General features: G+C 69.9%; 40 protein-coding genes and 3 pseudogenes. 31 read left to right on the top strand and 12 right to left on the bottom strand.

The features are described 5' to 3' along the window. Positions 1-785 (top strand): GntT/GntP/DsdX family permease (locus tag H4N64_RS37210; protein ID WP_260860206.1); only part of this gene is annotated, 785 nt, incomplete at its 5' end. A 293-nt stretch (positions 786-1,078) separates the two neighbouring features. Next, positions 1,079-1,516: a substrate-binding domain-containing protein gene (locus H4N64_RS37205; RefSeq protein WP_336246913.1), complete on the top strand. Its 438-nt coding sequence runs from the start codon at positions 1,079-1,081 to the stop codon at positions 1,514-1,516. A gap of 163 nt (positions 1,517-1,679) precedes the next feature. Here H4N64_RS37205 and H4N64_RS37200 read toward each other — a convergent pair whose 3' ends face one another. Together H4N64_RS37200 and H4N64_RS37195 are read right to left on the bottom strand one after the other, a co-directional pair. Further along, positions 1,680-1,946 (bottom strand): hypothetical protein, encoded by a 267-nt coding sequence (locus tag H4N64_RS37200; RefSeq protein ID WP_186287016.1) that lies wholly within the window; start codon positions 1,944-1,946, stop codon positions 1,680-1,682. A 105-nt stretch (positions 1,947-2,051) separates the two neighbouring features. After that, positions 2,052-2,678, bottom strand: a complete 627-nt coding sequence (locus H4N64_RS37195) for an SDR family oxidoreductase (protein ID WP_186287015.1) — start codon at positions 2,676-2,678, stop codon at positions 2,052-2,054. 245 nt (positions 2,679-2,923) lie between these two features. Here H4N64_RS37195 and H4N64_RS37190 point away from each other — a divergent pair, with 245 nt between their 5' ends. The 6 genes from H4N64_RS37190 (at position 2,924) to H4N64_RS37165 (ending at position 9,076) form a co-directional block, all read left to right on the top strand. After that, on the top strand, positions 2,924-3,898 hold the full coding sequence (locus H4N64_RS37190; RefSeq protein WP_186287014.1) for an ABC transporter substrate-binding protein: 975 nt from the start codon (positions 2,924-2,926) through the stop codon (positions 3,896-3,898). A gap of 98 nt (positions 3,899-3,996) precedes the next feature. After that, positions 3,997-4,767 carry an ABC transporter permease gene (locus H4N64_RS37185; RefSeq protein ID WP_186287021.1) on the top strand — a complete coding sequence of 257 codons (771 nt, stop codon included), beginning with the start codon at positions 3,997-3,999 and terminating at the stop codon, positions 4,765-4,767. A gap of 4 nt (positions 4,768-4,771) precedes the next feature. Continuing rightward, positions 4,772-5,563: an ABC transporter permease gene (locus tag H4N64_RS37180; RefSeq protein ID WP_186287013.1), complete on the top strand. Its 792-nt coding sequence runs from the start codon at positions 4,772-4,774 to the stop codon at positions 5,561-5,563. A gap of 13 nt (positions 5,564-5,576) precedes the next feature. Then, a complete protein-coding gene (locus tag H4N64_RS37175) occupies positions 5,577-6,410 on the top strand; it encodes an ABC transporter ATP-binding protein (RefSeq protein ID WP_186287012.1) in 834 nt (277 codons plus the stop codon). Between the two features lie 29 nt (positions 6,411-6,439). After that, positions 6,440-7,216 (top strand): IclR family transcriptional regulator domain-containing protein, encoded by a 777-nt coding sequence (locus tag H4N64_RS37170; RefSeq protein ID WP_186287011.1) that lies wholly within the window; start codon positions 6,440-6,442, stop codon positions 7,214-7,216. A 171-nt stretch (positions 7,217-7,387) separates the two neighbouring features. Then, positions 7,388-9,076: an IclR family transcriptional regulator domain-containing protein gene (locus H4N64_RS37165; protein ID WP_260860204.1), complete on the top strand. Its 1,689-nt coding sequence runs from the start codon at positions 7,388-7,390 to the stop codon at positions 9,074-9,076. 22 nt (positions 9,077-9,098) lie between these two features. Here H4N64_RS37165 and H4N64_RS37160 read toward each other — a convergent pair. Continuing rightward, positions 9,099-9,392, bottom strand: a pseudogene (locus H4N64_RS37160) (nicotinate phosphoribosyltransferase); the annotation flags it as partial. 149 nt (positions 9,393-9,541) lie between these two features. On the opposite strand from H4N64_RS37160, the gene H4N64_RS37155 reads away from it, so the two are divergent. After that, positions 9,542-10,567, top strand: a complete 1,026-nt coding sequence (locus H4N64_RS37155; RefSeq protein WP_186287010.1) for a 6-phosphofructokinase — start codon at positions 9,542-9,544, stop codon at positions 10,565-10,567. A gap of 103 nt (positions 10,568-10,670) precedes the next feature. Then, the gene (locus H4N64_RS37150) at positions 10,671-10,967 is read left to right on the top strand and encodes a hypothetical protein (protein WP_186287009.1); all 297 of its coding nucleotides are present in this window, start codon (positions 10,671-10,673) and stop codon (positions 10,965-10,967) included. Between the two features lie 40 nt (positions 10,968-11,007). On the opposite strand, the gene H4N64_RS37145 is transcribed toward H4N64_RS37150, so the two are convergent. Beyond that, complete coding sequence (locus H4N64_RS37145; RefSeq protein WP_186287008.1) at positions 11,008-11,715, bottom strand: rhodanese-like domain-containing protein; 708 nt, start codon at positions 11,713-11,715, stop codon at positions 11,008-11,010. Positions 11,716-11,845: 130 nt separating this feature from the next. On the opposite strand from H4N64_RS37145, the gene H4N64_RS37140 reads away from it, so the two are divergent. The 5 genes from H4N64_RS37140 to H4N64_RS37120 all read left to right on the top strand — a co-directional run bounded on the left by H4N64_RS37140 (position 11,846) and on the right by H4N64_RS37120 (position 17,265). Then, positions 11,846-12,424, top strand: coding sequence for a YceI family protein (locus H4N64_RS37140; RefSeq protein ID WP_186287007.1), 579 nt, complete (start codon positions 11,846-11,848; stop codon positions 12,422-12,424). 55 nt (positions 12,425-12,479) lie between these two features. Then, positions 12,480-14,486, top strand: coding sequence for an aconitate hydratase (locus tag H4N64_RS37135; protein ID WP_336246912.1), 2,007 nt, complete (start codon positions 12,480-12,482; stop codon positions 14,484-14,486). A gap of 57 nt (positions 14,487-14,543) precedes the next feature. Beyond that, positions 14,544-14,993: a hypothetical protein gene (locus H4N64_RS37130; protein WP_186287006.1), complete on the top strand. Its 450-nt coding sequence runs from the start codon at positions 14,544-14,546 to the stop codon at positions 14,991-14,993. 144 nt (positions 14,994-15,137) lie between these two features. After that, complete coding sequence (locus H4N64_RS37125; RefSeq protein ID WP_186287005.1) at positions 15,138-16,217, top strand: baeRF2 domain-containing protein; 1,080 nt, start codon at positions 15,138-15,140, stop codon at positions 16,215-16,217. Positions 16,218-16,422: 205 nt separating this feature from the next. Then, complete coding sequence (locus tag H4N64_RS37120) at positions 16,423-17,265, top strand: hypothetical protein (RefSeq protein WP_186287004.1); 843 nt, start codon at positions 16,423-16,425, stop codon at positions 17,263-17,265. A 54-nt stretch (positions 17,266-17,319) separates the two neighbouring features. Here H4N64_RS37120 and H4N64_RS37115 read toward each other — a convergent pair whose 3' ends face one another. Continuing rightward, positions 17,320-18,483: a site-2 protease family protein gene (locus H4N64_RS37115; protein WP_186287003.1), complete on the bottom strand. Its 1,164-nt coding sequence runs from the start codon at positions 18,481-18,483 to the stop codon at positions 17,320-17,322. Between the two features lie 357 nt (positions 18,484-18,840). Continuing rightward, positions 18,841-19,032: pseudogene (locus H4N64_RS47025) on the bottom strand (hypothetical protein); the annotation flags it as partial. Positions 19,033-19,322: 290 nt separating this feature from the next. Between H4N64_RS47025 and H4N64_RS37110 the strand changes: the two are divergent. The 5 genes from H4N64_RS37110 to H4N64_RS37090 all read left to right on the top strand — a co-directional run bounded on the left by H4N64_RS37110 (position 19,323) and on the right by H4N64_RS37090 (position 25,743). Next, positions 19,323-20,768: an alkaline phosphatase PhoX gene (locus H4N64_RS37110; protein WP_186287002.1), complete on the top strand. Its 1,446-nt coding sequence runs from the start codon at positions 19,323-19,325 to the stop codon at positions 20,766-20,768. 125 nt (positions 20,769-20,893) lie between these two features. Then, positions 20,894-21,472 (top strand): carbonic anhydrase, encoded by a 579-nt coding sequence (locus H4N64_RS37105; RefSeq protein ID WP_186287001.1) that lies wholly within the window; start codon positions 20,894-20,896, stop codon positions 21,470-21,472. Positions 21,473-21,480: 8 nt separating this feature from the next. Continuing rightward, on the top strand, positions 21,481-22,935 hold the full coding sequence (locus H4N64_RS37100; RefSeq protein ID WP_186287000.1) for a SulP family inorganic anion transporter: 1,455 nt from the start codon (positions 21,481-21,483) through the stop codon (positions 22,933-22,935). A gap of 649 nt (positions 22,936-23,584) precedes the next feature. Then, entirely contained in the window at positions 23,585-25,057 is a 1,473-nt protein-coding gene (locus H4N64_RS37095) for a sensor histidine kinase (protein ID WP_186286999.1), read from the top strand. Next, entirely contained in the window at positions 25,054-25,743 is a 690-nt protein-coding gene (locus H4N64_RS37090; RefSeq protein ID WP_186286998.1) for a response regulator transcription factor, read from the top strand. Before H4N64_RS37095 ends, H4N64_RS37090 begins: the two co-directional genes overlap by 4 nt. Before the next feature lie 43 nt (positions 25,744-25,786). Here H4N64_RS37090 and H4N64_RS37085 read toward each other — a convergent pair whose 3' ends face one another. Continuing rightward, a complete protein-coding gene (locus tag H4N64_RS37085) occupies positions 25,787-29,929 on the bottom strand; it encodes a phage tail protein (protein WP_186286997.1) in 4,143 nt (1,380 codons plus the stop codon). Positions 29,930-30,190: 261 nt separating this feature from the next. On the opposite strand from H4N64_RS37085, the gene H4N64_RS37080 reads away from it, so the two are divergent. Then, positions 30,191-32,176: a glycoside hydrolase family 127 protein gene (locus H4N64_RS37080; RefSeq protein WP_186286996.1), complete on the top strand. Its 1,986-nt coding sequence runs from the start codon at positions 30,191-30,193 to the stop codon at positions 32,174-32,176. A 50-nt stretch (positions 32,177-32,226) separates the two neighbouring features. Here H4N64_RS37080 and H4N64_RS37075 read toward each other — a convergent pair whose 3' ends face one another. Then, positions 32,227-32,994, bottom strand: a complete 768-nt coding sequence (locus H4N64_RS37075) for a calcium-binding protein (RefSeq protein WP_186286995.1) — start codon at positions 32,992-32,994, stop codon at positions 32,227-32,229. A 161-nt stretch (positions 32,995-33,155) separates the two neighbouring features. Here H4N64_RS37075 and H4N64_RS47020 point away from each other — a divergent pair, with 161 nt between their 5' ends. The 5 genes and pseudogenes from H4N64_RS47020 to H4N64_RS37055 all read left to right on the top strand — a co-directional run bounded on the left by H4N64_RS47020 (position 33,156) and on the right by H4N64_RS37055 (position 37,358). Further along, positions 33,156-33,371, top strand: coding sequence for a hypothetical protein (locus tag H4N64_RS47020; protein ID WP_186286994.1), 216 nt, complete (start codon positions 33,156-33,158; stop codon positions 33,369-33,371). Positions 33,372-33,533: 162 nt separating this feature from the next. Then, a pseudogene (locus H4N64_RS37065) lies at positions 33,534-34,376 on the top strand (hypothetical protein); the annotation flags it as partial. After that, complete coding sequence (locus H4N64_RS44605) at positions 34,356-34,769, top strand: carbohydrate-binding protein (RefSeq protein ID WP_222109844.1); 414 nt, start codon at positions 34,356-34,358, stop codon at positions 34,767-34,769. The pseudogene H4N64_RS37065 and the gene H4N64_RS44605, both read left to right, overlap by 21 nt. Positions 34,770-34,789: 20 nt before the next feature. Further along, the gene (locus tag H4N64_RS37060; protein WP_222109841.1) at positions 34,790-36,316 is read left to right on the top strand and encodes a cellulase family glycosylhydrolase; all 1,527 of its coding nucleotides are present in this window, start codon (positions 34,790-34,792) and stop codon (positions 36,314-36,316) included. Positions 36,317-36,464: 148 nt separating this feature from the next. Continuing rightward, positions 36,465-37,358 (top strand): universal stress protein, encoded by an 894-nt coding sequence (locus tag H4N64_RS37055; protein WP_186286992.1) that lies wholly within the window; start codon positions 36,465-36,467, stop codon positions 37,356-37,358. 56 nt (positions 37,359-37,414) lie between these two features. Here the strand turns inward: H4N64_RS37055 and H4N64_RS37050 are convergent, their stop codons facing one another. The 4 genes from H4N64_RS37050 to H4N64_RS37035 all read right to left on the bottom strand — a co-directional run bounded on the left by H4N64_RS37050 (position 37,415) and on the right by H4N64_RS37035 (position 41,287). Next, a complete protein-coding gene (locus H4N64_RS37050) occupies positions 37,415-37,780 on the bottom strand; it encodes a hypothetical protein (RefSeq protein ID WP_186286991.1) in 366 nt (121 codons plus the stop codon). Positions 37,781-38,006: 226 nt separating this feature from the next. Beyond that, positions 38,007-39,356: a PhoX family protein gene (locus H4N64_RS37045; protein WP_260860203.1), complete on the bottom strand. Its 1,350-nt coding sequence runs from the start codon at positions 39,354-39,356 to the stop codon at positions 38,007-38,009. Between the two features lie 144 nt (positions 39,357-39,500). Beyond that, positions 39,501-40,163 (bottom strand): response regulator, encoded by a 663-nt coding sequence (locus H4N64_RS37040; protein WP_186286989.1) that lies wholly within the window; start codon positions 40,161-40,163, stop codon positions 39,501-39,503. Beyond that, entirely contained in the window at positions 40,160-41,287 is a 1,128-nt protein-coding gene (locus tag H4N64_RS37035; RefSeq protein ID WP_186286988.1) for a sensor histidine kinase, read from the bottom strand. The genes H4N64_RS37040 and H4N64_RS37035 overlap by 4 nt, the downstream gene beginning before the upstream one ends. A gap of 225 nt (positions 41,288-41,512) precedes the next feature. On the opposite strand from H4N64_RS37035, the gene H4N64_RS37030 reads away from it, so the two are divergent. The 5 genes from H4N64_RS37030 to H4N64_RS37010 form a co-directional block, all read left to right on the top strand. After that, positions 41,513-41,896, top strand: a complete 384-nt coding sequence (locus H4N64_RS37030) for a DUF6223 family protein (protein WP_186286987.1) — start codon at positions 41,513-41,515, stop codon at positions 41,894-41,896. Positions 41,897-42,102: 206 nt separating this feature from the next. Further along, the gene (locus H4N64_RS37025; protein ID WP_186286986.1) at positions 42,103-43,173 is read left to right on the top strand and encodes a zinc-dependent alcohol dehydrogenase family protein; all 1,071 of its coding nucleotides are present in this window, start codon (positions 42,103-42,105) and stop codon (positions 43,171-43,173) included. 148 nt (positions 43,174-43,321) lie between these two features. Further along, entirely contained in the window at positions 43,322-43,789 is a 468-nt protein-coding gene (locus tag H4N64_RS37020) for a pyridoxamine 5'-phosphate oxidase family protein (RefSeq protein ID WP_186286985.1), read from the top strand. 136 nt (positions 43,790-43,925) lie between these two features. Further along, on the top strand, positions 43,926-44,723 hold the full coding sequence (locus H4N64_RS37015; protein ID WP_260860202.1) for a glycine radical domain-containing protein: 798 nt from the start codon (positions 43,926-43,928) through the stop codon (positions 44,721-44,723). A gap of 123 nt (positions 44,724-44,846) precedes the next feature. Continuing rightward, on the top strand, positions 44,847-45,275 hold a 429-nt coding region (locus H4N64_RS37010), incomplete at its 3' end, for a GAF domain-containing protein (RefSeq protein WP_336246909.1).

Raw genomic sequence — 45,275 nt, 5'->3', positions numbered from 1 at the left:
CACCCGGCCCGGCGGGGACGTCGGGCGGAACGCCGGCCGGCGGGACGTCGGGCGAGGGCGGGCAAGCCACAGCCGTGCTGACCAAGCCCGCCGACACGGGCACCGACACCCCGCCGCCGTCCTTCGGCATGGTCCTGACGCTGATCGTCACCCCGATCCTGCTGATCCTCCTCGGCACCATCGGCCAGAACACGCTCACCGAGGGCTCCACTCTGCGTGCCGTACTCACCGTCCTGGGCGCCCCGATGGTGGCCCTGCTCATCGACGTCGCCCTGTGCGGTTACTTCCTGGGCGCCCGCCGTGGCTGGAACCGAGCGCGCATTGCCGAGGTCATGGGCTCGGCACTGCCGCCGGTCGCGATGGTGATCCTGGTCGCCGGCGCGGGCGGCGTCTTCGGCAAGGTGCTGGTCGCCAGCGGCATCGGCGACGCCATCGCCGACGTCCTGGAGAGCACCGGCCTGCCCGTGCTGCTGCTGGCCTTCCTGACGTCCCTCGCCCTGCGCGGAGCCCAGGGGTCGGCGACCGTCGCCCTCATCACCACCGCCGGCATCCTCACCCCGCTGCTGGAGCGAGCCGACCTGTCCACCGGTCAGCTGTCGCTGGTGGCGCTGGCGATGGGCGGGGGAGCGCTCGCGCTGTCCCACATCAACGACGCCGGGTACTGGATGTTCACCAAGCTCGTCGGTCTCGACGTCGCGGCGGGACTCCGCACTTGGACGGTCCTGACGACCGTCATGGGGTGCGCGGGCTTCGCCCTCACCGCAGCCCTGTGGCCGCTGGTCTGACCTGGCGCGAGGACGTACGCGGCTGCCCGTCCGCCCCTCACCGGCCTGGACGGGCAGCTCCGTCGTGATGGGCGTACTGCACCGGGTGTCGGCCCAGGCTCGGTGCTCGGGTCGGACCACGGCGCCTGTGCCATCCTGACGATGAACGCACTCCCGTTTCCGGACACCCTCTGCCCGCGGCACCGTTCTGGTCGGCCCTTGTTGCCCGGTAGCCGGTAAGGAGGGAGGGTCCCTCAAGTGCACACCTCTTTGCGTGGCCGCCGCGGTCCTCACGGCGGCCCTGTCCGTGGCCGCTGGTCTGGCCTCTGCGGACAGGACGACGGGACCGAGGGCCCGGACACCCCCGGTCAGGACAGGCCGGCGATCGGCCTTCTGCTCCCGTCCAGCAACAGCAGATGCCCGCCATGATGGCCAGGGGGATCGAGGTCGTGATCCTCGACCCGGTCAACTCCAGGGCGCTCGGCCCCTCGGTGAAGGCCGCGCATGCCGCGGGCGTCCCGGTCGTCGCCTACGACCGTCTCGCCGAGGGACCGATCTCGGGCTACGTCTCCTTCGACAACGAACAGATCGGCCGGATCCAGGGCGAGGCGCTCCTCGAAGCCGTGGGCGACAAGGCGGACGACGGGCAGCTCGTCTGGCTGAGCGGCTTCGCGGACAACCTCAACTGGGCCGCGCGCAGCAAGGCCGCCCGGGCCGTCCTCGACGGCAAGGCGCAGATCGGCAAGGAGTAAGGCATCGACTCGCTGAGCTCTGCGGAGGCGCACGCCAAGATCACCGCGGCCATCGCCGCCCTGGGTCCCGACAACATCGTGGGCGTCCACGCGGCGAACGACAGCATCGCCTCCGGAGCCATCTCCGCCCTGAAGGCCGCCAAAGTCACGCTGTTACCGCCGGTCACGGGCCAGGAGCCCACCTCGCCGCCGTGCCGCGCATCATCGGCGGCGACCAGTACATGAGCGTGTACGGCACCCTCAGCGGGTCGTCACCGTCGAACACGGCCTGCGCCAGCTCGACTCCCGCGAGATCCCCCAGGGCGGGCACGAGCACGTCAGCCAGCTCCTGCGCCGTATCGACGACGTCCAGTGAGTCCCCGAACCGCATGGCGGCCTCGCGGGAGGGCTGAAGATGCCTGCGGGCGCGCAGCTGCTCGGTGGTGTCCATGAACAGCGCGCTCGCGGCGCGGTGAGGGGCCTGGACCGCGGTCGGGTCCAGGAGTCGGGTACCGCTCGGCCGCCACGGCGTCGCCGAGATCGGTGTCGTCTTCGGTCAGGCGGCCCGTGGCGGGCGGACGAGTTCCCCGGTCAGCACCAGTACCGGACCGTGCGCGGGGTCCGCGGGGCGGGACAGAAGAGCGCACAGGGTGTCGGCGATCGCCGTCCGGTACGCGTCCGTGCCGATCGACGGGCTGGGCATGACGGTGTGGACGGCTACTCGGGGTGCCAGTTCGGCCGCCAGCCATTCGGTGAGCTCGGTCAGTCCGGCCAGGGCCGCGTCCTGTGGCCCGCCGCGGACCACGTCCGCGACCACGTTGACGACCGACCCACCGTGCGTGGCCATCCACCGCCGGTAGGCCCGCTGCACACACGCCAACGGCATCACGAGATCCCTGTGCAGGACGGCGCGGAGAGGCAGGGGGTCCAGTTCCATGAGCAGGCCCGGAACGGGGCGGGCGGCGATCAGGTTCACGACATGGTCGAGACGGCCGAAGCGGTCGATGACCGCGTCGACGGCCTGACCGACTTCGGCGGGGTCCTCCGGGCCACACGGCACGGTGAGCACAGCGGGTTCCGCCGTCGCGCGTGGGCCGCTGCTCCCGGCCATGGTGCCGGGTGCGGTGCCGGTCACCGCCACCCGGACGCCCCGGGCCTGCCGGGTGACAAGGTCTGCGTCCATCTTTGCTCCGACGTTTCTCTCCTGCTGAAGGGTCGCCTCCCCTCACGAGACGCCCCGGCGCGTCCAGGCGGTCCGGTCGGAACGCGCACCGGAGGGTGCGGTAGGGCTCCGGAAACAGCTTCTGCGCGGCCTATTGACGCGATTGGGGCAGGGAAATAGCCTCCGCTTGCTTTGTTCGGCACACGGACAGTTGTTCGCATTGCGCACAAGATTTGCGCAGATGATTCCTCTCGTCAGGAGGCCCCATGCAAAGGCGCGTTCTCGGGCTTGCCATAGCGGTGGTGACGGTCGCAGCCGCGGCCGGATGCGGATCTTCTTCCGGGACCGGTGGTTCCTCCTCCTCGGGCGGGGAAGAGGCCACGCAGGTCAAGGTGGGGATCATTCCGATCGTCGACGTGGCGCCGTTGTACCTGGGGCAGAAGAAGGGGTTCTTCAGCAGCCGGGGCATCGACCTGAAGATGGAAGCCGCCCAGGGCGGCGCCGCGATCATCCCTGGTGTGGTGAGCGGTCAGTTCCAGTTCGGTTTCAGCAATGTCACCTCGTTGATGATCGCCCAGACCAAGGGTGTGCCGATCAAGTCCGTGGTCAACGGGACCGCTTCGACCGGTGACACCGGCAAGGACATCAGCGCGGTGGCCGTCAAGAAGGACAGCCCGATCAAGTCGGCCAAGGACCTCGTCGGCAAGACGGTGGCGGTGAACACGCTGCAGAACATCGGGGACACCACGGTCCGCGAGACGGTGCGCAAGGACGGCGGTGACCCCTCGAAGGTCAAGTTCGTCGAGATGCCGTTCGACCAGATGCCGGCCGCGCTGGACGGCGGGCAGGTGGACGCCGCTTGGGTGGGCGAGCCCGCGCTGACCATCGCCAAGGGGCAGGGCGCGCGCGTCGTGGCGTCGCCGTTTGCGGAGACGGACCCCAAGCTCACCATCGCGACGTACTTCGCCTCCAGCGAGCTGACCCAGGAGAACCCCGACCTGGTGAAGAAGTTCACCGAGGCTGTGACCGAGTCGCTCGAGTACGCCGAGGAGCACCCGGAGGAGGCGCGTCAGATACTCACCACCTACACCAAGATCGACGCTGAGGTCCTGAAGAACCTGACCCTGCCCACCTGGTCGGCGCAGTACGACATGGCCTCCCTGGAGAAGTTGGCGTCCCTCGGTGAGGAGGACGGCATCTTCGGCGGCAAGAAGCCCGACCTGGACGCCCTGTTCTCATGACCGGGCCCGGGAGCACTCCTGTGCTGACGAAGACCGTCGGTGCCTCCGGGGCCGACAAGGGCCCCGGCGCGCCGGGCGGTGGCCGCGCCCGGCGCGCTCTGGAGGGAGCGGCCACCCCACTGCGCGGACTGGCGGGCCTGGCCGGGCTGGTGATACTGCTTCAGGTCCTGCCGCACAGCGGGCTGGTCTCCGCCGACTACCTTCCGCCCGCGTCGGAGATGGGCCGGGCTCTGTGGGGCCTGCTGGCCGAGGACGCGTTCTGGACCGCGTTGGGTGACACGCTGACCGGGTGGGGCCTGGGGCTGGCCATCGCTGTCGTGGCGGGCGTGATGGCCGGAATCGTGATCGGCTCCGTGCCCGTGCTGCGGGCCGTGACCGCCTCCACCATCGAATTCCTCAGGCCCATACCGTCCGTGGCGCTGATTCCGGTGGCGGTGCTCCTGTACGGCACCGACTTGAGGTCGAAGCTGCTGCTGGTGGTGTACGCCGCCTTCTGGCAGGTGCTCGTCCAGGTCCTGGCCGGCATGCAGGACGTCGACCCGGTCGCGGATGACACCGCCCGCAGCTATCGGATGGGTAGTTGGGGGCGGGTGCGGTACGTCATGTGGCCCACCGCGCTGCCGTATGTGATGACAGGTGTGCGGCTGGCCGCGACCGTGGCGCTCGTCCTCGCCATCACCGCGGAACTCGTCATCGGTTCACCCGGGCTGGGCAATCAGATCGCCGTGGCGCAGACGTCCGGCGCCGTGCCGCGAGTCTACGCCCTGGTCCTGGTCACCGGGGTGCTGGGAGTCGCGGTCAACCTGGTGGCGCGGGCCGTCGAGCGGCGGGCGCTGCACTGGCATCAATCCATCCGAAGGGAGGGCTAGCCGGATGATCCGGACGACCGTCCTCACCATGGCCCGGCGAGTCTCGTTGGTCCTGGGCCTGCCCGCGGTCCTGTTCGCCGTGTGGTGGTTCGCCACCGCCGGCAGCACGGACTTCTACGTCCCGCCGCTGTCCACCATCCTGCAGAAGTTCGGAGAGGTCTGGACGGGGGAGCGGCTGCTGTCGGACGTCCTGCCCAGCCTGCTCCGCCTGACCGCGGGCTACCTCCTCGCCGTCGTCATCGGAGTCGGACTCGGGCTGGTGGTCGGCATGAGCCGTGTCGCGCGCGACGTCCTGGAGCCGGTCCTGGAACTCTTCCGGGCCATCCCACCCCCGGTACTGGTACCGGTGATCATGCTCTTCGCGGGCATCGGCGACACGATGAAGGTGCTCGTCATCGTCAGCGGCTGCATGTGGCCGGTTCTGCTGAACACCGTTGAGGGAGTTCGCGCGGTGGACGAGGTGCTCAGTGACACCTGCCGTTCGTACGGCATCACCGGCACCTCCCGACTCCGGCACCTGGTGCTGCGCTCGGCGAGCCCGCAGATCGTCACCGGCATGCGCCAGGCCCTGTCGATCGGGATCATCCTCATGGTCATCAGCGAGATGTTCGCCGCCAGCAACGGGCTCGGCTTCACCATCGTGCAGTTCCAGCGCTCCTTCGCCATTCCCGAGATGTGGAGCGGCGTCCTGTTGCTCGGCCTGCTCGGATTCCTCCTGTCGCTGCTCTTCCGATTCGCCGAGAACCGGGTCATGGCTTGGTACCAAGGCCTGCGCCGGGCTCAACGCAACACCTGACAAGGAGACGTCGATGCTCGACGTACGCAATCTGCAGAAGATCTACGCCGGACGAAACCGCAGCGTCGAAGCGCTGCGGAACCTGAGCTTCCATATCGGTGCCGGTGAACTCGTGTGCCTGGTCGGCCCGTCGGGGTGCGGGAAGACCACGCTGCTGAAGTGCATGGCTGGACTGCTGGCACCCACCAGCGGCGAAGTCCGCCTGGACGGCCGCCCGGTGGACGGACCACCGCCCGGCATGGCGGTGGTCTTTCAGGAGTACGGCCGCTCCCTGTTCGCCTGGATGAACGTCCGCGACAACGTCGCCCTGCCCCTGCGCCGCAAGAAGCTCGGCAAGGCCCGCGAGCGGGAACTGGTGGACCACGCCCTGGAGGTCGTCGGCCTCGCCGACGCCCACCAGGCCTACCCCTGGCAGCTCTCCGGAGGAATGCAACAGCGCGTCGCCATCGCCCGGGCCGTCGCCTTCGAGCCGAAGGTGCTGCTCATGGACGAGCCCTTCGCGGCCGTCGACGCCCAGACGCGCGCCGAGTTGGAGGACCTCATCCGGCGTCTGTGGCACGAGCTGGGCGTCACCGTCCTGTTCGTCACCCACGACATCGACGAGGCGGTCTACCTTGGCCAGCGCACCATCATCCTGTCCGCGTCGCCGACCGTGGTGCTGGAGGATCTGACGATCGATCTCCCTGACGAGCGCGACCAGTTGCACACCCGCTCCAGCACCCGCTTCGCCGAACTGCGCGCGCACGTCTACGAGCAGATCCAGCGCGCCAAGCACCACAACGGCGACACGGACCCCCCGATGGCCGACCGCAGTGACGAGCTCGCGCTGCAGAAGTCCGAGTCCTGACCCACCCTTCGACACAGGGACCACAGCGCATGGACGACAACGAATCCGGGCGGTATTTCGTGCAGTCCCTCGAACGAGGGATGGCGGTCATCCGTGCCTTCACCGCCGACACGCCCGCGATGACCCTCTCGGAGGTCGCCAGGAACACCGGCATGAGCCGTGCCACCGCACGGCGCTTCCTGCTGACCTTCACCGACCTGGGGTACATGGCCACCGACGGCCGCCACTTCCGCCTCACACCCCGTGTACTGGAACTGGGCTACGCCTACCTGTCCAGCATGTCCCTGGCAGAGATCGCCCAGCCCCATCTGGAGCAACTGGTCGCCGAGGTGCGCGAGTCCTCGTCAGTGGCGGTGCTTGACGAGGAGGACGTGGTGTACGTCAGCCGGGTACCCACCCGGCGGATCATGACGGTCTCCATCAGCATCGGGACCCGCTTCCCCGCCCATGCCACCTCCCTCGGCCGGGTCCTGCTCGCCCACCTCGACGAGACCCGGCTCCGGCACTACCTGGACACCGCCTCCTTGAAGCCGCTCACCGCCCACACCATTACCTCCACGGAGGCACTCGCCGCCGAACTGGAACAGGTGCGGGCCCAAGGGTGGTCCTTGGTGGACCAGGAACTCGAGCAGGGCCTGATATCGATCGGCGTACCCGTCCGGAACGAGACACGACGGGTGGTGGCAGGCATCAACCTCTCCACCCACGCCAGCCGGCGAACGCCGGACTCGATACGCCACGATCTGCTGCCGCCGCTCCTGGCCACCGCTGCGAACATCGAGGCCGAGCTGAAGGTCCCCGGCTAGCCGGTCCGGAGGCCATGCTCCCAGGAGCGGCCTCGGGTTGTGTGGCCGGAGCACACTGCCCTCCGTGACTAGCGGTCCCGTGAGCTCGTCGTGAACACCCGGACCTGTCGGCTCTCTGCCCTCACCAGGCATCATTCACTGCAGTGACGAGACAGCCGCCGCGGAGAGCCCATGACATCGCCCCACGCCCTGACGCCTGCCGACCTCACGGTGGCCGCCACGCCGCCGGAGGAGGCAGTGGCCCCTCTCATGCGGGGTATCGCCGTGCTGCGTGAGCTCACCGACGTCGGAGGGGCGGCCGGCCTCAGCGACCTGGGACGGGCCACCGGCCTGGCCCGCGCCACCGTCGATCGGGTCACCGGCACACTCGCTCACATGGGGTACGTGCGTATGGACGGCAGCAACGCCGTCCTGGCTCCCCGCCTGATGGAGTTGGGGAACGCGTACCTGGCCGCTCTTCGCCTTCCCGCCCTGTTGAGCGCGCACGCCGATGCCCTTGCCGACGAACTCGACGAGTCGGTGTCCCTCGCGGTGGCGGACGGTGACGGCATCCGGTTCATCCATCAGGCGATCCGCCGCCGCGCCCTGTCATTGAGCTTCCGCATCGGCGATCTGCTGCCTGCCGAACGCACCGCGCCGGGCCCGCTGCTGGCAACCGAGTGGAGTGCGCAGGACTGGGCACGGTGGCACAAGCGGCAGGCCGCCGACCCCGAGGACCTGGGCTTCCCGGCGATCCCCCCTCGATCGCACGGTGTCGCTGCCACGGACTTCGAAGAACGGGTGGAACGGGCGCGCGCCCATGGCTGGGCACTGGACGACCAGCTGATCGAGCCGGGCCTCGTCGCCGCAGCCGTTCCGGTTCGCACCCCGGACAGCCGGATCGCCTGCGTGGCGAGCGTCGTGAGCCATACGAGTCGGCACAGCGAGGACTCGTTGCGCGACTTTCTTCTCCCCAGACTCCGTGCCGCGGTGACCGTCATGGAGCGGGAGTTGGCCGACGCGCCGCCTCCGGCGCCGCCGAGCGAGAGCGCTCCCTCCGGGCTCGCCACCTGGACGAGCGTGTCCAAGCAGGAACTGGGCGGGGAGTTCATCGAATCCCTGGCCCGCGGCCTGACCGTGGTCACCGCGTTCGGCGAGGGCCGTGCGGAGCTGACCCTCTCCGAGGTCGCCGAGGCCACCGGCCTGTCCCGCGCCACGGCGCGCCGTGCCCTGATCACCCTGGAGCACCTCGGTTACATCACGCTGCACGGGCGGATCTTCCGGCTCACTCCAAGGGTCCTCGCCCTCGGTTTCCCACCACTGTCCAAGACGACACTCACCCGGATCGCGCCCCCACACCTCGCCGCTCTCACCCACAGGGTGGAGGACTCGACAACTCTGGCAGTGCTCACCGGTGACGATGTCCAGTGCACGGCCTCCGTCGCCGCGGGGCGCATCATGGACGTCGCCATAGCCGTGGGTGCGCGCGTGCCCGCCTATGTGACCTCCACGGGCCGGGTGCTGTTGGCGGGGCTGCCGGCCGAGGAGCGCTCTGTTCGGCTGGCGCGCGTGCGGATGGGGGCGCTGACCGCTCACACCGTCACCCGGTCCACCGACCTGGAGGCGATCCTGGAGCGAGTGCGCGAGGACGGTTATGCACTGGTCGATGAGGAGCTGGAAGAAGGCCTTCGCTCGATCGCCGTACCGGTGCGTGACCGCGACGGGAGCCCAGTCGCGGCGATCAACGTCACCATGCACAGCGGTCGCCGTTCGGCCGCTGAGTGCGTGACGAACATCTTGCCGGAACTGCGGGCCACGGCTGCTCGCATCGAGGTCGATCTGCACATAACCGGGCGATTCGTGCGAGTTCCGGCTGCCTGAACCACCAGGATGATCCGGCCCTCCGGTCCTCCGGCACCGCCCGCACCCGGCCGGTGAACTCCAGGCCGAGCAGCGGCGCCAGATCACGCTCCGGCCGGTGCAGCGCCGAGGCGAAGGCGGCGACGTCCTCGGGGCCGACCCGGAAGCCGGACAGGAAATCCAGCGTCGACTCCAGGCCCGCGGCGACCAGAAAGCCGCGTTCCGGCGGCAGGGCGCGGACGAAGAGGCTGAACGTGGCAGGCCGGGTCATCTCCTCACGCAGGTACGACATCACCATCGTGACCTCGTACAGATCAGTGGTGGTCACGTCGGACATCAGCGTCACCTCCACCTGACGCGGTTGCCCTCCTCCCCATGATCGAACGATGTCGGCGCCTGGTCACGCGGGAGCGGCCGGGAGTGTGTGGAGTGGCCGCTGTGGATCGAATGGAGGGAGGCTGGAGACAACGCGGAAGGGAGGAAGCCATGAAGGTCGGAGTGCTGACCGGCGGCGGCGACTGCCCCGGCCTCAACGCCGTGATCCGCAGCGTCGTCCGCAAGGGCATCCAGGAGTACGACTTCGACTTCGTCGGAGTGCGGGACGGCTGGCTCGGCGCGCTGGAGGGCAGGATCGTACCGCTGGACATCAGCAGCGTGCGGGGGATCCTTCCCCGCGGCGGAACCATCCTCGGCTCCTCCCGCACCAACCCGCTCAAGCACGACGACGGGGTGCAGCGCATCCAGGACAACCTCGCCGCGCACGGCGTGGACGCGCTCGTGGTCATCGGCGGCGAGGACACGCTCGGCGTGGCCACCGAACTGAGCCGTCAGGGGGTGAATCTGGTCGGCGTGCCGAAGACCATCGACAACGACGTGTCCGCCACGGACTTCACCTTCGGCTTCGACACGGCCGTCGGCATCGCGACCGAGGCCATCGACCGCCTGCACACCACCGCCGAGTCGCACATGCGCACCCTGGTGGTGGAGGTGATGGGGCGGCACTCCGGGTGGATCGCACTGCACGCCGGAGTCGCGGGCGGCGCCAACGTGATCCTCATCCCGGAGCGGCCGTTCGACATCGATCAGGTCTGTGAGCTGGTGAAGAGCCGCTTCCGGATCAACTATGCGCCGATCGTCGTGGCGGCCGAAGGGGCCGTCCCGAAAGAGGGGGAGCTGTTCCTCAGGGACCGGACGCTGGACGAGTACGGCCATGTGCGGCTGTCCGGCATCGGCGAGTGGCTGGCCCAGGAGATCTCGCGGCGCACGGGCAAAGACGCCCGCACCACCGTCCTCGGCCACATCCAGCGCGGTGGCACCCCGAGCGCCCTCGACCGCTGGCTGGCCACGCGCTTCGGGCTGCACGCCATCGACGCGGTCAAGGACGGTGACTACGGCAAGATGGTGGCCCTGCACGCCACCGAGATCGTCCGAGTACCCCTCGCCGATGCCACGGCGCGGACCAAGAAGGTCGATCCGTCCCTGTACGACGAGTTCGAGGTGTTCTTCGGCTGAGCCCGGCGGCATGGCCGCGGCACGCGGGCGCGAGTGGTGATCTGCATCTACGGTGGTCGAAGAGGGGCCGCGCCCCGTCGGGTCGACTGCAAAGGAGGCTGCCATGGAGGAGCAGTTCGTCTGGGTCACGACGCGCCGCCTTCGGCCGGGCACCCTGGAGGACTTCGAGACAGCATGGCGGCCGGACCCGTCCCCACAAGGGCTGCGCCGTGCTTTCGCGTACTGGTCCGAGGACGGACAGGAGATCACCGGGGTGTCGTTCTGGGACTCCAAGGAGACATGCGACTCCTGGCGAACCTCCGAGTCGGAGGCGCAGCGGCGTGCGGCCATGGCCCCGTACGTCGTCGAAGAGCGGGAAGGCTTCTACCGCGGCCGTGAACTCACCCTCCCCCACGGGTAGCCGTGGGCGAACAGGGCCAGTGGCCAGGTTTCCTTGCTGGTCAGGCAGCCATGGCGGGGTGCTTCTGGAGGGCCTGCTCGCCGGAGGTGCGGTTCATCAGTCCCAGCAGTCGTCCTTCCGGTGTGGTGACGACGACGGTCCTCACCCTGGCCTTCGCCATGCGCTCCAGGAGCGGGCCGAGCGGCTCGTTGGCCCGTACGGTCGCCGGGCCCGGGCGCATCACCTGTGCCACGCGGCCGTCTGGGTGAGCCTCGGCCTCGCGGTGCCGCAGCAGGCCGGTGACCACCTGCTCGTCGTCCACGACGACACCGACCTCTTGCCCCGCCTCACGCAACCTGTCCAGCACCAGGCCCACCGGCGCGTCGGCCCGGCAGGTGACCACCTGACGTCGGGCCACGTCCCCCGCCGACAGCATCCGTGCCGCCGGGCCTTCCGCGGGCAGCCCGGCCGCCAGCCAGTCCACCTTGCCCGGCACATAGTCGTACACCTCGCGGAAGCCGAGCTGCTCCAGGCGGGCCGCGGCCCGGGGGCTCATGTCGCACAGCCAGTCCCAGCAGTACACGACCACCGGCCGGTCCGGATCCAGCCGACTGCGCGCCTCGCGATCCAGATCCCGTAGCCACAGGTGTACGGCTCCGGGCAGATGCGCCTGGTCGTACTCCTCGCGCGGCAGCACCTCCACCAGTTGTGCCTGTTCCTCCTCGGCGAGCCGGCGCACCCTTTCTCGGTCCATCAAACGTGTCGGCATCGTTCCCACTTCCGCTCGTCCGAGAGCCCACAAGCCCTGCCTGGCACCTTGTCTCCGAGTTCCACAGAGCGGCTCGCCATACCCGCGCACCTCAGGATGCGCGCCACAGTCATCACCTACAGTCAACTCTGTGACAGTGAGTGATGGAACGTATGAGTTCGGGCCGTCGACCGGTCGTCTTCTGATCAAGACCAGCCGTGCCGGGCTCGGCCGGAAGGTGGGGCACGACCTCACGATCGAGGCGACCCGGTGGGTGGGGAACGCGGTGGTTGTCGCGAGTGACCCGGGGAATTCGTCGGTGACCGTGACGGTCGAGGCGGGGTCACTGAGCGTCCGGGAGGGCAAAGGAGGGCTCAAACCCCTCAGCGACGCCGACAAGGGGGAGATCAAACGGACGTTGGAGAGTGAGGCACTGCTGCACACCGCGGAGTACCCCACCGTCACCTTCCGCTCCACAGGCATCACCGGCACGCCCGAAGACTTCGAGATCACCGGGGACCTCACCATCAGGGGCCGGACCCAATCGGTCACCGTGCACGGCGGCAGCGACGGCGACGGCACGGTGTGCGGCTGGGCCACCGTCACCCAGTCCGCCTTCGGGATCAAGCCGTACACCGCGTTCATGGGCGCGCTGAAACTGGCCGACGACGTCCGGATCGAATACGCAGTGACCAAGCTCGAACCGCTGCCTGGCCCTGCCTCCGAGTAGCTGCGCCGCAGGCGTCGGCTTGCCGCTCCAGCGGGCGGCGCGCAGTCTGGGCCTTGTGACGCTCTCTCACGGCACGCTGGCGCACCGGCTGATCGCCGAGCATCTCGTCGACGGCCGGATGGAGCCGGGCCAGGAGATCGGGCTGCGGATCGACCAGACGCTCACCCAGGACGCCACCGGAACCCTGGTGATGCAGGAGCTGGAGGCGCTCGGCCTGGACCGGGTCCGTACCGAGGCCAGCGTCCAGTACGTCGACCACAATCTGCTCCAGGCGGACGAGCGCAACGCCGAGGACCACGCCTTCCTGCGCTCCGCCTGCCGCCGCTTCGGCATCTGGTACTCCAAGCCCGGCAACGGTGTCTCCCACCCCACGCACATGCAGTACTTCGGCATCCCCGGCAAGGCGCTGGCCGGGTCCGACTCGCACACCTGCGCCGCCGGGTCGCTCGGCATGCTCGCCCTGGGAACCGGGGGCCTGGAGGTGGCGCTCGCGATGGCCGGACGGCCCCTGCACGTGACCATGCCGGAGATCTGGGGAATCCGGCTGACCGGCCGGCTCCCGGAGTGGGTGAGCGCCAAGGACGTGGTGCTGGAGCTGCTGCGGCGGCATGGTGTGAAGGGGGCGGTCAACCGGATCCTGGAGTACCACGGGCCGGGGCTGGAGCAACTGTCCGCCATGGACCGGCACGTCATCGCCAACATGGGCGCCGAGCTGGGCGCGACCACCTCCGTCTTCCCCGCCGACGCCGCCGTACGGGACTTCCTGCGCGCCGAGGAGCGTGAGGCCGACTTCCGTGAGCTGGCCGCCGAGCCGGACGCGGTCTATGACCTGACCGACGAGATCGACCTGTCCGCGCTCGAACCGCTCATCGCCCGCCCCACCTCGCCCGGCAACGTCGTCCCGGTGCGCGAGGTCGCGGGCGAGCCCATCGGGCAGGCGGTCATCGGCTCCTCGGCCAATCCGGGACTGCGCGACTTTGCCATCGCCGCCGCCATCGTCGTCGGTCGCCAGACCCACGCCGCCGTCAGCTTCGACGTCAACCCCACCTCCCGTGAGATCCTCGCGGACCTCACCAGGACGGGCTCCACGTTCGATCTGATCGCCGCCGGGGCCCGGATCCACCAGGCCGGCTGCCTCGGCTGCATCGGCATGGGCCAGGCCCCGGCACCCGGCCGAAACAGCCTGCGCACGTTCCCGCGCAACTTCCCCGGCCGCTCCGGAACCGAGGAGGACGCGGTGTGGCTGTGCTCGCCGGAGACGGCCGCGGTCTCCGCCCTCACCGGTGAGATCACCGACCCCCGCGACTGGGCGGCCAAGGAGAGCGTGCCGTATCCGCGCCTGCGCCTGCCCGAACACGCATCGGTCAACCGCGCCATGTTCGAGCCGCCGCTGCCGCCCGAGCAGGCCGCCCGCATCGAACTGGAACGCGGGCCCAACATCTCCGGCCTGCCCGACTTCGAACCGCTGCCCGACGTACTGGCCGGCCCCGTCCTGCTCAAGTGCGGCGACAACGTCTCCACCGACGAGATCTCACCGGCCGGGGCGAAGGCGCTGCCGTACCGCTCCAACATCCCCAAGCTCGCCGAGTTCACCTTCACCCGCCTCGACCCCGACTACCCCCGGCGCGCCGCCGACCTCGCCACCGACAGCAGGACCGGCCAGCACTTCGTCGTCGGAGGGGAGAACTACGGCCAGGGCTCCTCTCGCGAGCACGCCGCGATCACCCCGCGCCACCTGGGGCTGCGCGCGGTCGTCGCCAAGTCCTACGCCCGCATCCACTGGCAGAACCTGGCCAACTTCGGCGTACTGCCCCTGGAGTTCGACCAACCCGCCGACTACGACCGCATCGACCCCGGCGACCGGCTACGGCTGGAGAACCTGCACGCCGCGCTCGCCCCCCGAGCCGAACCCCGTCTGCGGCTGCACAACACCACCAAGGACGAGACCTACCAGCTCCGCCACCGCCTCTCCGACGACCGCCGTCGCACCGTCGTGGCCGGCGGCATCATCCCGCGCCTCGCCGGTACTGACTCCTCGGGGGCGCCGTCGGCCACCCGATAGGTCTTGTCACCTTCCCCACCGCGTTCCGGGAGCGAGGATGGAAGGGAGGGAGTGAACATGGCACGGATCCTCGTGAAGGACGACGACCTCGTGGTGCGCTTGTCGTGGCGGGAGAAGGCCGCTGTGCACCGCGGAAGCGTGCGCGTGCCGCTGGCGGCTGTACGCCGGGTGACGGTGGAACCCGACTGGTGGCGTGCCCTGCGCGGAGTGGCTCTGCACGGCGTCTGGATTCCCGGCGTGCTGTGCGTCGGCATCCGGGGCAACCCCGGCGGACAGGACTTCGTGGCGGTACGGCCCGGAAGTCCCGTGGTGTGCGTCGAACTGCGGCCCACGGCTCCCTTCAGCTTCCTCGCCGTCTCGGTGCGGGACGATGTGGAGGCCACGGCGCAGCGGCTGCGGCGTCTCGCACCGGACATCGACGCGTCCACCCCCTGGCGGCAGCCCCTTCCCGTCGCCGAGGAGACGGAGACGTCCTGGAAAGAGCTGGCAGTGAAAACACTGAGGTGAGCGACGTTGGGCCAGGGGTGAGAGGGGCCCCGGTGCCGACTGCTCCTGGGATACGCGCCGTAGGACATCACGGGTCCTGCTCGTCGGCGCGGCTTCGATGAGGCAGCCCGGTCGGCGCGTGAACCGGAGCAAGGAGGGATTCTCATGAGGCTGTACTTCCTCGACACCCTGTATGCCCGGCCGGGCCCGTACGCCTCCGTCTACGTGGATACCTCGCGGGATATCGACGACCCGGACAGGGCGATCGAGCTGCACCGGCGCCACGCGCGCTCGGACCTCATCGAGCTCGGCGCCGACCCGGCCACCGCCGACGCCTCCGCCGCTGCCGTAGGGACCGACGCCGACCTGCCCGGCCGCCACGGCCAGGCCCTCTTCGCCACGCATGGCGAACTGGTCCTCAGCGAGGAACTGCCGCAACCTCCACCTCTGGACAGGACCAGTTACGCCTCGCTTCCCGACGCCCTGCCCCTGGCGCTGCAGCATGCCCCCGACATCCCCTATGCCGCCGCCGTCCTGACCCGCCTCGCACCCGAGAACAGCCACACGGCCTCCGAAGACCTCCACGTGAAGCTGCAGACCGGACGCTGGCCCAGCAGCTCCGTCGCCCCCCGGGCTCTCACCCACCTGCACATACCGATCGACCAGTGGCACCGGGAGGCCGGGCGGCTCGTCGACGAGCTGACCCACCTCGTCGACCTCGGCCACGCCGACACTCTCGTGCTCTGCGGGGACACCTGGGCCCGCGGCATCCTGGTCAGCCGCCTACCCGCCCCCGTACGCAATCGCATCGCCACCGTCCCCGGCAACGGACAGGACGTCGAGACCGGCCGGGCCCTGCTGGAGCCCCAGCTCACCACCCTCTTCCGTGGCCGCCTCTCCGCCCACGACCGCGACCGGCTGCAGAGCTTCGCCGCCCAGCGCGCCCGCCATGCCGCCGGCGAGGGCCTGCCCGCCGCCGTCGCCGCCCTGCAACGCGGCCAGGCCGATGCCCTCGTGGTCAACCAACCCGTCGAGGAATGGCCGCCGCTCTGGCTCGGCACCGACCCCGACCAGATCGCACTGTCCGCCGACGACCTGCAAACCTTCGGCGCCACGGGCCACGAGGAGCAGCCCGCCGGCGCCGCCCTGCTGTACGCCACTGTCACCACCGGTGCCGAACTGATCGTCGTCCCCCGAGACGAGACGCCTCTTGAGGACGGCATCGGAGTGCTCCTGCGCTACTGACTGCGGGCTGGTCGTGACGACGTGGCCGCAGCCGTGCGAACGGCACTGACCGGCGGCTTCCGCCCGCCGTGCGACGGCCGATCAGCCCCTTCATCCACTCGGGTCGAATCTTCGAACGGGGATTCGCTCATGGCTGTGGATCTGCCTCATGAGCCGAGGCGGCACATGATGAGGACGTGTCTCCCGTGAGCAGGAGGAACGCGGCATGGCTAAGTCGGACGCGGGTGGTGTCGGCGACATGGCGAGCGGCAAGTCGAGGTTCGAGGACATCTACGACCGGCCAGATCCCCGGGCGTACTTCGCCCGACTGGCCCCGCTGGAGTACGAGATCCCGCACCACGCCCAGCGCGTCTTCAGACAGGTGGCCGCCGAGCGGACCGCACTCGACGACGGCAGGCCCGGCAGGCCGGTGGTGCTGGATGTGTGCTGTTCCTACGGCATCAATGCCGCCCTGCTCAACCACAGAATGACGCTGGCGGAGCTGTACGAGCGGTACACGTCGGACGCGGCGCGGGCCATGTCGACGGCGGAACTGACCGCCTGGGACAAGAGGTTCTACGCCGAGCGGCGCCGACCGGACGCCGTTCCGGTCTACGGCCTGGACGTCGCAGCCCGCGCGGTGCGCTACGCCCAGGAGGTCGGGCTCCTGGACGCAGCCTTCAGTGACGATCTCGAAAAGGAACCGCCTGGCCCTCGGCTGAGACAGGCGCTTGCGGACATCGGATTGATCACTCTGACAGGCGGTGGCAGCTACGTCACGGAGCGGACGTTCGCGGCACTGATGGAGGGTGCGCGGCGCCCGGTATGGGTGAGCGCGTTTGTGCTGCGGACCGTGCCGTACGAGGCGGTCGCGCGCACGCTTGCCGAGCATGGGTTGCACACCGTGGCTGACACGTCCCGCACCTATCCGCAGCGGCTGTTCACGGACGAGCGCGAGCAACGGTTCGCGATCGGTGCGGCGCGGTCCTTGGGCTTGGAGCCCGCCGGGCGAGAGGCGGCCGGGCGCTTCCACTGTGTGCACTACGAGTCCCGACCCAGTGCACCCTGACGACCAGAGTCCTGCCCCGGGTGGAGCCGCACAGTGGGGTGCTCGCACCGGCCGTCAGGTCGGGTGGCCGCGCCTCTGGCCGAGGCCGCTGTTCCAGGGCGTCGAGGTGAGCCAGGCGAGCACCCGGTTGATGTCGGACGAGGACACGATGCCCACAAGTCGGCCTTCCTCGATCACCAGTGCGCGGCGCGCGGGCGAACTCTCCAGCTTGAGCAGCAGACCGCCCAGGGGGTCGTCGGGACCGGTGGTGACGACCTCGTCCAGGGGGAACATGGCGTCCGCGACGGTGGCGTCCGTCCCGTCCCGCTCCGCGATCTCCTGGGCACGATGCACGGTCACCAGTCCCACCGGCGTCGCGTCGTCTTCCGACATCACAGGGAACGCGGAGTGCCGGTAGCGGAACGCGGGGTCCTGCAACAGTTCCGCGAGGGTCAGCCCGGCGCGAGCGGACACCGGATCGGGTGTCATGGCCTGGCGCACGGAGACCCGGTTCAGGGTTTCCTTCGTCTGTGCCTGCCCTCCTTCGACCGTCGCGGCGGCGATGAGGAACCAGCCGATGAGCGCCAGCCAGAGCCCGCCGAGCCCGCCCAGGAGGACCTCGTAGAGGCCCAGCACCACGAGGGCCCAGCCCAGGACACGGCCGGCGGCGGTGGCGACCGACGTGGCCCGCAGCCGGTTTCCGGTACGCCACCACACGAACGCCCGCAGCAGCCGCCCGCCGTCGAGCGGAGCGGCCGGGAGGGCGTTGAACACGGCGAGCAGCACATTGATCCCGGCCAGCCACGCCGCCGCCTCGACGGGGAGGCCGGACAGCCCCAGTGCCGCCAGCACGGCCGCCAGCGCCGCGAACACGATGCCCAGCACCAGGCTGACCAGCGGACCCACCCCCGCGACCCGCAGCTCGGCACCGGGACTGGGCGCCTCGTCCTTGAGCCGGGCGGCGCCGCCGAGCAGCCACAGCGTGATGCTGTCCGCCTCCATGTCATTGCGGCGGGCGACGACCACGTGGGCGACCTCATGGGCCAGCAGCGACCCGAAGAACACCAGGGCCGTGAGGATGCCCACCAGCCAGTACTGCCAGTCGGGCCGGTCTGGGTGGGCCTCGGGCAGTCGGCCTTCCGACAGGCCCACCGCGATGATCAGGAAGATGACCAGAACGCTCCAGTGGACGCCGACACGGATGCCGGCGATGCGTCCGAGGCGAAACGTCTCATGCACCGGTCTCACCGTTCAAATACCGTCGTGCCGCCCTGCGGCCTTCACGCTCCAGGACCCGTCGGGGCAGGCAGACGCCCTGGCGGGTACCCGCCAGGGAAAACCTCCACACGTCAGGCCCGCGTGGACGTCCCTTCCAGGGCTCAGTCCTCAACGGACCGGGCGTCCGGCGTGGGCCACGTGTCGACGGCAGTGGATGTGTCTTGCGCTGGGCGATCAACGCGCCAAGGGCGGTGCTGCGGCCGTGAGCAGGTCGGCCGCGCTGAACATGAAGATGTCGACGCTGAATGCGATGCCGACGTCGGCCAAAGTCGTCTCGGTGCCGGGAGATGTGGGCGAGTGCGTGCTCGGTGGCTGGTCTCACATCCCGTTGGTGTTCCCGGCCGGAGCCGGAGCTGAGTGCCTGCCCACCCTCTGACCCCAGTGATCAGGATGGACGGCGACCGTGCCGATGTGGCACAGCCCGGGGATGGTCGGGCCGCTGCCGCCGTCTTGACGGCCGCTCATGGCGGCTGCGAGGCCGATCGGATGGCCCTGCGCCGTCTGTGCGACGAAGAAGAACGCGCGGCCTCGATGTCAGCCGCGGTTCCGGGACGGACGGTGACGGCGCGGTCAGCTGACACGGTGGCACCGTAGCCGTCCACCGGCAGGCGGGGTCGACCCTGTGAATGCCGACGGAGCCGTCGCTCCGGACGCATCGCTCTCCGATGAGAAACATGAGAGCTACACATTCTTGACTTCTTCTTGGCTTCCGCTGTGGTTCGTCCCGGCTGGCCAGCATGGCGAGCGTCGGCCTTCACAGGTCGGTCGAATTCCGCTCACCACTCCGTACGGGAGACGAGATGCCGCTCAACCGCAGGGAACTGCTCAGCCGATCGGCGCTGGCCGGCGCCGGGGTCATGCTCATCGGCAGTGTGGAGGCGCTGCTCACGGCGCCCGGCGCCGTCGCCGACACGGCCGCGACGGGCGGCGCGGCTGGCTACGGCCCGCTGGTCCCGGACCCCAAGGGCATCCTTGCCCTGCCCGAGGGCTTCTCCTACCGGATCCTGACCCGTACCGGAGTCACCACCCTGGAGTCCGGCCAGACCACACCGAGCAACCACGACGGCACGGGCGCGTTCTCGGCCGGCGGCGACGATGATGACGACGCCGTGACCCTGCTGCTGAACAACCACGAGATCGACGACCCTCTCGGAGTCGCCGAGTACCCGGTGCCGCACCTGGACGGTCTGGTCTACGACCCGGCGGCGGCCGGCGGCTGCACGGTCGTCGAGGTGGCCGAGGACTCCGTACGGGAGTGGGTCGGCATCGCCGGTACCTCCACCAACTGCGCGGGCGGCGTCACCCCGTGGGGCACCTGGCTCACCTGCGAGGAGACCGAGGACAAGGCCGGCGTGGGCGGCATGACCCTGGACCACGGCTACGTCTTCGAGGTCGACCCCAAGCACGGCAGCGCGGCCAACCTCGACCCCAAGCCGATCAAGTGCCTCGGCCGCTACGCCCACGAGGCGGTCGTGGTCGACTCCTACCGCGGTCACCTGTACCTCACCGAGGACGCCTCCAAGCCCAACGGCCTGCTCTACCGCTGGACCCCGCCGGTCGGCTTCAGCCACGGCCCCGGCAAGCTGCGGGCCCTGGCCGACAACGCGGGCGTGCTGGACGCGATGAAGTGCTTCGACGCCGCCGGGCAGTACGTCGACGACCTCTCCCGCGCGACGAAGGTCGGCACCGCGTACCGCGTGGACTGGGTGAAGGTCCCGGACCGGGACGCCGTCACCACCTCTGTGCGCAAGCAGTTCCTGGCCGGTGAGATCACCCGCTCCCGCAAGCTGGAGGGCATGTGGTGGGGCGACGGCGGCGCCTACTTCGTCTCCAGCTACGCCCGCACCGAGAGCCCCGGCACCCCGCACGACGGCCAGGTGTGGTTCTACGACCCGCGCAGCAGCACCATCACCCTCAAGGTTCTCCTGGCCGTCAACACCGCCCCGTCGCAGGACGGCGCCTACGACGGCCCGGACAACATCACCGTCTCTCCGTTCGGCGGCCTGGTCATTGCCGAGGACGGCGACGGCGTCTCCCACCTCTTCGGTGCCACCGCCGACGGCCAGACCTACCCCATCGCCCGCAACGAGCTGAACGTCGGTACCGCGGAGGCCCCGGAGTACAGCGAGTTCGCCGGCGTCACCTTCTCCGCGGACGGCAGGACGCTGTTCGCCAACATCCAGGACCCCGGCATCCTCCTCGCCATCACCGGCCCCTGGTCGGGCGACGACGGCGACGACGGCTAGTTCCGCCGGTTCCCCCTCCCCTCCGATTCCGCCCCCCACGGCTCGACCGGTTCGACGGCAGTGGCTCAACGGCGTGCCTCTGCCGCCCCCTTGCCAGTGATACCTCTCCTCACGAGGAAGCTGACATGCAAACCCTCATCGATCACGCACGCACCTTCGCCCGCTCTCAGGGCGCCGAACTGGGCGGACTCGCCGCGGGGCAGTCGCCGTACGCTCTCTTCATCACCTGCTCCGACTCACGCGTCGTCCCCTCGCTCATCACCGGTGCCCGCCCCGGTGAGCTCTTCGAGCTGCGTACGGCCGGCAACATCGTTCCGCCCCACGACGCGGGTCCCACCTCCGAGGCCGCGACGATCGAGTACGCCGTCGAAGTGCTCGGTGTCTGCGACATCGTGGTCTGCGGGCACTCCCACTGCGGCGCGGTCGGCGCGCTGGTGCGCGGCGACGACCTGTCGGCCGTGCCCGCGGTGCGCGATTGGCTCGGTCATGCCGCCGTACTGCCGTCCGGCACGCCGGACGACCCGCAGGTCGCCGATGCGGTCCAGCACCACGTGCTGGGGCAGGTGCTCCGGCTCATGTCGTACCCCTGCGTAGAGACCCGCCTGCGGGACGAGCGGCTACGGGTCCACGCCTGGTTCTACGAGGTCCACACCGGCGGCGTGCTGGCGTACCGGGCCGCATCCGACTCCTTCGAAGCACTGTGAGGCAACCGATGAACACCGCTTATTTCAAGCAGGACTTCGCGGCCTCCGTCGTCGTGTTCCTCGTTGCCCTGCCGTTGTGCGTCGGCGTGGCGGTCGCCTCCGGGGTCCCGGCCGAACTCGGCATCGTCACCGGCATCGTCGGCGGCCTCGTCACGGGCATGCTGCCGGGCAGCAGCCTTCAGGTGTCCGGCCCGGCCGCCGGTCTGACGGTGCTGGTCTTCGAGGCCGTCCACGAGCACGGGCTGCCGATGCTCGGCGTGATCGTGCTGGCCACCGGCCTGCTCCAACTCGGCATGGGCGCCCTGCGCTGGGGGCGTTGGTTCCGGGCCATCTCCGTCGCCGTGGTCGAGGGCATGCTCGCCGGGATCGGCCTGGTGCTCATCGCCGGCCAGCTGTACGCGATGACGCAGAGCACGGCGCCCTCCTCCGGCATCGACAAGATCGCCGGGCTGCCGCGGATGTTCGCCGACTCGCTGGGCTCCGCTCCGGCCGTGGCGTCGCTGCTGCTGGGCGTGGGCACCATCGCCGTACTCGTGCTGTGGCCGAAGTTGCCGAAGAGGGTACGCCTCGTGCCCGGTCCGCTCGCGGCCGTCGCGCTCGCCACCGTCGCCTCGCTGGCCTTCGCGCTCCCCGTCACCAAGGTGACGGTGCATGGGCTGGTCTCGGCGATCCAGCCGCCCACGCCTTCCGGATTCGCGGAGGTGGCGGACATCGGGGTGGTGACCACCGTCCTGGCCTTCACGCTGATCGCCTCCGCGGAGAGCCTGTTCAGCGCGGCGGCCGTGGACCGGCTGCACGACGGTCCGCGTACCGACTACGACAAGGAGCTGATGGCTCAGGGCGTAGGCAACACGGTCTGCGGCCTGCTCGGCGCGCTGCCGATGACCGCGGTGATCGTGCGCAGCGCCGCCAACGTCCAGGCGGGGGCGCGGACCAGGGCCTCCCGAATCCTGCACGGTGCCTGGCTGCTGCTGTTCGCGGCCCTGCTCCCGGCCGCGCTGGGCGTCATCCCCATCCCGGCGCTCGCGGCCGTCCTGATCCACTCCGGCTTCAAGCTCATCCCCGTGAAGGGCCTCCTCGCCCTGTGGCGCGGGCACCGCGGCGAGGCCGTGATCCTCGTCGTCACCGCGGTGTCGATCGTCGCGATCAGCATGTTCGAGGGCGTTCTGATCGGCCTCGCGCTCGCCGTGGTCAAGTCGGCCTGGGAGGCGTCCCACATCAAGCTGGAGATCGTCGACAAGGGTGCGGGCCCGGTGCAGGCCCACCTGAGCGGCAACGCGACCTTCCTCCGCCTGCCGAAGATCCTCGACGCCCTGGAGGCCATCCCGCAGGACCGGCCCGTCGAGCTGGACCTGTCCCGGGTGCACCACCTCGACCACGCCTGCCGTACGGCCCTGGAGAACTGGGCCGAGCGGCATGACGCGGCCGGCAGCTCGTCGGCCCGGGTCACCATGGCCGTCTGAGCGGGACCGCGGGGGTGGCGCCGTACGGGTGCCGCCCCCGCGCCCGCAGTCAGCGCACCACTCACACACAAAGTTCAAGAACGAGTAATGCGGCCAGCAGGCCGCCGCCGGACTCCGCTGATTACCTCTCCAGGCCGGGTCCGATGACGCACCCCAGCCCCAGCACGCCAAGGAGGTTGTACCCGCGTGACCCGCAGCCAGCGTCTCGCCGCTCTCGCTGTTGGTGCGATTCTGCTCGTCGGAATCCCGGTTGCAGGTGCCCACCAGGCACCGCCTCCGGATCTCGGTGAGCCCGTCGTCATTGGCCGCACGGGGCCCGGCCCCACGAGCAGTTCCGTACCATCCCCGGACAGCCGGGCGACGGAGCGGACCCCGACGAGGTCACCGTCCCCTGAACCCACGACCCGGACCCCGGACGAGAACGAGGACGACGGCGAGGATGCCCCCGCCGCCACCGGCGCGGAGCAACCGGACGGGACGGTCGCCGAGCGGACGGACACGGCGCAACCCGTGGCACCGAAGTCCCCCGTCCCCGCCGGCCCGGCAGCCGATGACGGTGCGCCACCCAACGCGACAGCCGCGACGACTTCGAGTTCCCCGAGCGCGTCCGCGTCCGACGACGGCGGAGACGATGACAGCTCCGGTGGAGATGACTGAGCCCGCACCGCCGAAGCCCGTCGGTATGCCCTGGCGCCACCCGCTCCGGTCGATCCGCGTGCGCCTGCTCGGGCGGATGCTGGTGCTCGTCGGACTGACCCTGGCGAGCCTCACCGGCGCGGAATCGATCATCTTCACGGCTCGCCTGAACGAACGCGTCGACAGCGAACTCGCCCACGACATCAAGGCGTTCCGCGACTTCGCGACCGCGACGTCGGGCGGCCCGAGCCCGCCCCGCGGCGGACTCCGCACACTCTTCGTCGCCTACCTGGAGGGCTACATACCCGAGCACGGCCAGACCCTGATCACCCTGGTCGACGGAAAGCCGTACCGCCGCTCCGGCGAGGACCCACCGGCGCGCCTGGACACCGACCGCGCGCTGATGGCCCGGGCCGCCGCGGTCCGCGCACCCTCCTACGGCGACACGAACAGCCCAGCGGGCTCCGTGCGGTTCGTGGCCGTGCCCGTCACGGTAGCGGGCGACTCCGCGCGGGGCGTCCTCGTCATCGCCACCTTCACCCAGCACGAACGCGACAACATCAACGACTCGATCCGCACGCAGACCTATCTCGGCCTCGGCGCCATGCTGCTGTCCGCCTGCGTCGGCTGGATCTTCGCCAGCCGTATCGTCGCGCCGCTGCGGCTCCTGCGGGACACCGCCCGCTCGATCCACGAGTCGGCCATCACGCGCCGTCTCCCCGTCCAGGACCGGGACGAGATCGGTCAACTGGCAGGCACCTTCAACGACATGCTCGACCGCCTGGACGACGCGTTCACCACGAAACGGCAGTTCATGAACGACGTAGGGCACGAACTACGTACCCCCATCACCATCGTGCTCAGCCGGCTGGAAACCATCCCGGACGACCCCGCGGACCGTGCCCGGACCGTCGCGGTCATCACCGACGAACTGCACCGTATGCACCGCATGGCGGAGGAACTCCTGATGCTGGCCAAGGCCCGCCGCCCGGACGCCCTGCGCCCCGAGGACCTCAGCCTCTCCGAACTGATCGAAGAGGTCTACGTCAAGGCGGCCGCGCTGGCCGAACGCCGCTGGCTCCTCGACTTCGCGGAGAACCCGCACCGCGACACCCTCCACGCCGACCGCCAGCTCCTCACCCAGGCCATGATCCAACTCGCCCAGAACGCCGCTCAGCACACCGAGGAACGCGGCCGTATCTGGATCGGCGGCCGGGCCGGGCACGACAGGGTCGAACTGTGGGTCAGGGACACCGGCCCCGGCATCCCGCTCGCCGACCAGCAACGCATCTTCGAGCGATTCGCCCGCGCCAAGGAGAGCCGCGGCAGAACCGGAGCGGGCCTCGGCCTCGCCATCGTCAAGGCCATAGCCGAGGCACACCACGGCGAGATCCACGTCGACAGCGCCCCGGGCCACGGAGCGATCTTCACCCTGCGCATCCCGTACGTCACACACGCCCTGGACGGCGGCCCGCAGGAGCCATGAGCCCAAGCAGACAGCCCAGCCACCACATCCTCATCGCCGAGGACGAGGCCCACATAGCCTCCTACCTCTCGGAACGCTTCACCGCCCAGGGCTTTCGCACCACCGTCGTCACCGACGGCGAGGCAGCCCGCCGCGCGGCCATGTCCGGCAGATACGACCTCATGGTGCTGGACATCGGACTGCCCGGCGAGAACGGCTTCACCGTCGTCACCCGCCTCCGCGCGGCGTCCAGCGCCCTCCCGGTCATCATCCTCACCGCCCGGGACACCGTCGCCGACACGGTGCACGGCCTGGAGGGCGGAGCCGACGACTACATGACCAAACCCTTCAGCTTCGAGGAACTCCTCGCCCGGGTCCGCCTGCGCCTGCGGCTGCGCGAGAGCGACAGCTCCGTCCTGCGCCGAGCCGGAATCGCCCTGGAGACCCGCACCCGCCAGGCGTATGTCGACGGCCGGATCACCCAGCTCAGCGCCCGGGAGGCAGCCCTGCTGGAACACCTCATGCGCAACGCCGGCGACGTGCTCAGCCGGGAGGACCTGCTCTCCGACGTCTGGGGATACGAGGCGTCGGAAGGCTCCAACGTCGTCGACGTGTACGTCCGTTACCTCCGCCGTAAGCTGGGCGCCGACAGGATCACCACGGTGCGCGGACAGGGCTACCGCCTGGAGGACGACGAACTCGCCTGACGGGACACGGCGTGCCGTGGGCACAGCATGTGCCCCCCGAACTTCACTGCGACGCGTCCTGCGACACCAACAGCTTGTACGCGGCGTACACCTCGTCGATCAGTGCGTCCTCGTCGGTGCTCGCCTGCGCGGCCGCCTTCTCGATCCGGTCGAGCTCGGCGGTGAAGGCCGCGTGGCTCTCCTGGGTCCAGTCGGGCGCGTCGGTATTCCTGGCCCGTGCGAGGAGCCGCGTGAGGCTTTCGGCGACGGCGACCGCCGCGTGCTCGCTGACGGTGCTGGAGCCGTCGGGGAGGGAGGCGGCGACCTTGAACCAGCGTCTGCCGTGGCGCAGTTCCTGCTCCGTCCAGCCGCGCAGCCGGGTGTCGGTGAGGACCTTCTCCCAACCCGCCCCGTTCTGCAGCGGATCGGTGGCGGCCGTATCGGCGTCCTCGGTCCCGTAGAGGGTGAAACCGGTGGCGTCCTCGGGCTTGTTCCAGGCGACAACGGCCGTGTCCGCCTCGCGCCTCACCACGTACGGCAGCAGCGCGCCGCTCGCCGTGTCGCGCACCCTCACCGCGGACAGGACGGCGTCACCGGAGGCAGCGACACCCGCGTGCACGGCATACGGCAGGGGCGTGAGCAGCGAGCCCGCGTACGTCCAGGAAGTGCCGTCGGGCGAGGCGAAGGCCAGGACTTGATGGGTGTCGTAGTCGCGGACCAGCCGCAGGTAGGGGTAGTCGGCGGCGGTGAAGCCGGAGATCTTGGCGTCGCGCGGGGAGCGTACGTCGTCCTGCCAGTCGTGGCGGCTGTCGCGGTCGCGGTTGGCGAGGACGAGGGTGCCGTCGGAGGCGGCCCCGAAGTAGACGTATCGGGTGTTGGCGTCGATCTTGTCGCGCAGCATCAGGCCGGTCAGGGCGCCCTGGTGGTCGTCGATGCGTGCGGTGACCATGCCGGTGCCGGCCAGGACGCGGCTGCAGAAGAGGAGGGAGTCCTCGATGTCCCGGGTGGCGATCATGTAGTCGTCGCCCGTGCCCAGTCCCGTACCGTCGCCGCCCGCGATGGTGAGGCGTGCGCCGCTGACGGAGGTCTTGCCACTCTGCTGCGAGCCGAGCCGGTCGTCACGCCAGCCGGAGCCGGTCAGATCCCGCGACACGGGCGCGGCTAGGACCGCCTCGGCACGCCAGGACGACCAGCCGTGGCCCGCGCTGTTCACGGCGGTGACCGTGTAGAAGTAGCGGCCGCCCTGCTTGACCTCCTCATCGCGCCAGTACAGGCCCTTGACGCCCTCGGCGACGGTCTCGTACTCGCCGTCCTCGCGGGTCGCCCGCTCGATCGTGTACAAGGTGGCGCCCGCGGTAGGGGTCCAGGTCACGCCGATGCAGGTGTCGCCGGGCAGGGCCGCCGCGTACCGCACGACGGACGGCAGCAGGGTCTCGGTTGCGCCCTCGGAGAGCTTGAGCACCACGGCGCTGAACGGCGGAACCGTCACATGACCGCCGTTGACCGGCAGTTCCTTCCCGGAGACGAGGTCGAGGACGGTGGATCGGCGGTGGCCGGAGGGCACGGCGAGGAGGTGCGTCCGCTTGTTGCCGTAGACCTCGCGCGTGGTGTTGATCCCGAAGAGGTACCGGCCGTAGCGGGCGGTGAGGAAGTCGACGTACCCGGAGTAGGGGTGGTCGGCCTCGAAGTTCTCGCGGCTGACCGTGCCGACGCCCGGCTGGTAGGCGATCGGGCAGATCTCACCGGCCAGCGCCTGCGGGGCCCAGTTGTCGCCGGTGTTGATGTCCTCCATGAAGTCGGCGTCGATGTTGCCGGTGCGGGCCCAGTAGTCGCGGAACTGGAACCGGCCGTTGGTGCGCAGCTGCACGGTGTGCTCATGGGCCGGGGCCATGACATGCAGCCGCCCGCTGCCCGCGACGCCCCGGTTCTGGACGTAGAGCGAGCCGAAGACGCGGGTGTCGCCGTCACGCATCGACACGAACATGTTGTCGATGTCGACCCAGGCGAACTGCTCGTAGTCGGCCGGATCCACGCCCAGTTCGGCGATCTCCGCGGCGCTGTAGGAGCGGAAGTCGGTCTGCGGCAGGACCCTCTTCGCCTTGACGGTGCCGAAGCGGTCGTACGTCGCGCGTTTGCCGGTGAGATACGCCCAGGTCTCGGCGAGCCGGAGATCGACCTTGAGCCACTGGGTGACGGCGTTGAACTGGTTGAAGTACTGGCGGTCGGCGAGCTGCTGCTGGGCGACGCCGACGGCCTCGCGGGCGTACTCCCAGTAAATGTCCCAGCCGTTGCCCGTGTAACGGTCGGCGTGCGCCGCCATGTGCGCCTCGACGGCGGCGAGGAAGAGCGACTGGCCCCGGTTGATGCGGATGCAGTAGCCCGGGATGCCGGGCACGTAGACGTTGCGTTCGTCGATGACGCCCTCGGTGCGCATGAGGCGGTTCTTGCCGCTGTCGTCCGCCGCGGGGTAGCGGGTGTGGGCGCGGGCGTGCAGATTGCGCAATGTGAGCCTGAGGATCTCGTCGTTCAGCTCCTCGTCGCCCTGGTGGCCCCAGGTCTTGAAGAAGTACTCGCCCAGGTGCTGGGAGGCCTCCTCGCCGTAGTTGCCGACGTAGGTGTTCTCACGGGTGAGGCCCGCCGCGGTGATGCCGGTGTAGTGCCTGCCGTAGGGCAGTCGCCGCATGATCTCGCCGTCCGCGTCGAGCTTGCTCTTGGCCAGCCCCTTGCCCACCAACCGCACGTAGTCATCGGTGAATCGCGCGGTCCTGTCGTGGTAGAAGAGCGAGTGGTACAGGTCGAGTTCCTCGCCGTCGGGGCCCACCAGGACCTCCTCGCCGAGGAACGGCACCATCCCGAGGGACTCGCCCAGGATGGCGTGGCTGCGCTTCCTGCCTTCGTAGAACTTCGAGCCGATCACCCGCAGGCCCTCGTGGGCCTTCCAGGCACCCTCGTAAGTGAAGAACACCTGGTTGTAGATGTACGACAGCCGCGACCGCGCGAAGTCGAAGTTCGCCTTGAGGCAGCGGCCCCACGCGGCGCGGCGGGTGAGCGGGGAGCCGTCGAAGTCGACGTCCCTGAGGGAGGTTTCGCCCTCCTCGGTGCCGGTGGTGAACTCCTCGTCGAGGAAGGTCCTGAAGGTGTCGGCCCCGTAGATGTCGTTGTCGTTGATGACGTTCTCGGCGATGTACAGGGCCTCACCCAGTGCGCCGTAGTAGCCGCCCCAGTCGCCCTGGTGTCCGCCGCGGAGCAGGAGCCTGGTGTTGCCGTAGTAGTCCTTGACGTGGTTGTCGACGCACTTGAACAGGCGCAGCAGGGCGGTCTTCTTCGCGGCGGGCGTCGCGGCCGGGCACCAGTCGGTGGTCAGGACCCCCGCGTAGAAACGAAGTTCGTCCACGTACCGGACGATCGAGAGCTTGCCGGAGGCCGAGGCGTCGATCTGGGCGGAGAGTTTGTTGAAGAGGGTGATCTGCGCGGCGCGCAAGCCGTCGATCAGCTCCTGCTTCCTCGCGTCGGTGAGATCGACAGGGGTGGCGATGGGCGGCAGGTAGCCGGGGAGGTCTTCGCCGAACGCGTCCAGGTGTGCTGCGGTGTGGGTGTAGACGCGGTAGTAGGTGCGGGAGTCTGCGGTGACCGTACCGCTGTAACCGCTGTGGTAGGTACGGAGGGTGATCTCCACCTGCTCCCGGCCCGCGGTCATCTCCAGCGGCAGCATGGTGGTCTGGTAGGTGAAACGGCCCGGCGCGGGCTTGGAGAAGCCGAAACTGAGGGGCTCGTAGTCGGAGTTGCGGCGGAAGCCGATCTGCTCGCCGTTGACGTAAGCGAGCGTGGTGTACGGCGAGGAGTCGCCGCCCCAGAGCTTGAGCGTGAGGTAGTTCTGGGCCGTCGGATCGGTCGTCATCGTGAACCGGAGTTCGCCGCCTCTGACGCCGACCGGGGCGAGGGGAGTGGCGACTCTGCCTCTGACATCGTTGTCGTCGGTGACGATCCTGCTGCCGTCGGAGGTGAATCCGTGAGCGGACTCCGACTCCTCGTCACCGAGGAGGAGTTGGTCGACCAGACCGGCCTGCCTCTCCGCCCGCCCGTCCTCCGCGGACTGCGCCGCGTACGCGTCCGGCGCGGACTGCCAGAGCCAGCCGCTCGTGGCTGCGGCCGTGCCTGCGCCGGTCAACTGGACGAAGTTACGGCGGCTAAAGGGTGCTGCGGGCATGACGGATCTCCTTCTTCGCGGCCAACGGACAGCGGGCAAAGGGCCACGCGTCGCGGGCAAACGGGCGTGGGCAGCGGGCAGCGGGCAGCAGGGCGGCGGCTGATGGGCAGCAGCATCGACGGGCGTGGCTACGGCTCGGCTTCAGAAACCGGTTTCCAAGAAACTAGGGTTGCCGAGGGTCGGCGTCAATGGCCTGACACGGCCAAGAATCTGCCGGGAAGCGTGCTGGATCGGTAGGTCTTGCCTCCTCTCTTGCGTGGCATGCGACGGCGCCCTAGCGTGATCGGGGTAAGCGGTTACTACCACTCTCGCCCTCCGGAGGCTCAGCTGCACACGCCACTCACCGGACCGGTCCACCCCAGCGCGAACTCGGCCGCGGTGCACCGACCCGCCTCCGTCGTCCGCATCACGGACGGCTTCTGGGCGACGCGTCGCCGGACCAACGCCGAAGTGTCGATCACGGAAGGCCCCGAGCGGCTCGAGGAAGCCGGGAACCTCGCCAACCTGCGCGCGGCAGCAGACCCGGGCGCGGCACGCGCGTTCTCGGGGGACTTCCAGTTCCAGGACTCCGACGTCTACAAGTGGCTGGAAGCGGCCTGTTGGCAGCTGGCCGACGCACCGGAGTCCGGCCTCGCCGACGAAGTCGCCCGGACCGTCCGGCTCGTTGCAGCCGCCCAGATGGAGAACGGCTATCTCCAGACGTACTACCAGCTCGGCGGCGGTGAGCCCTGGACCGAACTCGGCTGGGGGCACGAACTGTACTGCGCGGGCCACTTGATGCAGGCAGCAGTGGCCCATCACCGGGCCACGGGAAGCCGCGAACTGCTCGACGTGGCGGACAGGTTCGCCGACCACATCGAGTCCGTCTTCGGTCCCGGCAAGCGAGTGGACGGGGTGTGCGGCCATCCCGAGGTGGAAACCGCGCTCGTCGAGCTCTACCGAGCCACCGACGACAAGCGGTATCTGGAACTGGCCCGCTACTTCCTGGAACGGCGCGGACACGGCGCACTGGCCTCGGGCGCCGACCGCGGCCATGACCGGGACCCCGGGGCCGAGTACTGGCAGGACCACGCCCCGGTCCGCGAGGCCCAGGAGGTGACCGGGCACGCCGTGCGCCAGCTCTACCTCCTCGCGGGAGCCGCCGATCTGGCGACCGAGACGGGTGACGTCCGGCTGCGGCAGGCGCTGGAGCGACTGTGGACCGATGCGGTCTCCACGAAGACGTACCTCACCGGAGGGGTCGGCTCGCGGCACGACTGGGAGTCCTTCGGGGACGCCTACGAGCTTCCCTCCGACCGCGCGTACACCGAGACCTGCGCTGCCATCGCCTCGGTGCACTTCAGCTGGCGGATGGCCCTGCTCACCGGTGAGACCCGCTACTCGGACCTCATCGAACGCACCCTGTACAACGGCTTCCTCGCCGGCGTGGGGCTGGACGGGCGTACCTGGCTGTACGTCAATCCGCTCCAGCGGCGTGTGGGCTCGCACGAGCGCCCCGGCGACCAGACGGCGCAGCGCACGCCCTGGTTCCGCTGCGCCTGCTGCCCGCCCAACGCGATGCGCCTGCTGGCCAGTCTGCCGCACTACTTCGCGAGCGCGGACGACAGCGGTCTGCAACTGCACCAGTACGCCACCGGCGAGTACGCGGGTGGCGGCCTCGCCGTCCGTGTGGCCACCGAGTACCCGTGGCACGGCACGGTGACCGTGACCGTCGACGACGCACCTGCCGGGGCGCGCACCCTCGCCCTCCGGCTTCCCGCATGGTGCGCACAGTTCCAACTGGCCGTGAACGAAGCGCCCGTGCGGGAACAGCCCGAGCACGGCTGGCTGCGCGTCACCCGGACCTTCCAGCCGGGCGACACCGTCCGGCTGGAGCTTGCCCTGCCGGTGCGCCGGACCCACCCGCACCCCTATGTCGACGCCGTGCGCGGCTGCGTGGCACTGGAGCGCGGGCCGCTGGTGTACTGCCTGGAGGAGGTCGACAACGCCGGTGGCCTCGACGGTGTCGTCCTCGACGCCTCGACGGCTCCCACCGTGCGCGAACGCCCCGACCTGCTCGGCGGCGTCGCCACCGTCGTCGTCTCCGGTCGACGTCTCGCGCCGGACGCCACCGGTTGGTGGCCGTACCTCACGGACGCCGCCCACACCCGACGCGCCGACGAGGCCGTCGAGTTGACCGCAGTTCCTTACTACGCCTGGGCGAACCGCAGCGACGGCGCCATGCGCGTATGGATACCCCAACAGTGACCGACGAGTAGGCCCGGCCAACTGTCGGCCTGCTCCTCAGGACTTCGCTTCTAGTTCACTACGACCCGATCGCCCTGCGACGTCGCACCCGTAGCGATGGTGTTGGCGGTGAACCGCCAGCGCCAGGTGCCGGTGGTGTTCGCGGTGACTGTGGTGCGCAGCTTGCCCAGACTGTCGGTGGTCACCGTCTTGACGGTTTTGAAGGTGTCGGTTCCGGACTCGCGGAACTGGAGAGCCACGGACTTGCCCGCGTAGTCGTCCCAGACGTTGGTGTCCCAGTTGGCCCGCCGGAGCCAGCCCGTGACGGTGAGCTTGTCACCCTTGTCGATCGGCTCGGGCGTGGCCTGGGCGTCCACCAGCTTGGCGTGCCGCTTGACGCTGAGCGGTGCGCCCGGTGAAAGGTGGTGGGAGTCACCGTCGTTGGCCACGGCCTTGGCCTTGAAGTGCCAGGTACCCGCCGAGCTGTTCCGCAGGTCCTGTGCGTCGGTGCCGTCCGGCGAGAGAGGGAAGCTGTAGACGCACTGCACAGTGGTCGCGCTTTGCGCAGTGCACTCATTGTGGGTGGGACGGATGACCAGCCCGTCGGGGCCGACTACCTTGGGACCGATGACGCTGTCGATGCCGGAGTTGTCCGTGGCGGTCAGCGTGACGCCGACCGATGTCCCGAGCGTGGCGCCGACGCCGGTGGTCGCCTTGGCGAAGGTGATGGACGTGATGCGGGCGTCTCCCACGGTCGTATCGGCGTGGGCGGCCGGTGCCACGGCGGCGAGGACGACCAGGGGAGCGACGGTGACGACCGCCGCGTAATGCTTGTGCATGGTTCTCCCAGCACTTGGGGCCGGATCATGGTCCGGATCGTGCAGGGAGACCCACGAGAGCATCATCGAGTTGTACGGAATCTTCCATTCCGAACTGCCCTGGCCCACCTTTATCGCGCAGGCACTTGCGCTGGGTCCGCTGTGCCTCGCTTGTCCTCGACGTGGACGACGTGAAGCTCGGTGCCATCCCGATGGCGCTTGGAACGTCCGAACAGCCCGACAGCGATCTTCGACCGGTCTTGAGGCTCATCGGGGCCGACATAGGTGAGGACATCGTTGTGGTGCCCGGTGACGACCCAGCCCTCGGCGTCCTTGAGGTCGATCACTCCGAAATCGCCTGCCGAAGATCCGGCATGCGCCGGGCCGCGGCGCCTTGACTGCCGAGCTCGCTATTGACCGTGCTCGGTCAAGACTCTACCCTCCGGGAAAGTGTAAGGAAACTTTCCTAACAATCGTCGGAACACCGCTCCCTGCCGAGCGGTTCCGTACGCCCCTGATCAGGCACATCAGTCCCACCCTCACAACGAGGAGACTCCCTGATGCCACCTACGCACCCCCGCCCCGACGCGCACCGCGCCGGACCCTCCCGCCGAGGCCTGCTCGGCGCGGCCGTCGGCGGTCTCGCCGCAGCCGCCCTCCCCGCGCCACTGCGGCTGCCGTCCGCCACCGCCACGGCCGCAACACTCGCCGGCTCCTGGGCGTTGCGCTGGGCGCCTTCTGCGGCGAGCGTCGGTCTCGGCGCGTTCGAGACCATCGAGGACGACCGGGCCGACTCCCACACGGCGGGTCAACCGCACATCTACCCAGTGGGCGACACCTTCCGGTTCAACATGCACATGGTCGACCGGGACACCTCCACGGACCGTCAGCGCCAGGAAGTGACCGGCATGCGTACGTCCGGCAGTTCGTACCTGCGCTGGCTCCCGGGCGAGACCTGGCGCACGACGTACCAGATGTACATCCCGAGCTCGCTGAAGGCGACCACGTCCTTCACCCACATCATGCAGACCAAGCAGCCCGGCACCGGCACCTCGCCGATCACCGTGATGTCCCTGCGCCGGGTGAACGGGGTGCAGACCATCGAACTGAAACTGTTCGAGTCGAACATCCTCGTCGGCCGCACCGACCTCGTTCCGCTGCACGACTCCTGGGTCGACGTCGACTTCCAGATGAAGATCGGCGACGGCACCGCGGGCAGTGTGCGGTGGATTCTCCGCAAGGACGGCGTCACCCTCGTCGACGGGACCAAGACGGGTGTCGACACCTTCCTGCTCGACCGGGTGCGGCCCAAGTGGGGCATCTACCGCTCGCTCGGCGACACTTCCGGTTCGCTGCAGGACTGCTATCTGCTGCTGCGGAACATGCGCGGCTACCAACTGGTCGACGGCCCCGCCGCGGTCGACCACCAGGCGGAGGACGCCTTCATCTCGCAGGGCGTCGTCGAGTCCAACCACGCCGGCTTCTCCGGGACCGGCTTCGTGAACTACGACAACGTCACCGGCTCGTTCGTCGAGTGGACCGTCCCGGCGAGCACCGCGGGCCCCGCCACCCTCGCCCTGCGCTACGCCAACGGCACGACCCTCAACCGCCCCATGGACATCGCCGTCAACGGCACGGCCGTCTCCGCCGGTCACCCCTTCAACCCCACCGGAGCCTGGTCTTCCTGGGCGACGGCCACGCTCACCGTGCCCCTGACCGCCGGCACCAACAGGATCCGTGCCACCGCCACGACCGCCAACGGCGGACCCAACGTCGACAAGATCACGGTCAGTTGAGACCCCACCAGGAGGACGTCATGCGCAGACCCCTGTCAACTCTGCTTGCCGGCACACTGCTTGCCGCGCTCGGCTTCGGCCTCGCTCCTTCCCCCGCGCTCGCCACCGTGGCCGAGCAGGCCCCCGCGGCGAGCGTTCAGATCTCCGCCTACCCGGAGTGGCAGCCGAACACCTCGTACACCGTGGGCACCCGAGTGTCCTACGGCGGCAAGGACTACGAATGCCTACAGAGCCACACGTCCCTGACCGGCTGGGAGCCCCCCAACACCCCCGCCCTGTGGAAGCTGCTCGGTGACAGCAGCGGCGGTACCGACACGGCCGCTCCCTCGACCCCGACCGGCCTGCGCGCCACCGGCACCACATCCTCCAGCGTGTCCCTGGCCTGGAACGCCTCCACCGACAATGTGGGCGTGACCGGCTACGTGGTGTACCGCGACGGCGCCCAGGTCGCCACGACGACCGGCACCTCGCACACCGTCGGCAGCCTGTCGGCGAGCACGGCGTACACCTTCACCGTCCGCGCCCGCGACGCGGCGGGCAACGTCTCACCGGTCTCCGACGCCGTCACCGCCACCACCCAGAGCAACGGCGGAACGCCGCCGGGCACCACCCCCGCCGCGATCAACGGCCGGCTCAAGGTGTGCGGAGTGAAGCTGTGCAACCAGTACGGCAAGCCGATCCAACTGCGCGGCATGAGCAGCCACGGCCTCCAGTGGTACAGCCACTGCCTGACCGGCGGCTCCCTGGACGCGCTCGCCACCGACTGGAACTCCGACGTACTGCGCATCTCCCTCTATGTCCAAGAGGGCGGCTACGAGACCAACCCGAGGATGTTCACCGACCGGGTGCACCAGCTCATCGAGATGGCCACGGCCCGCGGCATGTACGCCCTCGTCGACTGGCACCAGCTCACGCCCGGCGACCCCAACTACAACCTGTCCCGCGCCAAGACGTTCTTCACCGAGATCGCGCAGCGCCACCGCGGCAAGACCAACCTGCTGTACGACATCGCCAACGAACCCAACGGTGTCAGCTGGTCGCGGATCAAGTCCTACGCCGAGCAGCTCATCCCCGTCATCCGCGCCCAGGACCCCGCCACCCCGATTCTCATCGGCACCCACGGCTGGGGCTCCCTCGGAATCTCCGACGGCCGCAACGAGACCGACATCATCAACAACCCGGTCCAGGCGACCAACATCATGTACACGTTCCACTTCTACGCGGCCTCGCACGACCAGGAGTACCTGGACGCGCTCAACCGGGCATCGGACCGGATCCCGATCTTCGTCACCGAGTTCGGCACCCAGGAAGCCAGCGGTGACGGCCCGAACAACTTCACCCGCACCCAGCAGTACCTCGACCTGATGGCCGCCAAGAAGATCAGCTGGGTCAACTGGAACTTCTCCGACGACGAGCGCACCGGCGCCGTGTTCAAGGTCGGCACCTGCAACAACAACGGCCCCTGGACCGGCACCACTTCACTCAAGCCGGCCGGCGTCTGGATCCGCGACCGGATCCGCACACCGGACTCCTTCCCCACGACCTGAGCAGGCACCGCCCCGAACGAGGGTTGCGGCGCACCGTGCTGTCGTGACACCCGCGCCCAGCGAGGTAGCTCGATATACGCCGAGTGCTCGGCAGCCCGAGGGGGACAATGGGAGAAGAAGTATCCCGGCGCTGAAGGCGGTGGGGAGCATGGAACTGCCCTTCGTCGTGGGTGTCGACGGCTCGGAGTCCAGCCTCCATGCCGTGGACTGGGCCGTGGACGAGGCGGTGCGCCACGGACTGCCGTTGCGGATCGTCCACGCCTCGCTGTGGGAGCGGTACGAGGGGGCGGCCCTGGCGGAGACCCCGGGGGCCGACCCGGCCGTGGTGACCGAACACGATCTCGCCGAGAGCGTCGTGGCGCTCGCCGACCAGCGTGCCCGGCAGCGCGCTCCGACGCTGGAGATCAGCACCAGCGTGCTGCCGGAGGATCCCGTGTCGGCGCTGCTGCGCGAGGCGCGCCTCGCCAGTGCCGTCGTGACCGGGGTACGGGGCAGGGGCCCGATCAGGGAACTCCTTCTGGGCTCGGTCGGTCTCTCCCTCGCCGCCCGGGCCCCCTGCCCGGTCGCTGTCGTGCGCGGCAGGGCGGAGAACAGACACACGGCCAACGGCCGCATCGTCCTGGCCGTCGGCGACACCACGGCCGCCGCCGCGGTCAGGTACGCCTTCCGGGAGGCCGCGGTGCGTGAGTGCGAGGTCGAGGCCGTACGGGCCTGGCGGCGCCCGGCGCACCGGACGGCACCGCATCCGCTGCTGACCGGTGCGCCCGCCCACGCCGAGGAGGACCATGCCTCGGCGCTCCTCGACAAGGCGTTGGACACCATCGCCGAGGAGTACACCGGCGTGACCCTGCACCGCTCCCTGGTCGAGGGCTCGGCACGCCATGCGCTGGTGACCCGGTCCTGCGCGGCCGACCTCCTGATCATCGGGGCCCATCGCCGCCATGGCCACCTCGGACCCCAGCTCGGCCTGGTGGGACACACGGTGCTGCACCACGCCGAGTGTCCGGTGGCGGTGATTCCGCGCACGAGTGACAGCGGCTGACGTCGAGCTTGTGCAACCCGGTCCCAGGAAGTACGTCCTCGTCGACGCACCGGTGATCAGGCGCCGTCGGCCCACCGTGCGTAGCTGCGTTGGTCGGGCAGGGCGATGAGTGACAGATCCATTCCGTCACGCTGCTCGCCGGGCCGAAGCAGCGGCTCGATCACATACCGGGTGGGCCAGCCCGGCCGGCGTTCGATCGCCAGGAGCCGGCCGACGCTGTCCGGGTCGAAGTCGCCGGTGGTGAACGGCGCGAACTCCATGACGAGGTCACCGGGTTGGGGATGATCCATGCGGTCGCGCAGCTGCGCCACGACCGGGGCCGGGCTGCCGAGGTGGCTGGCTGCCCATAAGGCGCGGCCCACCTGGGCGATGTGTTCCACCAACTCCTCGGCGGTGGGCTTGTCCGGCGACGTCGTGCTCACGCCCCTCCTCCTCATACGTATGCCCGACGTGTACAGCCGGGCCGGGTAGACCAGCTGGTGGGGGAGGGCGGCGGGTCGCTCGCAGCCTACACAGTGCGTGCTCGGTCGTGTGCGGGGCGTCCAACGGTCGTGATCTTCCCGCAACCCTGGCAAGGGGCATGCCGAACCCGCTCGGTGGCGCCACATCCATGGTGTGGCGCCACCGTCGCGTCGCGTTCGGCTCGGCTCAGAGAGCGCCCTGGGCCCAGGGGCCGGTGATCGCGAACGTGATGCCGGGGGTCTGGATGTTCACGAACAGCCAGTTCCCGTTCTTGGGTTCGAACACGGAACCGGCCCACTCCGAGCCCCGGTGGTCGGCAGCCGGGACGTTCTTGCCCGCCGTACCGCCGCGAAGGTCGACGTTGTTGGCGGCGAACCGGAAGATCTCGCCGTCGGTGGTCAGACCGTGGACGTACTCGGTGCCGCCGCCGTCCTCGCAGAGCACGAGGGCGCCGCTGGGGCTGACGCACATATTGTCCGGCGCGTTGAGGACGTCAGCGCCGGGCGAGGCGAACAGAACGCGGAACTCGTCGGTGGCCGGGTCGAGTTCGAAGACCTGGCCCTGGCGGGCGGGACCGCCGTCGGTAGTGATCACGTAGACGCGGCCATTGCCGTACCAGGCACCTTCGAGACGGCTGAAGACCGCGGCGCCGTTCGCCTGCGCCTGAAGCCGCACGGTGTCCGCAGCCGGGTCGACGTCCTCCACCGGCACCCAGGAAACGGTGCCGTACGCCTTCTCGCCATCGAGGCGGGTGTCGTACGTCGTGGCGCCGATGCGCAGGGCCTCCAGCCGCCCCCCCTTGGCCAGATCACCCGGGACCGCCGGGACGAACCGGTACAGCGAGGCGTTGCCGCGGTCCTCGGTCTCGTACACATAACCGGTCGCCGGGTCAACGGCGATGGCTTCATGATTGAAGCGGCCCATCGCCGTGTACGGCTCGGGGTTGCCCTTGCCCTCCGAGGCCACCTCGAAGATGTAGCCGTGCCGCTTGCCCTCGGTCGTGGAGAAGGTCTCCTCGCAGGTGAGCCACGTGTTCCACGGGGTGGGACCGCCGGCGCAGTTGCGGATGGTGCCGCCGAGGCTGCCGTACGACTCCAGCCACTGACCGGCGTCCGGATCGAACACCAGGGTGGTGGTGCCGCCCCCGGCCTCCGAGTTGTACGCCGGGGCGGTGAACGCGGGCCCGGCGCCACGCTCGTGATTACGGACGAGGTGCACCTTGTCGTCGTAGCGGAAGGCCGCCATGCCGTCGTGCGCGCCCGGGGTGCGCACGCCGTCGTCCATGAGGTCGTTCGTCCACCCGTAGGAGATGTACTCGAACCCCCGTGGCAGATGCAGTAGTTCAAGCCCGGTCGCCTGGTCCTTCACCGGCCGCAACGGACCGTACCCGGCATCGAACTCAAGCTTCACCGGCGCGGCGGCCGCCGTCCGCGCCGCCAGGGCCTGGAAGGGGACGGACGCGGCCGCGGCCAACGCCGCCCCACGCAAGATCGTGCGTCGCTCAAAACCATGACCGGTCGAAGATCCGGCGAACATGCCTGACATGGAAGTCCTCTCGCCACAACGAACCGGGGGGCGGCGGCAGTCACCCTAGAAGCGAACCGTGAGTCCGATTCCTAACGGGAAGTGACCTTTGGGAGAAGGTCTTCCGGAGCGCTCTCCTCCCGCAGGAAGCCGCTTTCAACGGTTGCGCGGAGTGACCAGGCCGGACTCGTAGGCGAGGACCACGAGTTGGGCGCGGTCGCGGGCGTGGAGTTTGGTCATCGCGCGGTTGATGTGGGTCTTCGCGGTCATGGGGCTGATCACCATGCGATCGGCGATCCGGTCGTTGGACAGGCCCTGTGCGGCCAGGGCGACCGCTTCGCGTTCGCGGTCGGTCAGTTCTGCCAGGGCGGCGCCAGTGGTGGTGGGGAGGGGCTCGGTGACGTAGCGGTGGATCAGTTTGCGGGTGATGGACGGGGCGAGCAGGGCGTCGCCGCGGGCGGCGACCCGTACGGCGTGCAGGAGGTCCTCCGGGACGATGTCCTTGACCAGGAACCCGGCGGCGCCGGCGCGCAGTGCTTCGAAGACGTACTCGTCCATGCCGTAGTTGGTCAGCATGACGACGTGTACGGCGGTCAGCGCCGGGTCCGCGGCGATGCGCCGGGTTGCCTCGATGCCGTCCATGACTGGCATCTGGATGTCGATCAGCGCGACGTCGGGCAGATGCTCCCTGGCGAGCGCCAAAGCCACTTCGCCGTCGGCGCCTTCGGCCACCACCTCGATGTCGTCCTCGAGGTCGAGCAGCGCGCGGAAGCCGCTGCGGATGAGTGGTTGGTCGTCGACCAGCAGGACACGGATCATGATGCTCGTTCCACAGGGAGTTCGGCCTGGACGGTGAAGCCGTGATCGGCGCGCGGTTCGGCACGTAGCCGGCCGCCGAGGGCGGTGACGCGTTCGCGCATGCCGAGCAGCCCGAGGCCTGGGGCCGGGGCGTCAGCGGGGGTGGCCTTGCCGTCGTCGTCCACCTGGATGGACAGCCTGTCGGGACGGTATGCGATCCGGACCGTCGCGGTGGTGGCAGCCGCGTGCCGGGCGGTGTTGGTCAGCGCCTCCTGGACGATGCGGTAGGCGGTCCGGCCCACCGCAATCGGGACGTCGCGCCGCTGCCCCTCGATCGTCAGTGTCGCGTCCAGGTCCATCGAACGGGCGCGCTCCACCAGGTCCGGAATGTGTTCGAGACTCTGCGGTGGCGTCGTGTCGTCGTCGCGCAGCGCTTCCAGGGTCGCGCGCAGCTCCCTGGTCGCCTCACGTCCGGCCGCCTGGATCGCCAGCAGCGTCTCGGGCACCTGCTCGCCACGTCTGCGGGCCACGTGGACGGCGACCTCGGACTGCACCTTGATGATCGAGATCTGGTGGGTGAGGGAATCGTGCAGCTCCCGCGCGATGTGCAGGCGCTCCTCGTCGGCGCGGCGCCGCGCGGTCTCCTCCCGGGTGCGCTCGGCCTCCTCCGCCCGCCGCTCGGCCTGGCGTAGCGCTTCCCCGGCGGCGAAGGCGGCGATCAGCCAGGCGATTTCGAGTACGTTCCGGGCCTGCGCGAACGCCTCCCGCGCCGGTCCGTCGCGGAAGACCAGAGCGGTGAGGGGGAGGGCGACCAGCAGGGACACGGATGCCGCCGCCGTCAGGGCCCGCTGGCCGGCTCGCACGGCGCCGTACACCGCGACCAGGTACGAGACGGAGAGCACTTCAAAACCGGCCGCCTCGTACCCCACCGTGCACAGGCCGGTGACGGCCAGCACGGCGATCGGAGCCCTGCGACGCGCGAGCAGCGCGAGACCGCCTGCCGCCAGCAGCACGGAGCCGAGCAGCTCACGCGCCCCGGCCGGGTGCTGCCCCGACAACCCGGTGCCCAGCAACAGTGCCGCCACACCGACGGCAATCGCCCAGTCCATGGCACCGGCCGGGACACGAAGACGCCCTGTGTCCATGCGCGCACCCTAGCCGGACGCGGCCGCGGGGCGAGTCCCGCGCACGGACGAGCGGCCGACTACCGCACACGTGGTAGTCGCCGGCCACCTGCCGCGTCCGCGGCAGTCGACTGCCATGTCGACGGCAGTCCGAAGAGACCGCATCGGCTGGACGACCGGCGGTGCGGTCGGCAGGCACGCTCAAGGCACAACACAACCTCGTCACGTACGAAGGAGGAGAGTGGCATGAGCGCAGCAGACGTCCTGACGGTGGCCGCCGAGGGCGGCGTCATCGGTGACGGGCGTACGGGGGCCAACCTGGCCCTCGGGGTGGGGTTCATCGGCGTGGTCATCGGCTGGGCGGCCCTGGCCCGCGTCGCCGGGCGTATCAGCGTCGGCAACGCGCGCGCCGGCGCCATGTCGGCCATGGCGGTGGGCCTGGTCGGCACGGTACTCGGGGTGCTGCATCTGGCCACCTCCAGTGGGGGTCCCGGCACGGGCAACGGGATGGTGGGAGCCGTCGTGGCCATCCCGTTGGGGCTGGCTGCCATGGAGTTCGGCCGGCGCGCGCTCGCCCGGTCCCGACGCGGTGAGCGGGTCGCCGGCCACTTCGAGTCCCAGCGCCGGTGACCGGTGGGCCGGGACCGGGTGCATAGGGGAGCGGGCTGCCTCCAGGCCGGGCGCTGGTCGCCCGGCCGGGGCCGACCGGCCCATGCGGACGTCGGCCACTGCGGACATGCTGGATCTACGGGGCATACCCGGCGCTGCGCCATGCGCCGGGTCGTACCGGTCCTCCGGCGACGCGCCGTCGGCCGGAGGCCGAGAGAGGAACGGTCATGAAGGGCTATGTCTTCCACGGTCCCGGACACGCCTCCTGGCAGGAGGTCCCGGATCCCGGCATCAAGGACCCCACCGATGTGATCGTGCGCGTCGACGCCGTCACCATCTGCGGCACGGACCTGCACATCCTCAAGGGCGACGTGCCCGAGGTGCGCCCCGGCACGGTGCTGGGGCACGAAGCGGTCGGCGAGATCGTCGAGACCGGCAGTGACGTACGCACGGTCCGCCCGGGCGACCGGGTCCTGGTCTCCTGCATCACCGCCTGCGGCCGCTGCGCGTACTGCCGCAAGGCGATGTACGGCCAGTGCCGGGGCGGCGGTGGCTGGATCCTGGGCCACCTGATCGACGGCACGCAGGCCGAGTACGTACGGGTGCCGCACGCCGACCTCTCCGTCCACGCGCTGCCCAACACGCTGGCGAGCGAGGACGCCGTCCTGCTGGCCGACATCTTCCCGACCGCCTACGAGGTGGGCGTGCTCAACGGGCGGGTGCGGCCCGGGGACACCGTCGCCGTCGTCGGAGCCGGCCCCATCGGACTGGCGGCGATCACCACGGCCCGGCTGTTCGCCCCCGAGCGGATCGTCGCCGTGGACCTGGCCGCCGCCCGACTGGAGGCCGCCAGGCAGCTCGGCGCCGACGCCGTCGCGGACGCCGGTGAGGGTCCGGAGCAGTTGATCGCCGATCTGACCGACGGGCTGGGCGCGGACGTGGTCATCGAGGCGGTCGGCGTACCGGAGAGCTTCGAGATGTGCACCCGGATGGTCCGCCCCGGCGGGCACGTCGCCAACGTCGGCGTGCACGGCAAGCCCGTGACCCTGCACCTCGAAGACCTGTGGATCAAGAACGTGACCATCACCACCGGCCTGGTCGACACCCACTCCACGCCCACCCTGCTGCGCATGGCTGCCGCCGGCCGCCTGCCCACCTCGGCGCTGGTCACCCACACCTTCCCGCTGGATTCGATGCAGGAGGCGTACGACGTCTTCGCCCGCGCCGCCGACACCGGCGCCCTCAAGGTCGTGCTCGGCGAGCAGCGGCATGACGCCGTGGCCGTCCCGGAGGCCTGACGAAGGGAGGGTCCTGCCAGGCGTGACGTTCGTCCCCCGTCCCAGGGCCGCTCTCGGGCGGGGGCGGGACCGATGGCCCCTCACCGTCGGCCGTCTTCCGGCTCAGGATGGAATGCACTCGCTGCATCAGGTGAAAGACGGGCCGGCCATGTATCCCAACGACGGTTTCCGCGAACTCGACCGGCAGGAGTGCCTGCGCCTGCTGGCGAAGGCGCCCGTCGGCCGGATCGTGCACACGCGCCAGGCTCTGCCTGCCGTTCTGCCGGTGAACTTCTGTCTGGACGGCGACGGCGCGGTGCTGCTGCGGACGTCGGCGGTCTCGGAACTGGTCCGTGCGGTCGACGGCGCGGTCGTCGCCTTCGAGGCGGACGAGGTCGACGCCGTCGCCCACTCCGGCTGGAGCGTCGTCGTCACCGGCCGGGCGACCGTGGTGACGGATCCGGCCGAGCACGCGCGGCTGTGCCGGGTCGGGCCGCGCTCCTGGGTGCCCTCGCCCGAGGAGGTCTTCGTACGCGTCGAGCCCGAACTGGTCACCGGACGTGAACTCGTCGGCGGACGTACGCGGTACGGGGTGGACCTTGACTCGTACGCGCCCGGGGCCCCCGTACGGCCCTGACAGAGGGGGCCGTACGGCGCGCTGATGGGCTCCCGATGGCCCTGCCCCCGGCCGCGGCGAGCGACGAGCATCGTCAGCGCAGCCGCCACGAGCGGCGACATGAGCGATCCGGAGGCAGTGATGACGTTGGCACCCCATGCAGAGGCAGGCGTGGCATCTCCCTCACCTCGACGGTCACCCCCGAGGGCCTCGGCTGGTCGGCATCCTCGACGCCCACATGGGTGCGGGCGGCTTCCACATGAACGTCAACGTGCTGAACCGGGCGACGCTTGAGGACGCCATGGAACACCCGGAGAAGTACCCCGAGTTGACGATCCGCGTCTCCGGATACGCCGTCAACTTCGTGCGCCTCACACGCGAGCAGCAGCTCGATGCCCGCATCGAGCGGTACCGGGACGTCGTCACCACGGCCGGCGGGGGAGTGACCCTCACCGGCGGTGAGCCGTTGCTGCAGCCGGCCTTCACCGCGGCGGTCCTGCGCCGCTGCCGGGAACTGGGCCTGCACACGGCCCTGGACACCTCCGGCTTCCTCGGCGCCCGCGCGACCGACGAACTCCTCGCCGACACCGACCTGGTGCTGCTCGACATCAAGTCCTTCGACGTCGCCACCTACCGGAAGCTGACCGGCGGCTCGCTCGCCCCCACGCTGAGCCTCGCCATCCGGCTGGACCGGCTCGGCATCCCGGTGCACGTCCGCTACGTACTCGTCCCGGGCTGGACCGACGCCCCGGAGGCCGTGGACGGGCTCGGTGCGTTCCTGGCCGGTCTTGGCAACGTCGACCGGGTGGACGTCCTGCCGTTCCACAAGCTGGGCGCCCGCAAGTACGACGCCCTCGGCCTCTCCTTCCCCCTGGGCGACACCCGCACGCCCGACCCGGAACTGACCGAGCGGGTACGCGAGCAGTTCCGGGAGCACGGGTTGCGGGCGCTGTGAAGCCGGCCCTCCGCGCCGGCCACCGCACATGATCCGCCGTGCCCCGCCCCGACCTGGACCGATACCGTGGCATCAGGCCACGACGGTCGGCCGTGGTGAGTGAGGGGACCTGGAGGATCATCGGTGGGACACTCCGAGGACGCTCGGGAGGCCCGCGTTCGGCTGCCCCAGCTGAGGCTGGACGAGCTGCTGGAGGAACTCCAGGCCCGTCTGGACGCGGCCCGCGGCACCCGCGACCGGGTGCACAGCCTCTTGGAGGCGGTGCTGTCGGTCGGGCGCGAGCTGAACCTGGAGCAGGTGCTGCGCAGCATCGTGGACGCGGCGGCGGCGCTGGTCGACGCCCAGTACGCCGCCCTGGGCGTGATCGGTCCGGGCGGGAGGCTGCTCTCGGAGTTCCACACCGTCGGCGTCACCGAGGAACAGATCGCAGCGATCGGCCCCTTCCCGGAGGGCCACGGCATCCTCGGCGAACTGATCCGCCACCCGGAGCCGCTGCGCCTGGCGAAGATCTCCGAGCACCCCGCCTCCTACGGCTTCCCGCCCCACCACCCC

The sequence above is a fragment of the Streptomyces cupreus genome (assembly GCF_014257025.1).
Classification (GTDB): domain Bacteria; phylum Actinomycetota; class Actinomycetes; order Streptomycetales; family Streptomycetaceae; genus Streptomyces; species Streptomyces cupreus.
This window is presented reverse-complemented; position numbering and strand designations above follow the sequence as displayed.

Coding starts and splice junctions, on each gene's coding strand:
- H4N64_RS37200 (WP_186287016.1), bottom strand. CDS start 1,946: ATGGACACCACCGAGCAGCTGCGCGCCCGCAGGCATCTTCAGCCCTCC.
- H4N64_RS37195 (WP_186287015.1), bottom strand. CDS start 2,678: ATGGACGCAGACCTTGTCACCCGGCAGGCCCGGGGCGTCCGGGTGGCG.
- H4N64_RS37190 (WP_186287014.1), top strand. CDS start 2,924: ATGCAAAGGCGCGTTCTCGGGCTTGCCATAGCGGTGGTGACGGTCGCA.
- H4N64_RS37180 (WP_186287013.1), top strand. CDS start 4,772: ATGATCCGGACGACCGTCCTCACCATGGCCCGGCGAGTCTCGTTGGTC.
- H4N64_RS37175 (WP_186287012.1), top strand. CDS start 5,577: ATGCTCGACGTACGCAATCTGCAGAAGATCTACGCCGGACGAAACCGC.
- H4N64_RS37170 (WP_186287011.1), top strand. CDS start 6,440: ATGGACGACAACGAATCCGGGCGGTATTTCGTGCAGTCCCTCGAACGA.
- H4N64_RS37165 (WP_260860204.1), top strand. CDS start 7,388: ATGACATCGCCCCACGCCCTGACGCCTGCCGACCTCACGGTGGCCGCC.
- H4N64_RS37155 (WP_186287010.1), top strand. CDS start 9,542: ATGAAGGTCGGAGTGCTGACCGGCGGCGGCGACTGCCCCGGCCTCAAC.
- H4N64_RS37150 (WP_186287009.1), top strand. CDS start 10,671: ATGGAGGAGCAGTTCGTCTGGGTCACGACGCGCCGCCTTCGGCCGGGC.
- H4N64_RS37145 (WP_186287008.1), bottom strand. CDS start 11,715: ATGCCGACACGTTTGATGGACCGAGAAAGGGTGCGCCGGCTCGCCGAG.
- H4N64_RS37130 (WP_186287006.1), top strand. CDS start 14,544: ATGGCACGGATCCTCGTGAAGGACGACGACCTCGTGGTGCGCTTGTCG.
- H4N64_RS37125 (WP_186287005.1), top strand. CDS start 15,138: ATGAGGCTGTACTTCCTCGACACCCTGTATGCCCGGCCGGGCCCGTAC.
- H4N64_RS37120 (WP_186287004.1), top strand. CDS start 16,423: ATGGCTAAGTCGGACGCGGGTGGTGTCGGCGACATGGCGAGCGGCAAG.
- H4N64_RS37110 (WP_186287002.1), top strand. CDS start 19,323: ATGCCGCTCAACCGCAGGGAACTGCTCAGCCGATCGGCGCTGGCCGGC.
- H4N64_RS37105 (WP_186287001.1), top strand. CDS start 20,894: ATGCAAACCCTCATCGATCACGCACGCACCTTCGCCCGCTCTCAGGGC.
- H4N64_RS37100 (WP_186287000.1), top strand. CDS start 21,481: ATGAACACCGCTTATTTCAAGCAGGACTTCGCGGCCTCCGTCGTCGTG.
- H4N64_RS37095 (WP_186286999.1), top strand. CDS start 23,585: ATGACTGAGCCCGCACCGCCGAAGCCCGTCGGTATGCCCTGGCGCCAC.
- H4N64_RS37090 (WP_186286998.1), top strand. CDS start 25,054: ATGAGCCCAAGCAGACAGCCCAGCCACCACATCCTCATCGCCGAGGAC.
- H4N64_RS37085 (WP_186286997.1), bottom strand. CDS start 29,929: ATGCCCGCAGCACCCTTTAGCCGCCGTAACTTCGTCCAGTTGACCGGC.
- H4N64_RS37080 (WP_186286996.1), top strand. CDS start 30,191: ATGCGACGGCGCCCTAGCGTGATCGGGGTAAGCGGTTACTACCACTCT.
- H4N64_RS37075 (WP_186286995.1), bottom strand. CDS start 32,994: ATGCACAAGCATTACGCGGCGGTCGTCACCGTCGCTCCCCTGGTCGTC.
- H4N64_RS44605 (WP_222109844.1), top strand. CDS start 34,356: ATGCGCGGCTACCAACTGGTCGACGGCCCCGCCGCGGTCGACCACCAG.
- H4N64_RS37060 (WP_222109841.1), top strand. CDS start 34,790: ATGCGCAGACCCCTGTCAACTCTGCTTGCCGGCACACTGCTTGCCGCG.
- H4N64_RS37055 (WP_186286992.1), top strand. CDS start 36,465: ATGGAACTGCCCTTCGTCGTGGGTGTCGACGGCTCGGAGTCCAGCCTC.
- H4N64_RS37045 (WP_260860203.1), bottom strand. CDS start 39,356: ATGTTCGCCGGATCTTCGACCGGTCATGGTTTTGAGCGACGCACGATC.
- H4N64_RS37040 (WP_186286989.1), bottom strand. CDS start 40,163: ATGATCCGTGTCCTGCTGGTCGACGACCAACCACTCATCCGCAGCGGC.
- H4N64_RS37035 (WP_186286988.1), bottom strand. CDS start 41,287: ATGGACACAGGGCGTCTTCGTGTCCCGGCCGGTGCCATGGACTGGGCG.
- H4N64_RS37030 (WP_186286987.1), top strand. CDS start 41,513: ATGAGCGCAGCAGACGTCCTGACGGTGGCCGCCGAGGGCGGCGTCATC.
- H4N64_RS37025 (WP_186286986.1), top strand. CDS start 42,103: ATGAAGGGCTATGTCTTCCACGGTCCCGGACACGCCTCCTGGCAGGAG.
- H4N64_RS37020 (WP_186286985.1), top strand. CDS start 43,322: ATGTATCCCAACGACGGTTTCCGCGAACTCGACCGGCAGGAGTGCCTG.
- H4N64_RS37015 (WP_260860202.1), top strand. CDS start 43,926: ATGCAGAGGCAGGCGTGGCATCTCCCTCACCTCGACGGTCACCCCCGA.